The sequence below is a fragment of the Bradyrhizobium sp. Ec3.3 genome (assembly GCF_000472925.1).
Taxonomy (GTDB): domain Bacteria; phylum Pseudomonadota; class Alphaproteobacteria; order Rhizobiales; family Xanthobacteraceae; genus Bradyrhizobium.
Map to the genome: position 1 here is coordinate 1 of NZ_AXAS01000006.1, position 56,133 is coordinate 56,133.

53 protein-coding genes and 2 pseudogenes (1 of these 55 only partly in view) are annotated in these 56,133 nt (G+C 64.0%); 33 read left to right on the forward strand and 22 right to left on the reverse strand.

All coding sequences use genetic code 11. The features are described 5' to 3' along the window. Positions 1–163 (forward strand): annotated as a pseudogene (locus YUU_RS58390) (IS481 family transposase); the annotation flags it as partial. Positions 164–292: 129 nt separating this feature from the next. Here the strand turns inward: YUU_RS58390 and YUU_RS0106420 are convergent. Both YUU_RS0106420 and YUU_RS0106425 read right to left on the reverse strand, forming a co-directional pair. Further along, positions 293–1,168 carry a hypothetical protein gene (locus tag YUU_RS0106420; RefSeq protein WP_027521660.1) on the reverse strand — a complete coding sequence of 292 codons (876 nt, stop codon included), beginning with the start codon at positions 1,166–1,168 and terminating at the stop codon, positions 293–295. 2 nt (positions 1,169–1,170) lie between these two features. Next, positions 1,171–2,529 (reverse strand): MBOAT family protein, encoded by a 1,359-nt coding sequence (locus tag YUU_RS0106425; protein WP_027521661.1) that lies wholly within the window; start codon positions 2,527–2,529, stop codon positions 1,171–1,173. A 307-nt stretch (positions 2,530–2,836) separates the two neighbouring features. Here YUU_RS0106425 and glpK point away from each other — a divergent pair, with 307 nt between their 5' ends. The 3 genes from glpK (at position 2,837) to YUU_RS0106440 (ending at position 5,824) form a co-directional block, all read left to right on the forward strand. Beyond that, on the forward strand, positions 2,837–4,339 hold the full coding sequence (glpK, locus tag YUU_RS0106430; RefSeq protein ID WP_027521662.1) for a glycerol kinase GlpK: 1,503 nt from the start codon (positions 2,837–2,839) through the stop codon (positions 4,337–4,339). A 7-nt stretch (positions 4,340–4,346) separates the two neighbouring features. Further along, complete coding sequence (locus YUU_RS0106435) at positions 4,347–4,940, forward strand: GNAT family N-acetyltransferase (protein ID WP_027521663.1); 594 nt, start codon at positions 4,347–4,349, stop codon at positions 4,938–4,940. Positions 4,941–5,194: 254 nt separating this feature from the next. Next, positions 5,195–5,824: a glutathione S-transferase family protein gene (locus YUU_RS0106440; protein ID WP_027521664.1), complete on the forward strand. Its 630-nt coding sequence runs from the start codon at positions 5,195–5,197 to the stop codon at positions 5,822–5,824. Between the two features lie 144 nt (positions 5,825–5,968). Here the strand turns inward: YUU_RS0106440 and YUU_RS0106445 are convergent, their stop codons facing one another. The 3 genes from YUU_RS0106445 to metF form a co-directional block, all read right to left on the reverse strand. Further along, a complete protein-coding gene (locus tag YUU_RS0106445) occupies positions 5,969–6,535 on the reverse strand; it encodes a YbhB/YbcL family Raf kinase inhibitor-like protein (protein WP_027521665.1) in 567 nt (188 codons plus the stop codon). A 470-nt stretch (positions 6,536–7,005) separates the two neighbouring features. Beyond that, on the reverse strand, positions 7,006–10,863 hold the full coding sequence (gene metH / locus YUU_RS0106450) for a methionine synthase (RefSeq protein WP_027521666.1): 3,858 nt from the start codon (positions 10,861–10,863) through the stop codon (positions 7,006–7,008). 3 nt (positions 10,864–10,866) lie between these two features. Continuing rightward, positions 10,867–11,799, reverse strand: coding sequence for a methylenetetrahydrofolate reductase [NAD(P)H] (metF, locus tag YUU_RS0106455; RefSeq protein WP_027521667.1), 933 nt, complete (start codon positions 11,797–11,799; stop codon positions 10,867–10,869). A gap of 384 nt (positions 11,800–12,183) precedes the next feature. Between metF and YUU_RS0106460 the strand changes: the two genes are divergently transcribed. Then, on the forward strand, positions 12,184–13,203 hold the full coding sequence (locus YUU_RS0106460) for an LLM class flavin-dependent oxidoreductase (RefSeq protein WP_027521668.1): 1,020 nt from the start codon (positions 12,184–12,186) through the stop codon (positions 13,201–13,203). Between the two features lie 110 nt (positions 13,204–13,313). Here the strand turns inward: YUU_RS0106460 and YUU_RS0106465 are convergent, their stop codons facing one another. Together YUU_RS0106465 and YUU_RS0106470 are read right to left on the reverse strand one after the other, a co-directional pair. Next, on the reverse strand, positions 13,314–14,171 hold the full coding sequence (locus YUU_RS0106465; RefSeq protein WP_027521669.1) for a prephenate dehydratase: 858 nt from the start codon (positions 14,169–14,171) through the stop codon (positions 13,314–13,316). Between the two features lie 21 nt (positions 14,172–14,192). After that, complete coding sequence (locus tag YUU_RS0106470; protein WP_027521670.1) at positions 14,193–14,933, reverse strand: 3-deoxy-manno-octulosonate cytidylyltransferase; 741 nt, start codon at positions 14,931–14,933, stop codon at positions 14,193–14,195. A 221-nt stretch (positions 14,934–15,154) separates the two neighbouring features. Between YUU_RS0106470 and YUU_RS0106475 the strand changes: the two genes are divergently transcribed. The 6 genes from YUU_RS0106475 to YUU_RS0106500 all read left to right on the forward strand — a co-directional run bounded on the left by YUU_RS0106475 (position 15,155) and on the right by YUU_RS0106500 (position 23,683). Then, entirely contained in the window at positions 15,155–15,706 is a 552-nt protein-coding gene (locus YUU_RS0106475; protein WP_027521671.1) for a cytochrome c family protein, read from the forward strand. Positions 15,707–15,928: 222 nt separating this feature from the next. Next, a complete protein-coding gene (locus YUU_RS0106480) occupies positions 15,929–17,824 on the forward strand; it encodes an extracellular solute-binding protein (protein ID WP_027521672.1) in 1,896 nt (631 codons plus the stop codon). Positions 17,825–17,838: 14 nt separating this feature from the next. Next, on the forward strand, positions 17,839–19,749 hold the full coding sequence (locus YUU_RS0106485) for an extracellular solute-binding protein (protein ID WP_027521673.1): 1,911 nt from the start codon (positions 17,839–17,841) through the stop codon (positions 19,747–19,749). Between the two features lie 3 nt (positions 19,750–19,752). Further along, positions 19,753–20,862, forward strand: coding sequence for a microcin C ABC transporter permease YejB (locus YUU_RS0106490; RefSeq protein WP_027521674.1), 1,110 nt, complete (start codon positions 19,753–19,755; stop codon positions 20,860–20,862). Continuing rightward, a complete protein-coding gene (locus YUU_RS0106495; protein WP_027521675.1) occupies positions 20,862–22,040 on the forward strand; it encodes an ABC transporter permease in 1,179 nt (392 codons plus the stop codon). Before YUU_RS0106490 ends, YUU_RS0106495 begins: the two co-directional genes overlap by 1 nt. Before the next feature lie 5 nt (positions 22,041–22,045). Next, on the forward strand, positions 22,046–23,683 hold the full coding sequence (locus YUU_RS0106500) for an ABC transporter ATP-binding protein (RefSeq protein WP_027521676.1): 1,638 nt from the start codon (positions 22,046–22,048) through the stop codon (positions 23,681–23,683). Between the two features lie 113 nt (positions 23,684–23,796). Here the strand turns inward: YUU_RS0106500 and YUU_RS0106505 are convergent, their stop codons facing one another. Together YUU_RS0106505 and YUU_RS0106510 are read right to left on the reverse strand one after the other, a co-directional pair. After that, a complete protein-coding gene (locus YUU_RS0106505) occupies positions 23,797–24,639 on the reverse strand; it encodes an NlpC/P60 family protein (protein ID WP_027521677.1) in 843 nt (280 codons plus the stop codon). Then, positions 24,632–26,008 (reverse strand): M17 family metallopeptidase, encoded by a 1,377-nt coding sequence (locus YUU_RS0106510; protein WP_027521678.1) that lies wholly within the window; start codon positions 26,006–26,008, stop codon positions 24,632–24,634. Before YUU_RS0106510 ends, YUU_RS0106505 begins: the two co-directional genes overlap by 8 nt. A 235-nt stretch (positions 26,009–26,243) precedes the next feature. Here YUU_RS0106510 and YUU_RS0106515 point away from each other — a divergent pair, with 235 nt between their 5' ends. Together YUU_RS0106515 and YUU_RS0106520 are read left to right on the forward strand one after the other, a co-directional pair. Then, positions 26,244–26,447: a hypothetical protein gene (locus tag YUU_RS0106515; protein WP_027521679.1), complete on the forward strand. Its 204-nt coding sequence runs from the start codon at positions 26,244–26,246 to the stop codon at positions 26,445–26,447. 200 nt (positions 26,448–26,647) lie between these two features. Then, positions 26,648–27,460, forward strand: coding sequence for a tetratricopeptide repeat protein (locus YUU_RS0106520; RefSeq protein WP_027521680.1), 813 nt, complete (start codon positions 26,648–26,650; stop codon positions 27,458–27,460). 185 nt (positions 27,461–27,645) lie between these two features. On the opposite strand, the gene YUU_RS0106525 is transcribed toward YUU_RS0106520, so the two are convergent. The 10 genes and pseudogenes from YUU_RS0106525 to YUU_RS0106570 all read right to left on the reverse strand — a co-directional run bounded on the left by YUU_RS0106525 (position 27,646) and on the right by YUU_RS0106570 (position 36,001). Beyond that, a complete protein-coding gene (locus YUU_RS0106525) occupies positions 27,646–28,620 on the reverse strand; it encodes a type II secretion system F family protein (RefSeq protein WP_027521681.1) in 975 nt (324 codons plus the stop codon). Between the two features lie 10 nt (positions 28,621–28,630). Further along, positions 28,631–29,608, reverse strand: a complete 978-nt coding sequence (locus YUU_RS0106530) for a type II secretion system F family protein (protein ID WP_027521682.1) — start codon at positions 29,606–29,608, stop codon at positions 28,631–28,633. Between the two features lie 13 nt (positions 29,609–29,621). Then, positions 29,622–31,091: a CpaF family protein gene (locus YUU_RS0106535; RefSeq protein ID WP_027521683.1), complete on the reverse strand. Its 1,470-nt coding sequence runs from the start codon at positions 31,089–31,091 to the stop codon at positions 29,622–29,624. 20 nt (positions 31,092–31,111) lie between these two features. Beyond that, positions 31,112–32,380, reverse strand: coding sequence for an AAA family ATPase (locus tag YUU_RS0106540; protein WP_027521684.1), 1,269 nt, complete (start codon positions 32,378–32,380; stop codon positions 31,112–31,114). Further along, the gene (locus YUU_RS0106545; protein WP_027521685.1) at positions 32,377–33,114 is read right to left on the reverse strand and encodes a CpaD family pilus assembly protein; all 738 of its coding nucleotides are present in this window, start codon (positions 33,112–33,114) and stop codon (positions 32,377–32,379) included. Before YUU_RS0106545 ends, YUU_RS0106540 begins: the two co-directional genes overlap by 4 nt. Positions 33,115–33,135: 21 nt before the next feature. Then, positions 33,136–34,611, reverse strand: coding sequence for a type II and III secretion system protein family protein (locus YUU_RS0106550; RefSeq protein ID WP_027521686.1), 1,476 nt, complete (start codon positions 34,609–34,611; stop codon positions 33,136–33,138). A gap of 49 nt (positions 34,612–34,660) precedes the next feature. Then, positions 34,661–34,873, reverse strand: a pseudogene (locus YUU_RS0106555) (Flp pilus assembly protein CpaB); the annotation flags it as partial. A 127-nt stretch (positions 34,874–35,000) separates the two neighbouring features. After that, complete coding sequence (locus tag YUU_RS0106560; RefSeq protein WP_027521688.1) at positions 35,001–35,525, reverse strand: prepilin peptidase; 525 nt, start codon at positions 35,523–35,525, stop codon at positions 35,001–35,003. Between the two features lie 98 nt (positions 35,526–35,623). After that, positions 35,624–35,764 (reverse strand): hypothetical protein, encoded by a 141-nt coding sequence (locus YUU_RS60095; protein ID WP_198031705.1) that lies wholly within the window; start codon positions 35,762–35,764, stop codon positions 35,624–35,626. Positions 35,765–35,836: 72 nt separating this feature from the next. Then, complete coding sequence (locus YUU_RS0106570) at positions 35,837–36,001, reverse strand: Flp family type IVb pilin (RefSeq protein WP_027521689.1); 165 nt, start codon at positions 35,999–36,001, stop codon at positions 35,837–35,839. 281 nt (positions 36,002–36,282) lie between these two features. Between YUU_RS0106570 and YUU_RS0106575 the strand changes: the two genes are divergently transcribed. The 4 genes from YUU_RS0106575 to YUU_RS0106590 all read left to right on the forward strand — a co-directional run bounded on the left by YUU_RS0106575 (position 36,283) and on the right by YUU_RS0106590 (position 39,416). After that, the gene (locus tag YUU_RS0106575) at positions 36,283–37,110 is read left to right on the forward strand and encodes a sterol desaturase family protein (protein ID WP_027521690.1); all 828 of its coding nucleotides are present in this window, start codon (positions 36,283–36,285) and stop codon (positions 37,108–37,110) included. Between the two features lie 157 nt (positions 37,111–37,267). Further along, positions 37,268–38,080, forward strand: coding sequence for a Flp pilus assembly protein CpaB (gene cpaB, locus YUU_RS50085; RefSeq protein WP_035661420.1), 813 nt, complete (start codon positions 37,268–37,270; stop codon positions 38,078–38,080). A 143-nt stretch (positions 38,081–38,223) separates the two neighbouring features. Further along, positions 38,224–38,811, forward strand: coding sequence for a TadE/TadG family type IV pilus assembly protein (locus YUU_RS0106585; RefSeq protein WP_027521691.1), 588 nt, complete (start codon positions 38,224–38,226; stop codon positions 38,809–38,811). Between the two features lie 23 nt (positions 38,812–38,834). Further along, the gene (locus tag YUU_RS0106590; protein ID WP_027521692.1) at positions 38,835–39,416 is read left to right on the forward strand and encodes a TadE/TadG family type IV pilus assembly protein; all 582 of its coding nucleotides are present in this window, start codon (positions 38,835–38,837) and stop codon (positions 39,414–39,416) included. Between the two features lie 86 nt (positions 39,417–39,502). On the opposite strand, the gene YUU_RS0106595 is transcribed toward YUU_RS0106590, so the two are convergent. From YUU_RS0106595 to YUU_RS0106605, 3 genes are all read right to left on the reverse strand, one after another. Beyond that, positions 39,503–39,715, reverse strand: a complete 213-nt coding sequence (locus YUU_RS0106595) for a cold-shock protein (protein ID WP_011084262.1) — start codon at positions 39,713–39,715, stop codon at positions 39,503–39,505. Positions 39,716–39,983: 268 nt separating this feature from the next. Further along, on the reverse strand, positions 39,984–40,274 hold the full coding sequence (infA, locus tag YUU_RS0106600) for a translation initiation factor IF-1 (protein ID WP_027521693.1): 291 nt from the start codon (positions 40,272–40,274) through the stop codon (positions 39,984–39,986). A gap of 24 nt (positions 40,275–40,298) precedes the next feature. Then, complete coding sequence (locus YUU_RS0106605) at positions 40,299–41,774, reverse strand: DEAD/DEAH box helicase (RefSeq protein ID WP_051389625.1); 1,476 nt, start codon at positions 41,772–41,774, stop codon at positions 40,299–40,301. Between the two features lie 525 nt (positions 41,775–42,299). Between YUU_RS0106605 and urtA the strand changes: the two genes are divergently transcribed. From urtA to YUU_RS0106685, 16 genes are all read left to right on the forward strand, one after another. Continuing rightward, positions 42,300–43,622, forward strand: a complete 1,323-nt coding sequence (gene urtA, locus YUU_RS0106610; protein ID WP_027521695.1) for an urea ABC transporter substrate-binding protein — start codon at positions 42,300–42,302, stop codon at positions 43,620–43,622. Between the two features lie 83 nt (positions 43,623–43,705). After that, positions 43,706–45,316: an urea ABC transporter permease subunit UrtB gene (gene urtB / locus YUU_RS0106615; RefSeq protein WP_027521696.1), complete on the forward strand. Its 1,611-nt coding sequence runs from the start codon at positions 43,706–43,708 to the stop codon at positions 45,314–45,316. Beyond that, positions 45,313–46,482: an urea ABC transporter permease subunit UrtC gene (urtC, locus tag YUU_RS0106620; protein ID WP_027521697.1), complete on the forward strand. Its 1,170-nt coding sequence runs from the start codon at positions 45,313–45,315 to the stop codon at positions 46,480–46,482. Before urtB ends, urtC begins: the two co-directional genes overlap by 4 nt. Before the next feature lie 6 nt (positions 46,483–46,488). Further along, positions 46,489–47,250 (forward strand): urea ABC transporter ATP-binding protein UrtD, encoded by a 762-nt coding sequence (urtD, locus tag YUU_RS0106625; protein ID WP_027521698.1) that lies wholly within the window; start codon positions 46,489–46,491, stop codon positions 47,248–47,250. A gap of 3 nt (positions 47,251–47,253) precedes the next feature. Continuing rightward, positions 47,254–47,949: an urea ABC transporter ATP-binding subunit UrtE gene (urtE, locus tag YUU_RS0106630; protein ID WP_027521699.1), complete on the forward strand. Its 696-nt coding sequence runs from the start codon at positions 47,254–47,256 to the stop codon at positions 47,947–47,949. Positions 47,950–47,984: 35 nt separating this feature from the next. Next, entirely contained in the window at positions 47,985–48,815 is an 831-nt protein-coding gene (locus YUU_RS0106635) for an urease accessory protein UreD (RefSeq protein ID WP_027521700.1), read from the forward strand. Positions 48,816–48,839: 24 nt separating this feature from the next. Next, on the forward strand, positions 48,840–49,142 hold the full coding sequence (locus YUU_RS0106640) for an urease subunit gamma (RefSeq protein WP_027521701.1): 303 nt from the start codon (positions 48,840–48,842) through the stop codon (positions 49,140–49,142). A 9-nt stretch (positions 49,143–49,151) separates the two neighbouring features. Continuing rightward, on the forward strand, positions 49,152–49,457 hold the full coding sequence (locus tag YUU_RS0106645; protein ID WP_027521702.1) for an urease subunit beta: 306 nt from the start codon (positions 49,152–49,154) through the stop codon (positions 49,455–49,457). A gap of 389 nt (positions 49,458–49,846) precedes the next feature. Next, complete coding sequence (locus YUU_RS50090) at positions 49,847–50,284, forward strand: endonuclease domain-containing protein (RefSeq protein WP_035661425.1); 438 nt, start codon at positions 49,847–49,849, stop codon at positions 50,282–50,284. A gap of 3 nt (positions 50,285–50,287) precedes the next feature. After that, positions 50,288–50,827, forward strand: a complete 540-nt coding sequence (locus YUU_RS0106655; RefSeq protein WP_027521703.1) for an HD domain-containing protein — start codon at positions 50,288–50,290, stop codon at positions 50,825–50,827. A 34-nt stretch (positions 50,828–50,861) separates the two neighbouring features. Beyond that, positions 50,862–52,577 carry an urease subunit alpha gene (gene ureC / locus YUU_RS0106660; protein WP_027521704.1) on the forward strand — a complete coding sequence of 572 codons (1,716 nt, stop codon included), beginning with the start codon at positions 50,862–50,864 and terminating at the stop codon, positions 52,575–52,577. A 130-nt stretch (positions 52,578–52,707) separates the two neighbouring features. After that, positions 52,708–53,007, forward strand: coding sequence for a putative quinol monooxygenase (locus YUU_RS0106665; protein WP_027521705.1), 300 nt, complete (start codon positions 52,708–52,710; stop codon positions 53,005–53,007). Between the two features lie 13 nt (positions 53,008–53,020). After that, positions 53,021–53,698: an urease accessory protein UreE gene (gene ureE / locus YUU_RS56095; protein ID WP_084801331.1), complete on the forward strand. Its 678-nt coding sequence runs from the start codon at positions 53,021–53,023 to the stop codon at positions 53,696–53,698. Continuing rightward, on the forward strand, positions 53,679–54,407 hold the full coding sequence (locus YUU_RS0106675) for an urease accessory protein UreF (RefSeq protein WP_027521707.1): 729 nt from the start codon (positions 53,679–53,681) through the stop codon (positions 54,405–54,407). The genes ureE and YUU_RS0106675 overlap by 20 nt, the downstream gene beginning before the upstream one ends. 159 nt (positions 54,408–54,566) lie before the next feature. Beyond that, positions 54,567–55,190, forward strand: a complete 624-nt coding sequence (ureG, locus tag YUU_RS0106680) for an urease accessory protein UreG (RefSeq protein WP_027521708.1) — start codon at positions 54,567–54,569, stop codon at positions 55,188–55,190. 339 nt (positions 55,191–55,529) lie between these two features. Continuing rightward, positions 55,530–56,133, forward strand: partial view of an HWE histidine kinase domain-containing protein gene (locus YUU_RS0106685; protein WP_027521709.1) — the 5' portion only. It continues 1,055 nt past the right edge of the window; 604 of the gene's 1,659 nt are visible here — the first part of the coding sequence; the start codon lies at positions 55,530–55,532; the stop codon falls past the right edge of the window.

Genomic DNA, 56,133 nt, shown 5'->3' on the forward strand with positions numbered 1-56,133 from the left:
CCCCCAGGCCTTCGCTCGCGAGCGCCTGGCCATCCGCCCCCTCGATCGCGATGGCCACTACGGAATCTTCTTTGCCAGCTGGCAGGTCGCAGCAATCGACTTGACCAATGGCCAACCTGTCAGTGATGTGTCCGAACAGGTGTCAGCCATGTCCCCGGACTAAACATCAAGCCGGGCGATGACGGTCGAACGAGCTGAGCCAGGGAGCCCAGCAAAAATCTCCGTTCGATCTCACCGGCAAGGTCGCAATCGTATCGTCATCGACGACTGCGTGCCCACCCACGCGATGCAGCTAGCGTTCCGCCAACGCCTTCTCGATCGCGCACGCGACGATCAGGGCGGAGCGCTCGTCGAGGTGGACGCCATCGGCCCAGCGCAGCTCCGAGAGTGGTGCGTCGATCGCCAGCCATGCGCCTTGATCCGGGAAGGCGTCTTGCACGATCGTCCTGGTCGCCCTGACGGAGCTCGTCGCTTCGATCTCCGGCGAGAACGGAACGGCGATCAGAAAAGCGCGCCCGCCGCGGCGCTCGATCTCGCCGATGAGTTGTTTGATGAGCGTCGCATTGTCCTTGGCGCGGGCAGACGGCTCCTCCGCGTTCATCTCCCCTACGGCGCGCTCGACATAGACGTGGTTGTCGAAGCCGGAGGGCGACTGGCTCAGCAGGTCCTCGCGCTCGGCGCGCGCCTTCGCGGCATCCGGCGGCGCGTGATTAAGGGTCTCAAACGCCGCGATCGCCGTTCGCACCGGACGGAGAAACAACGCGCCCGCCCGTTCGACACCGGTGAACCGTTCAACCAGCGCGCCGTCGACGGCGCGCGAGAGAACGTTGGTCTCGATCAGGATGATTTTCGGCAGGCGCGGTTGCTTCGCGACGATCTCGAGGCCGGTCACTGGAGAGCCGCCGGCCAGCGCAAGATTGCGTACGCGGGGACGTGAGAAATATTCCTCCTTGAGACGCCAGGTGACCGAGCTGCCGACCAGCACGACGTCAGGCACGGGCTCCCTCACATAACGGTTGAGGGTGATGAGGCTGCCGTCACGGGTCGTGACCGCCGGCTGCTGAAGCGCCGCGCCGATCCATGCCGTCGCAAGACCGCAGGCCAACAGCAGCGCCGCCGCTGTAGCGGCGCATCGAACCAGCCATGGAAGTGGCGAGGTCTGCGGCATGATCAGAACTGGAAATAGATGAAGGCGGCGTCGGGGCCCGCCTCGAGAAAAGCAAGGGCCGCGAGCGCGCCATAGAGATAGGGCTCCCATCGTCGCAGTCGGCCCTCGACGATCGCGCCGATACCGAGATGCTGGATGATCACGGGAAGGCTGTAGAGCAGGGCCAGATTGTAGAACAGCTTCGTCGGATTGGGATTGGTCGTCGGCGTGAACATGCCGTGGAGATAGCCGAGTGCGTGATCGAAGTTCGGCAGCTTGAAGAAGATCCAGAGCATCGTCACGCACAGGAACACGATGCCCATGCGGAGCAGCCGCACGAGTGATCCGGCACTGCCCAGGACCTTCAGAAACGGCCGCTCGATGACGAGCAGAAGCCCGTGCAGCGTGCCCCACAGCGCGTAGCTCAGGCTCGCGCCGTGCCAGAGTCCGCCGAGCGTCATCACGATCATCAGGTTGAGACAGGTTCGCACCACGCCCTTTCGGTTGCCGCCCAGCGGGATGTAGAGATAGGTCTTGAGCCAATTGGACAGCGAAATGTGCCAGCGCGTCCAGAATTCGGAGAACGAGGCCGAGATGTAGGGCAGGTCGAAATTGACCGGCAGGCGGTATCCGAACAAAAGCCCGAGGCCGAGCGCGATCGCCGAATAGCCGAAGAAGTCGGCATAGATCTGGTAACCGTACAAGAACACCAGCAGCCAGCGATCCTGTGTGCGCACCGTCTCATAGAGCGGAAAGTCCATATAGGACGTCATCTCGTTGAGGTTGTTCGCCACATAGAGCTTGAAGAAATAGCCGGTCAGAATCCATTTGGCCGCCTCCACGAAGGCGACGTCGGCAAGGTGCTTGGGCGCGATCTGCGGCATGAACTGGCCCGCACGCGTGATCGGGCCGGAGACGAGCTGCGGAAAGAAGATGATGTAGAGGAAGACGTCACGCAGCGGCGGCGGGCGTTTTTCGCGCGTCAGGTCGACCAGCAGGCTGATGTTGTGGAAGACGAAGAACGAAATGCCGATCGGCAGCGGCAGCCGCAGCAGGAAATCCACCGGCGCGAATCCGATCGGATGAGCCGAGGCGGCGTCGACGAACAGGAACTTGTACTTGAAGAACGCGAGCAGCCCGAGATTGAAGATGATCCCCGCCGGCATCCACACCGCGCGGTTGTCGAACGCCAGCACCAGGCAGACCCAGGTGCCGAGCACCGCAACGAGCAGCAGCGGCAGGAGCTCCGGCTGGCCGAAGCCGTAGAAGAACACGCTCGCGAGCACGAGGAGCTGGACCTGGACGTGGCGCAAGGGCGGCAAATAGTAGGCGCCGAATACGACCGCGACGAAAACGCCGAACTGAAGAGACGTGAAGGTCATGCCGCCCCGTTTGCCGGTCCCGGCAAGTTACACTTTCGCTCCCGCCGTCCTGGGGAATGATCCGGACCCGAAGGGCCGCGTTAGCGCGATGTGCGAAGCGGTTTTCCGAAAAGATCATGCTCAAACAATGACCTAAAGCGCGATAACGATTCATCCAAATCTCATCGCGCTTTAGCCTTGCGGCAGGGCGGGACAGGCGCTTGCTTCGATGGAACAAGGCGGTCTTGACCTTCCCGTCCCAATCCGCTCCCTTTAGCCGCGACACAATAACCCTCCCGGGATACCGGAATCGCCAAGGTCAACATTCATGTCTTTCGTTCTCGCCATCGATCAGGGCACCACCTCCTCGCGTGCCATCGTGTTTCGCAGCGATATTTCCATCGCGGCGAAGGCGCAGCAGGAGTTTCCGCAGCATTTTCCGGCCTCGGGCTGGGTCGAGCATGAGCCGGAGGACATCTGGACCTCGACCGTGATGGTCTGTCGCGACGCGCTCCAGAGCGCCGGCGTCACGGCCAAGGACGTTGCCGCGATCGGCATCACCAACCAGCGCGAGACCACCGTGGTGTGGGACCGCGCCACCGGCCAGGCCGTACACCGCGCCATCGTCTGGCAGGACCGCCGCACTGCCGATGTCTGCTCGAAGCTGAAGGCCGAAGGTCACGAGCCCCGGATCTCAGACAAGACCGGCCTGATCATCGATCCCTATTTCTCCGGCACCAAGGTCGCCTGGATCCTCGACAACGTCCCCGGCGCCCGTGCGCGGGCCGCGCGCGGCGAACTGATGTTCGGCACGGTCGATTGCTACCTGCTCTGGCGGCTCACCGGCGGCAAGGTGCATGCAACGGATGCGACCAACGCCTCGCGCACGCTGCTGTTCAACATCCACACCGGCGAATGGGACGACGAACTGCTCGAGCTCATCGGCGTGCCGCGCTCGATGCTCCCCGAAGTGAAGGATTCTTCCGCCCGTTTCGGCGAGACCACCCCCGACCTGTTCGGCGGCGCGATTCCGATCTGCGGCATCGCCGGCGACCAGCAGGCAGCGACCATCGGCCAGGCCTGCTTCCGCCCGGGCATGATGAAGTCGACCTACGGCACCGGCTGCTTTGCCCTGCTCAACACCGGCACCACGCCGGTGGCCTCGAAGAACAAGCTGCTGACCACCATCGCCTATCAGCTCGGCGGAAAACGCACCTACGCGCTCGAAGGCTCGATCTTCGTTGCCGGCAGCGCGGTGCAATGGCTGCGCGATGGCCTCGGCATCATCAAGCACGCGGCCGAGACCGGCCCGCTCGCCGACCAGTCCGATTCCATGCAGAGCGTCTATCTCGTGCCGGCCTTCGTCGGCATGGGCGCGCCGTATTGGAACCCGCGCGTGCGCGGCGCACTGTTCGGCCTGACCCGCAACACCGGCCCGGCCGAACTCGCCCATGCCGCGCTGGAAAGCGTCTGCTACCAGACCTTCGATCTCTGGGCCGCAATGCGCGCGGATTGGCCGAGCTCGGAAACGGCGAGCGTGGTCTTGCGCGTCGACGGCGGCATGACCGCCTCCGACTGGACCATGCAGCGTCTCGCCGATCTCCTCGACGCGCCGGTCGACCGCCCCGTTATCCAGGAGACGACGGCGCTGGGCGCCGCATATCTCGCCGGCCTCAACGCCGGCGTCTATCCCGAGCCGACGCAGTTCGCCGACAACTGGCGCCTCGAGCACCGCTTCAAGCCGAACATGAGCCAGGCGACGCGCGAGCGGAAGCTTGCCGGCTGGGCGCGCGCGGTGAAGGGCGTGCTGGCGAGCGACGAGGGCGAGTGAGCGGCGAATGATCCTCCCCGACGGCTATTCAGACGTGCCGAGCGGGAAGATCGCCGCGGTCGTCACGCATCTGGAGATGACCGCGCGGCCGCCGCTGCGCGACGATCCGGTGGGCGCCTGGAGGTTGCGCCCGGTCGAGCAGCCCGGTCTCGACTGGTTTCGCGCACTCTATGCGCGGGTTGGCGAGGACTGGCTATGGTTCTCGCGCCTGCGCATGCCGGATGCGGAGCTTGCGGCGATCGTGCAGTCGCCGCGTGTCGAGATCTATGCGCTCGTCGCTGATGGCCGCGAAGAAGGCCTGCTCGAGCTCGACTTCCGTGAGGCGGGCCAATGCGAGATCGTGTTCTTCGGCGTCACCGCAAAACTCATCGGCACCGGCGCAGGCCGCTGGCTGATGAACCGCGCGCTCGAACGCGCCTGGTCGCAGGAGATCAGGCGCGTCTGGGTGCACACCTGCACCTTCGATCACCCCTCAGCGCTCGCCTTCTACCAGCGCTCCGGCTTCCGAGCTTTCCGCCGCCAGATCGAGATCGCCGACGATCCGCGCCTCGATGGCACGGTGCCGCGAACGGCGGCGAGGCATGTGCCGGTCATCGAGTGATCGGCCGAGACCTGTAGCCCGGATGAGCGCAGCGATATCCGGGAGCTGCCGCAAGACTTTCCCGCATGTCGCTACACTCTTGCGAGCTACGACGCACTCAAAACACCTCTGAGCCTCCCGACGGTGCTGTCGTCCATTGAGCCACGCTCGTTGCAGCCGGCGCAATGCTCCCTTTCCAAGATTTTCCTTGTCAGCCGCGCGCATTGGCGATGAACTGGCCGGCCCTGCCGCGCCAACGAGAAAGAGCGCAGACCATGTTCCTGATCGGCCAGTATGATTCCCCCTTCGTCCGCCGTGTCGCGATTGCGTTGAAGCTTTACGGTATCGCCTTCGAGCACAGGCCGTGGTCGACGTTCGGCGATGCCGACAAGATCGCGCCGTACAATCCTTTGCGCCGCGTGCCGACGCTGGTGCTCGACGATGGCGAGGGGCTGATCGAGAGCACGATCATTCTCGACTACCTCGACGATCTCGCCGGGCCAGAGAAGGCGATGCTGCCGCGCAGCGGTGTCGAGCGGCGGCGGCATCTGCGCGTTTGTGCGCTGGCGAGCGGCCTCGGCGACAAGGCAGTCAGCCTGCTCTATGAGCGCGTGTTGCGAAAAGAACAGCTCGTGCTGTGGGTCGAGCGCTGCCAGGCGCAAATCGCCGATGTGTTGAAGGTGCTGGAAACCGAGCGCGCGAAAGTAACGACGCCGTACTGGCTGGGTGATCGCATCGGCCACGCCGACGTCGTGGTCGCCTGCGTCGTCCGCTTCACCCGCGAAGCGCACCCGCAGCTCTTCGATCCCGCCCGCTATCCGGCACTGTCAGCGCATTCCGAGCGCTGCGAGGCGTTGGCGCCGTTCAAGGAGATCGTCCAGCCGCTGGCGCCGCCCAAGGGGTGAGCGAGCGCAGGTTCGTAGGGTGGGTTAGCGAAGCGTAACCCACAACGTCTCTCAATGCGCGGAAAGCAAAGAGGTGGGTTACGCTGACGCTAACCCACCCTACGCGCGTAGCGAGCGGATGCGCACCGCGCCCGTCGCCTCCCGTCACCGGCCGTAGAGACCGGTCAGGGTAGCCTTTCCGAGCGTATGGAAGTGCAGATCGAAACCCACCAGTGCCGCGGATGCTGAATGGTCCTTGGCGTTCGGAAGCTTATCGACGTCAACGGCGAATACGGTGATCTGATAGCGGTGCGGCTTGTCGCCGGGCGGCGGGCATGGTCCGCCATAGCCGTCGCTGCCGAAGTCCGTGCGGCTCTGGATCGCCCCTTTCGGCATCAGCTTCTTCTTTGGATCGCCGGCCCCCTTGGGAAGCGCAGTGACGGATGGCGGAAGATTGAAGACGACCCAATGCCACCAGCCGCTGCCGGTCGGCGCATCAGGATCATGTATCGCCACGGCGAAGCTCTTGGTGCCCGCCGGAGCACCGCTCCAGCTCAAGGCCGGAGAGGTGTTGTTGCCGGTACAGCCAAAGCCTTTGAATACATGTTCGCCGGCAATCGTGGCGCCTTCGCTGATGTCCGGGCTGCTCAGCGTGAGGCTCTGCGCACCAGCTTCGCCCGCATGAAGCAGGAGCACACAAGCTGCTGCAAATGAGAATGCAAACCTCGTCATCGGAAGCACCTCTTCAACAATGAGCTCAGAGATCGCAAAGTAGCGCCCGAGGAACCTGGTTTCAATCAGTCTGCGCCGTTGCTCTCGATGCTGCGGCGCGGGTCCATCCGGCGCAGTTCGCAATGATGACATATTGCCGGTGATTTGCCCGACGAGTCAAGCAATTTCGGGAAATGCGTAGTTGGTCGGCCCCGCAATTTTCTACTTTGCATGGGGTTGTTTTTCACTTTTTTGGTCTGGGAGGTGTCGGCGCATCTCTATCTGCGACCATCACCCGGCGATCATGATGGTCGGCACCCTGTTCACCACAACGTCGTCCCGGCCTCGTGCGCAATTGCGCACTGGGGCCGGGACCCATTACCCCAGGGAGGAGTTTGGCGAAGTAGCTCGGTACTCCGACCGCCGCGGTCGATAGATCCCGCGGTATGGGTCCTGGCTTTCGCCAGGACGACAGCGGAGATGTGGTGCGCTTACCCCGCTCCCGCGCGCTTCTTCTGCCAGACGAGATGTACCGCACAGGTGCAGCCCGGCGGATGCGAGGCGAGGTCATTTGACGTCTCGTCGTTCGCGGGCGTTGCCGCGAAGGCCTTGTTAGGCTCCTGCTGCGCCGGGATGTAGTTCAAAATCGGCGCCAGCCAGCGCTCGACCTCGGCAACGCTCATGTCCTTGCGTGCCGCATAATCCTCGACCTGGTCGCGCTCGATCTTGCCGACGCCGAAATAATAGCTCTCGGGATTCGCAAAATAGAGCCCGCTCACGCTACTGCCCGGCCACATCGCAAAGCTCTCGGTCAGCTTCACGCCGGCGGTGTTCTCCGCATCGAGCAGGGCGAACAGCGTCTTCTTCTCGGTGTGGTCGGGTTGCGCTGGATAGCCGGGGGCAGGGCGGATGCCCTGATATTTTTCGAGGATCAGCTCCTCGTTTGAGAGTTTCTCGTCCGGGGCATAGGCCCAGAACTCGCGGCGCACGCGGGCGTGCATGCGCTCGGCGAAGGCTTCGGCCAGGCGATCGGCCAGCGCCTTGCACAGGATCGAGGAGTAATCGTCATTGGCCTTCTTGAAGTGGTCGGCGACCGCATCCTCGCCAATGCCGGCGGTGACGACGAAGCCACCGATGTAGTCCGGCACGCCCGACCCCGCAGGCGCAACGAAGTCGGACAGCGCCGCGTTGAATCGGCCCTCGCGCTTCTCGAGCTGCTGGCGCAGCGTGTGCAGCGTCGCGATCTTCTTCGTCCGGCTCTCGTCGGCGTAGAGCACGACGTCATCGCCTTGCGCGTTCGCCGGCCAGAAGCCGATCGTGGCGCGCGCCCGGAACCAGTTTTGCTTGACGATGAGGTCGAGCATCTTGCGCGCGTCGTCATAGAGCGAGCGCGCGACCTCGCCAACCTTGGGGTCGTCGAGGATCGCCGGGAAGCGACCGGCAAGCTCCCAGGTCTGGAAGAACGGCGTCCAGTCGATGCAGTCGACGAGCTCGGCGAGATCGTAATCGTCAAACGTCCTGATGCCGAGGAAGGTCGGCTTCACCGGCTTCGTCGCGACGAAATCGACCGGCACGCGGTTGGCGCGGGCATCGGCAAGCTTCAACCGCTTCTTGTCGGCCTGCGCGCGCAGATGCGCCTCCGAAATTTTTGCGTATTCGGCGCGCACTTCGGCGGCATAGGTCTCGCGTTTCTCGGGCGAGAGCAGCGAGGAGGCGACGCCGACGGCGCGGCTGGCGTCATTGACATGCACGACGGGGCCGGCCCTGTAGTTCGGGTCGATCTTGACGGCCGTGTGCACGCGGCTGGTCGTGGCGCCGCCGATCAGCAGCGGCAGCTTCAAGCCTTCGCGCTGCAATTCGCCGGCGAAGAACGCCATCTCGTCGAGCGAGGGCGTGATCAGGCCGGACAGGCCGACGATGTCGGCCTTCTCCGCCTTCACGGTCTCGACGATCTTTGCGGCCGGCACCATCACGCCGAGGTCGATGACCTCAAAATTGTTGCACTGGAGCACGATGCCGACGATGTTCTTGCCGATGTCGTGGACGTCGCCCTTCACGGTCGCGAGCACGATCTTGCCCGCGGACGAGTTGGTATCGCCGCCGATGCCGCTCGCGAGGTTGCGCGCCTTCTCCTCCTCCATGAACGGCATCAGCCAGGCGACCGCCTGCTTCATCACGCGCGCCGATTTCACGACCTGCGGCAAAAACATCTTGCCGTCGCCGAAGAGATCGCCGACCACGTTCATGCCGGCCATCAACGGGCCTTCGATCACGTCGAGCGGGCGCGAGGACGCCTTGCGGGCTTCTTCGGTATCCTGCTCGATGAACTCGGTGATGCCATGCACGAGGGCGTGCGACAGGCGCTTCTCGACCGGCCATTCGCGCCAGGCGAGATCGGCTTCCTTGCTCTCGGTCTTCTTGCCGCGAAATTTTTCGGCAAGCGCGAGCAGCCGCTCGGACGCGCCGGGATCGCGATTGAGGACCACGTCCTCGCAAACCTGGCGCAGCTCCGGATCGATGTCGTCATAGACGATCATTTGCCCGGCATTGACGATGCCCATGTCCATGCCGGCCTTGATGGCATGATACAGGAACACCGAATGCATGGCCTCGCGCACCGGCTCGTTGCCGCGGAACGAGAAGGACAGGTTGGAGACACCGCCCGAGATGTGCGCGCCGGGTAGATTCTGGCGGATCCAGCGCGTCGCCTCGATGAAGTCGACGCCGTAATTGTTGTGCTCCTCGATGCCCGTCGCGATCGCAAAGATGTTGGGATCGAAGATGATGTCTTCGGGCGGGAAACCGACGCGGTTCACCAGGATGTCGTAGGCGCGCTTGCAGATCTCGGTCTTGCGCGCGAACGTATCGGCCTGGCCGACCTCGTCGAATGCCATCACCACGACAGCCGCGCCGTGGCGCCGCGCGATCTTGGCTTCAAGGATGAACTTCTCTTCGCCTTCCTTCATCGAGATCGAGTTGACGACCGGCTTGCCCTGCACGCATTTCAGCCCGGCCTCGATGACCGAGAATTTCGAGGAGTCGACCATCACGGGCACGCGGGCGATGTCGGGCTCGGCGGCGACGAGGTTGAGGAAGGTCCGCATCGCGGCTTCCGAGTCCAGAAGACCCTCGTCCATGTTGACGTCGATAACTACCGCGCCGTTCTCGACCTGATCGCGCGCGACCTGGAGCGCGGCCGTGTAGTCGCCGGCCGTGATCAATTTACGGAAGCGGGCCGAACCCGTGACGTTGGTGCGCTCGCCGACGTTGACGAAGGGGATCGCATCCGTCAGCACGAACGGCTCGAGGCCGGAGAGCCTTAAGCGCGGCTCGATCGCCGGCACAAGGCGCGGCTTGTGCGGCGCCACCGCAGCCGCAATCGCCGCGATGTGCTCCGGCGTGGTGCCGCAGCAGCCACCGACGATGTTGACGAGACCATCACGCGCGAACTCGCCGACCAGGCGGGCCATATATTCCGGCGTCTCGTCATACTGGCCGAACTCGTTGGGCAGGCCGGCATTGGGATAGGCACACACAAGGGTGTCGGCGACGCGGCCAATGTCCGCGATATGCGCGCGCAGGTCTTCCGCGCCGAGCGCGCAGTTGAAGCCGATGGTGATGGGCTTTGCGTGCCGCACCGAATTCCAGAACGCCTCCGGCATCTGTCCCGACAGCAGGCGGCCGGACTTGTCGGTGATGGTGCCTGAGACCATCACGGGCATGTCGATGCCGCGTTCTTCCGTGATCTCGGCGATCGCATAGAGCGCGGCCTTGGCGTTCAGCGTGTCGAAGATGGTCTCGACCAGCAAGAGGTCGACGCCGCCGTCGATGAGGCCCCGGATCTGCTCGCCGTAGGACTCGCGCAGGTCGTCGAAGGTGACGGCGCGGTAGCCGGGGTTTGCGACATCAGGCGAGATCGAGGCGGTGCGGTTGGTGGGACCGATGGCGCCGGCGATGAAGCGCGGCTTGCCGTCCTCGGCTTCAACACGTTTGGCGGCGTTGCCGGCGAGGCGCGCGCCTTCGCGTGCCATCTCGTAGACGATTTCGGCAAGGTCGTAATCGGCCTGCGCGATCGAGGTCGTCGAGAAGGTGTTGGTCGCGACGATGTCGGCGCCGGCGCGCAAATAGGCGGCGTGGATGTCCTCGATCGCCTGCGGCTGGGTGAGGATCAACAGGTCGTTGTTGCCACGGAGGTCCCGGTGAAAATTCTTGAAGCGCTCGCCGCGGAAGGCGGCCTCGTCGAACTGCAGGCCCTGGATCATCGTGCCCATGGCGCCGTCGAGCACCAGAATGCGCTCGCGCGCGGCGGCGAGCAGGGCAGTACGCTTCGGGGAAACGGTCACGGTCATCGGTTACGCCGCCTTCTGCGCGCTCTTGGCGCGAATGCCGAGCAAATGGCTGATCGCGAACACGAGATCGGCGCGGTTCATGGTGTAGAAATGGAAGGTGTCGACGCCGTGCTTGGCGAGCTTGTGCACCTGGCCGGCGGCGACCGTCGCTGCGACGAGCTTGCGCGTTTCCGGATCGTCGTCGAGCCCGTCGAACTTCTCCGCGAGCCAGTTCGGCACGCTGGTGCCGGCGCGGGTAACGAAATTGCGGGCCTGCTTGAAATTGTGCATGGGCATGATGCCCGGCACGATCGGAATCTCGATGCCGCGAGCGCGGACGCGGTCGAGATAGCGGAAGTAGAGGTCGTTATCGAAGAACACCTGCGTGATCGCGCGCGTCGCGCCCGCATCGACCTTGGCCTTCAGCGTGTCGATGTCGGCGTCGAAGTCACGCGCTTCGGGGTGCTTCTCGGGATAGGCCGAGACTGAAACCTCGATATCGGCATGGCGCTTCTTGATACCGGCAACGAGCTCGGCCGAACTCTGGTATCCGTCGGGATGGGTGGAGTAGGGCGTACCGATGCCGCCGGGCGGATCGCCGCGCAAGGCCACGATGTGGCGGACGCCGACCTCGTGGTAGCGGTCGACGATCTCGTCGATCTCGCCGCGCGAGGCGCCGACGCAGGTGAGGTGCGCGGCCGGCAACAGCGACGTCTCCTTCAGGATGCGGGCGATGGTGGCGTGGGTGCGCTCACGGGTCGAGCCGCCCGCGCCATAGGTCACCGAGACGAATTTCGGCTCGAGCGGGGCGAGGCGATTGATGGTCTCCCACAGGTTCTTCTCCATCTCCTCGGTCTTGGGCGGAAAGAACTCGAAGGAGATCGCCGGACGCTTGGCGAGGTGCCCGTCTTGCCCATTGTCTTGCCCGTTACGGGCAGGCGTCGTCGGCTCGGTCATGGGACCACTCACTCCAGATCTCTTCGCAACTGCGGCAGATTAGCTTGGGAAGGCTAAGATAGGCCAAACGGGATCTTCTCGACAGCCCATCGGTGATGGGAAATCGCCCACTATTGCTCACTGAACCGACATTTTTGTGCCAAAGCCAATTGAGGTGGGAAGTTGGTAAAATCTATAAATGCACGCGCTTTCAACGAGTTATATGATGTTTAAGATTTTGAGATCTTGATAAGCTCGGTGGGCAGTATGAATCGCTGATGATTGAGGCTTGCGATATCCCACCGGCTTCGAGCAAATCCCCCCGGCCGTCTCGCCCTAGCACACGTCAGCTCTGCTCCTGCCGGCCATTGCCGCCCCGCCGCTGCGCACTACTTTGAACCGGCCATGATTCCGCTCTCCGTCCTCGATCTCTCCGTCGTCACGTCCGGCACGAAGCCGGCAGCGGCGCTGCGCAACAGCATCGATCTCGCGCGCCATGTCGATCAGCTCGGCTATGTCCGCTACTGGCTCGCCGAGCACCACAACCTTGCTTCCGTCGCGAGCCCCGCGCCTGACGTCATGATCGGGCAGATCGCGGCGGTGACGAAGAACATCCGTGTCGGCTCCGGCGGCGTGATGCTGCCCAATCATGCACCGCTGGTGGTCGCCGAACGTTTCAAGATGCTGGAGGCGCTGTTTCCCGGCCGCATCGATCTCGGCCTGGGCCGCGCGCCCGGCACCGATGGCGCCACGGCGTACGCGCTCAGGAGCCGGCTCGACCGCCGCGAGGGCGACGATTTCCTGGAGCGGCTGCATGAATTGATCCTGTGGGAGACGCGCGAATTCCCCTCAGGCCATCCGTACAACAACGTCGTGGCAATGCCCGACGACACGCCCCTGCCGCCGATCTGGCTGCTCGGCTCGAGCGATTATTCGTCGGAATTGGCAGCCCAGGTCGGCATGGGCTTCGCCTTCGCGCATCATTTTGCGAGCCATGATGCGATCGACGCGATGGTGCACTATCGCAACCGTTTCCAGCCGTCGGCCTGGCGCGCGACGCCGCACGCGATTCTCGCGGTGGCAGTCGTCACGGCGGATACCGACGAGGAGGCGGAAAAGCTCGCTTCGTCCTTCGACCTCAATCGCCTGCGCCGCGACCGCGGCCAATATCTCCCGCTGCCGAGCGTGGAGGAGGCGCTTGCCTATCCCTATACGGACGCCGATCGTGCCTCGATCGCCCGCAACCGCTCGCGCCTCTTCGTCGGGAGCCCCGCGACGGTGCAGCAGAAGCTGAAGCCGCTGCTCGACGCGAGCAAGCCGGACGAGCTGATGGTGATCACGGCCGTGTATGACCACGACGCGCGGAAGAAGTCGTATTCGCTGCTGGCCGACGCGTTCGGGCTAGTGAAGGGAGAGGCGGCGTAGAAGCTATCGTGCCCCGGACGCAGCGCGGCACGGAGTGATGCGCTGCTGAGCCGGGGCCCATCGTGGCCCCTGGGTCCCGGCTCGCGCTTCGCGCGTCCGGGACACGATAGCTACTCCATCTTCTCGCTGAACGTCGCCCGGAACGGATGCCCCGGATACACGCCGACGATGCGGAATTCGCGCGAGAAGAATTTCAACTCCTCGAGCGCGAAGGCAAGGCCCTTGTCGTCGGGATGGCCGTCGACATCGGCGTAGAACTGCGTGGCGAAGAAATTGCCGTCAACCATGTAGCTTTCGAGCTTGGTCATGTTGACGCCATTGGTGGCAAAGCCGCCGAGCGCCTTGTAGAGCGCCGCCGGCAGGTTGCGCACCCGGAATACAAAAGAGGTGACCAGCGGGCCCGAACCCTGCTCGGCCCATTTCGCCTCGCGCGCCAGCACGACGAAGCGCGTGGTGTTGTGGGCCTCGTCCTCGATGTCCTCGGCCAGAATGTCGAGGCCGTAGATCTTTGCGGCAAGCCGCGAGGCGATCGCGGCGACGCTTTTATCCTTGCGCTCGGAAATATCGCGCGCGCTGCCCGCGGTATCGGCCGCCACGATCGGCTTGACGCCGAGCTTGCGGATCATGCGGCGGCACTGGCCGAGCGCGTGCACATGGCTCTCGACGCTCTTTATGTCTTCGAGCCTGGTGCCCTTCACCGCCATCAATTGATGCTGGATCGGCAGAAACCACTCGCCGATGATGAAGAGGCCGGAGGCCGGCAGCAAATGATGGATGTCGGCGACGCGTCCCGCGACCGAGTTCTCGATCGGGATCATGCCGAGATCGGCCTCGCCCGAGGAGATCGCCGACAGCGCATCCTCGAAGGTCGCGCACGGCATCGGCTCGGCGTCGGGATAGGCCTCGTCGATGGCGATGTGGGAATTGGCCCCAGGCTCGCCCTGGAATGCGATTTTCATCTTGCTCATGTCGGGCCTTGTAACAGCGGCTCAGGATTTGGAAAGGATGCTGCGGGCGGTCTCTAAGTCCGCCGCAGTGTCGACGCCGCGGGGGACGGTATCGACGATGGTGAAGTCGATGCGCATGCCGGCCTCCAGCGCCCGAAGCTGCTCCAGCTTCTCCTGCAATTCCAGCGGCGAGGGCGGCAGCGACACGAACCGCTCCAGCGCCGCGCGGCGATAGGCGTAGAGGCCGATATGGTGGTAACGCGGTCCCTCTCCGGTAGGGGCGGTCGCGCGGGTAAAATATAGCGCGCGCATGCGCCGCCCGCCGAGCGAGGTTCCCACCGCCTTCACCACGCTCGGGGCGAGATCCTCCTCCTCGGTGTGGATCTGCGAGGCCAGCGTCGCGATATCGACGGCGGGGTCAGCCAGTGGAGGCAGCACGTCGCGGATGTTGGCGGTCGAGATCGTCGGGAAATCGCCCTGGAGATTGACCACGATTTCGGCTTTGCCTTCGGGATCGAGCTTCTGCATGGCCTCGTGGATGCGGTCCGACCCCGACGGATGCTCAGGGCGGGTCATTACGGCGACGCCGCCATGCGCGCTGACGACGTCGGCGATCTCCTGGGTGTCGGTTGCGACCGCAACCCGCCCGATCGCGGCCTCTTCGGCCCGCCGCAGCACATGCACGATCATCGGCTGTCCGGCGATGTCCTTCAGCGGCTTACCGGGCAGGCGGGTAGCCGCCATGCGGGCCGGGATCAGCACTAAAATGCGGGGATCGGTCATGGGGTCAAGGGCCTGGAAACGGGGCGTTTTCCGCACCGGGAAATCGGGTGGGGATGGAAGGAAAGCGGGGCCGTTTATACGGGTTGCCAGACCACGGGCAAACCGATATCTCAATGTCAAAACTCGGGGGAACGATAAGGAACATTTGATTCTCCCGAGGCACGTCCTGGCGGCCGCTTGGGGCCGCTTTATCCTTCTTGCGGTGTGGGGCCTGGCCGGAAATGGACTCTTTCGAACTCAACAAGATCCTCGGTGCGATCCTCGGCACCTGCCTCGTCGTCCTGGTGACGAGCTTCACAGCCCAGGCGCTGTTCGCTGCGAAACCGCCTGAGAAGCCCGGTTTCGAGATCGCCGTGAAGGAAGAGGCTGGCCATGGCGCTGAGGGCGGCGCTGCCGCGGCGCCGTCCGAGCCAATCGAGAAGCTGCTCCAGACCGCCTCCGTCGAGAAGGGAGCCTCGGCCGCCAAGAAGTGCGGCGCCTGCCACACCTTCGAGAAGGGCGGCCCGAATCGCGTCGGTCCGAACCTCTTCGGCATCGTCGGCCGCGCCCGTGCGTCCGAGGCCGGCTTCAACTACTCCGCCGCCATGAAGGCCAAGGGCGGCGAGTGGACCATCGACGATCTCAACAAGTTCATCACCAATCCGAAGGGCTTTATCTCGGGCACCGCGATGGGCTTCGCCGGCATTCCGAAGGACTCCGAGCGCGCCGACGTCATTGCCTATCTGAACAGCCTGGCCGATAGCCCGCAGCCGCTGCCGACCGCGGCGAAGTAAGATCGCCAAAAGAATTATGCCGACCTGCGGCCAGGCTCGAAAAGCCTGGCCGTTTCCTTATCTACCGCTAGGCCGCCTCGCAGCGTTGTTATCGGGGCGTTTCGCCGCAGCGAACCGTCCCCTCGGGCTTCCAAGATGAGGAAAAAGCAACACAATCGGTCGAAACCTTGCCGTATATTGGGGCCTTAAAGGGGTAACCTCCTTCCAGACAGGGACGTTCATTTGGCCATTACCCGACGCGATCTTCTGCTAGCCGGCGCTGCGACTGCTGCGCTCCCCGTCCTCGGTTCCGCCGCAGGTGTTCCGATTGTCAGAGCCGCCGAGGCGCAATCGGCCAGTGAGCTCCCCTGGCGCCACGGTCTCTCCCTGTTTGGCGACATCAAATATCCGGCAGACTTCAAGCGCTTCGACTACGTCAATCCGGACGCGCCGAAGGGCGGCGTCGCGCGCATGATCTCGATCGGCACCTTCGACAATTTCAACATTGCGGTCGCCGGCATCAAAGGCGTGATCGCGCCAGCTGCCGGCCTGATCCACGAAACCCTGATGACACGCGCGCAGGACGAGGTGGCGACCCAGTACGGTGAGCTTGCCGAAACTGCCCAGCATCCGGACGATTTTTCCTGGGTGATCTATCGCCTGCGCAAGGAAGCCCGCTGGCACGACGGCAAGCCGGTGACGCCTGAGGATGTCATCTTCTCGCTGGAGACTTTGAAGAAGCAGAGCCCGATGTACGGGTCTTACTACCGGCACGTGGTGAAGGCCGAGAAGGTCGGCGAGCGCGACGTGAAGTTCACCTTTGACGGTCCCGGCAACAGGGAACTGCCCACCATCGTCGGCGAGCTTACGGTGCTGCCGAAGCATTGGTGGGAAGGTACCGACGCGCAGGGACGGAAGCGAGACGTCGGCGCGACGACGCTCGAGATTCCGCTCGGCTCAGGTCCATACCGGATCAAGGAATTCGTGGCGGGACGCTCGATCAAGCTCGAACGGGTCAAGGACCATTGGGGCGCGAACTTGCCGAGCCAGATCGGGCAGAACAATTTCGACGAGCTGCGCTTCGAGTTCTTCCGCGACAACATCGTCGCGCTGGAAGCCTTCAAGGCCGATCAGGCCGACTGGATCGCGGAGAATTCCGCCAAGCAATGGGCGACCGCCTACGATTTTCCGGCGGTCACCGAGAAGCGGGTGGTCAAGGAAGAATTTCCGATCAACGACTCCGGCCGCATGCAGGCCTTCGTGGTCAACAGCAGGCGCGACCAGTTCAAAGACGCGCGGGTGCGGCGGGCCTTCAACTATGCTTTCGACTTCGAGGAGATGAACAAGCAGCTCTTCTTCGGTCAGTACAAGCGCATCAACAGCTACTTCGAAGGCACCGAGCTCGCCGCGACGGGCCTGCCTCAGGGTGAGGAATTGCAGATCCTCGAGACCGTGAAGGACAAGGTGCCGCCGGAAGTCTTCACCACGCCTTACCAGAATCCGGTCGGCGGCAATCCGGAAGCGGTGCGCGCCAATTTACGCGAAGCGGCAAAGCTGCTGAAAGAGGCGGGCTTCGAGGTACGCGACCACAAGCTGGTCGACGCCTCGGGCAAGGTTCTGACGGTCGAGATCCTGGTACAGGATCCCTCGTCCGAGCGTATCGCGCTGTTCTACAAGCCGTCGCTGGAGCGGATCGGCGTCAATACGTCGGTTCGCACGGTCGACGACGCGCAGTATCAGAACCGGCTGCGCAGCTTCGATTTCGACATGATCATCGATCAGTGGGGCGAGTCGCTCTCGCCGGGCAACGAGCAGCGCGAGTTCTGGGGATCGCAGACGGCCGACGTGCCCGGTGCGCGCAACACCATCGGCATCAAGAACCCGGCCGTGGATGCATTGATCGAGAAAGTGATCTTCGCCAAGGACCGCGCCGGTCTCGTCGCGGCGACGCGCGCGCTCGATCGCGTGCTGCTGTGGAATTTCTACGTCGTGCCCCAGTTTACCTATCCATTCTCGCGCTACGCTCGATGGGACCGCTTCAGCCATGCCGAGCCGCTGCCGAAATATGGCAGGTCAGGCCTGCCGACGCTATGGTGGTACGACGCCGAGAAGGCCGCCCGAATCGGAAAACGCTCTTGAGGAAGCTTTCGCGCATGGCGCAGCTTTCACGCCGGCATGTGCTGGCCTTCGGCGCTGGCGGTGCCTTAAGTGCGTCGCTGAGCCCGTCCTGGCTGCGCCGCGCGCAGGCATCCGAGGAGCCGGCCGAAATTCCGGCCGAGATGCACGGCATCTCGGCGTTCGGCGATCTCAAATATGCTGCCGACTTCCACCATTTCGACTACGTCAATGTCGATGCGCCGAAGGGCGGCACGCTCTCGCTCATCCCGGCTGTGCGCGCCTACAACCAATCCTTTTTCACGTTCTCTTCGCTCAACGCCTTCATCCTCAAGGGCGAGGGCGCACAGGGCATGGATCTGACCTTCGTCTCGTTGATGGCGCATGCCGGCGACGAGCCCGATGCGATGTACGGCTATGCCGCCAAATCGGTGCAGATCTCCCCAGACAAGCTCGCCTACCGCTTCACGATTCGGCCCGAGGCGCGGTTTCACGACGGCTCGAAGTTGACCGCGCATGATGTCGCTTTCTCCATCAATACGCTGAAGGAGAAGGGCCATCCGTTGGTCCAGTTGCAGATGCGCGACGTCAAGGGCGCCGGGGCGCTCGATGACGCCACCGTGGTGGTGAATTTCGCCGAGAAGCGCGCGCGCGACGTGCCGCTCTATGCGGCTGGCTTGCCGATCTTCTCGAAGGCCTATTACGCGACGAGGCCGTTCGAGGAATCGACGACGGATGTCCCGCTGGGGTCGGGCCCGTACAAGGTCGGGAAGTTCGAAATCAATCGCTACATCGAGTTCGAGCGGGTGAAGGACTGGTGGGCTGCCGTCCTGCCGGTTTGTCGCGGCAGCAACAATTTCGACGTGATCCGGTACGAGTACTACCGCGATCGCGACGTCGCGTTCGAGGGCTTTACCGGCAAGAATTACCTCTATCGCGAGGAATTCACCTCACGCATCTGGGCGACGCGCTACGATTTTCCGGCCATCAAGGACGGCCGCGTCAAGCGCGAACAGGTGCCGGACCGAACGCCTTCGGGCGGCCAGGGCTGGTTCATCAACACCCGCCGCGACAAGTTCAAGGATGTGAAAGTCCGCGATGCCATGAATTGCGCGTTTGACTTCGAGTGGACCAACAAGACCATCATGTACGGCGCCTATGCGCGCACAATCTCGCCGTTCCAGAACTCCGATCTCGTTGCCCAGGGCGTGCCCTCGCCAGAGGAGTTGAAGCTGCTCGAGCCGTTCCGCGGCCAGGTCCCCGACGAAGTGTTCGGCGAGCCCTTCGTTCCGCCGGTGACGGACGGTTCAGGACAGGACCGCGCGCTGCTGCGCAAGGCGCAGCAGTTGCTGCAGGAGGCAAAGGTGCCGATCAAGGATGGCAAGCGTCTGCTGCCGAATGGCGACGTCTTCACAGTCGAATTCCTGATCGACGAGCCGTCGTTCCAGCCGCATCACGCGTCCTTCATCAAAAACCTGAACACGCTCGGGATCGAAGCCAGTCTGCGCGTCGTCGATGCCGTCCAGCATCGCGCGCGAGTCGAAGCGTTCGATTTTGACGTCGCGATCGAGCGCATCAGCATGACGCCGACCCCCGGTGACAGCCTGCGGACCTATTTCACTTCGCAGGGCGCCGCCACGAAGGGTTCCCATAATCTGGCCGGCGTCGCCAATCCTGCGATCGACGCGCTGGTGGAGAAAGCGATGGCGGCCAATACGCGCGATGAGCTGACGGTCGCCTGCCGCGCTATCGACCGCGTGTTCCGCGCCGGGCGCTACTGGGTGCCGCAATGGAACAACACCAGCCATCGGCTGGCCTATTGGGACATGTTCGATCACCCGAAGGAGTTGCCGCGCTACCAGTTGAGCGACTATTCCAGCGACGTCGGCGAACGGACCCTGTGGTGGTTCGACGCCGCCAAGGCCGCCAAGCTCGATCAGGCGAAGTAGCTCATGAGCGCCTATATCGCCCGCCGCATTCTCCTGATGATCCCGACGCTGCTCGGGATCCTCTTCATTTCCTTCGTCGTCGTGCAATTCGCGCCGGGCGGTCCGGTCGAGCGCGTGATCGCGCAGCTCTCCGGCGCCGACACCGGCGGCACCTCGCGCATCTCGGGCGGCGGCGACTTCGCCCAGCGTGCGCCGGGACAGGTTGGCGCCGGTGCCGACGCCGTCAACTCGAAATACCGCGGCGCGCAGGGGCTCGATCCCGAGTTCATCAAAAAGCTGGAGCAGCAGTTCGGCTTCGACAAGCCGGCGCCCGAGCGCTTCCTGATGATGGTCTGGAATTTCGCGCGGTTCGATTTCGGTACCAGCTATTTCCGCACCGTCAGCGTCATTCAGCTCATCAGGGAGAAGCTGCCGGTCTCGATTTCGCTCGGCATCTGGCTGACGCTGATAACGTATCTTATCTCGATCCCGCTCGGCATTCGCAAGGCGGTCAAGGACGGTGCGCGGTTCGACACCTGGACCTCGGCCGTGATCGTGCTCGGCTATGCGATTCCCGGCTTCCTGTTCGCGATCCTCCTGATCATCCTGTTTGCCGGCGGCTCGTTCTTCAATTGGTTCCCGCTGCGCGGGCTGACATCGGACGGTTGGTCGCAATTCCCCTGGTACTGGAAGATCCTCGATTATTTCTGGCACCTGACCTTGCCGCTGATCTCGATGGCACTCGGTGCGTTTGCGACCATGACGTTTCTCACCAAGAACTCGTTCCTGGACGAGATCCGAAAGCAATACGTCATGACCGCGCGGGCCAAGGGCTGTAGCGAGCGCCAGGTGCTCTACGGCCACATCTTCCGCAACGCAATGCTGATCGTGATTGCGGGCTTCCCCGGCGCCTTCATCAGCGCCTTCTTCTCCGGCTCGCTCCTGATCGAGACCATCTTCTCGCTGGACGGGCTTGGGCTGCTCGGTTTCGAGAGCGTTCTCAACCGTGATTATCCCGTCGTGTTCGGCACCCTCTACATCTTTTCGCTGATGGGACTCGTGGTCAATCTGATCTCCGATCTCACCTATATGTGGATCGATCCCCGGATCGATTTCGAAGCGCGGGAGGTCTGATGTCGGTCATCGCGCCCACACCGATCGAGACCAAGACCAAATCGCCGGCTGGCGAGGTGGCGCCGGCGCCGCGCAAGGCCTTCGAGCCTTCGCCGCTCAACCGGCGGCGCTGGCAGAACTTCAAGGCGAACAGGCGCGGCTACTGGTCGTTCTGGATCTTCATGGTCCTGTTCGTGGTCTCGCTGTTCGCCGAACTGATCGCCAACGACCGTCCCTTCATGATCAAGTTCGACGGTCGTCTCTACTGGCCGGCCTTCGTCACCTATTCGGAGACCACCTTCGGCGGCGATTTCGAGACCGCGGCCGACTATCGCGATCCCTACTTGCAGAAGCTGATCAAGGACAAGGGAGGCGTGATCGTCTGGCCGCTGATCCGCTATTCCTACGACACCCACAATCTCGACCTGCCGACGCCCGCGCCTTCGCCGCCGACCTGGATGCTGACGGAGGCGCAATGCAAGCCGGTGGTGGAGAAGAAGGGCCTGAAAAGCTGTCGTGATCTCGAATACAACTGGCTTGGCACCGACGACCAGGGCCGCGACGTGGTCGCGCGGCTGATCTACGGCTTCCGCATCTCCGTCCTGTTCGGCCTGACGCTGACCATCGTTTCGTCCGTCATCGGGATCATCGCCGGCGGTGTTCAGGGCTATTTCGGCGGCTGGATCGATCTGTTGTTCCAGCGCTTCATCGAGATATGGAACGCCATCCCCTATCTCTATCTGCTGCTCATCATATCGGCGGTGCTCCCGCCGGGCTTCTTCATCCTGCTCGGCATCATGGTGCTGTTTCACTGGGTGGCGCTGGTCGGCCTCGTGCGCGCGGAGTTCCTGCGCGGGCGCAATTTCGAATACATCCAGGCTGCGCGGGCGCTCGGGGTCTCCAACGCCGTGATCATGTTCCGCCACCTGTTACCGAACGCCATGGTCGCGACGATGACGTTCCTGCCGTTCATCGTCTCCTCGTCGGTGATGACGCTGACGGCCCTCGACTTCCTTGGCTTCGGCCTGCCGCCCGGCTCGCCGTCGCTCGGCGAGATGCTCGCGCAGGCCAAGGCCAACGTGCAGGCGCCGTGGCTCGGCTTCTCCGGCTTCTTTGCCGTTGCGATCATGCTGTCGCTCCTGATCTTCACCGGCGAAGCGGTGCGCGACGCCTTCGATCCGCGCAAGACGTTCAGGTGAGGGCGATGGACGCGATCAACCAGCCCCTGCTCAGCGTGCGCGACCTCTCGGTGGCCTTCCACCAGGGCGCAGGCACGACGCTCGCCGTCGACAAGGTGTCGTTCCAGATCAAGCGCGGCGAATGCGTGGCGCTGGTCGGCGAATCCGGCTCCGGCAAGTCGGTCAGCGCGCTCTCGGTCATGAAGCTCCTGCCTTACCCGAACGCCTCGCATCCCTCGGGAAGCATCCGCTTCAAGGGGCGTGAGATCCTGAACCTTTCGGAGCGGGAGATGCGCGCCGTCCGCGGCAGCGATATCTCCATCATCTTCCAGGAGCCGATGACCTCGCTCAATCCGCTGCACACGATCGAGGCGCAGATCGGCGAGATCATTCAGCTCCACAATCCGACCAGCAATGCGCTGGCGCGCAAGCGGACGCTGGAGCTGCTCACCCAGGTCGGTATCCCCGAGCCCGAGACGCGGCTCGCGAGCTATCCGCACCAGCTCTCCGGCGGTCAGCGCCAGCGCGTGATGATCGCGATGGCGCTCGCCAACGAGCCCGATCTGTTGATTGCGGACGAGCCGACCACGGCGCTCGACGTCACCGTGCAGGCGCAGATCCTGGCGCTGCTTGCCGAGATACGCTCGCGTCTCGGCATGAGCCTGCTGTTCATCACCCACGATCTCGGCATCGTGCGCCGTATCGCCGACACTGTCTGCGTCATGAAGAGCGGCAAGATCGTCGAGCAGGGGCCGGTTGAGCAGGTCTTCAAGGCGCCGAAACATCCCTATACGCGTGACCTGCTCGCGGCTGAGCCGAAGCCGGACCCCGCGCCGCCCCAGCCGAACGCGCCCATCGTGATGTCGGCGGACGCGCTGAAGGTCTGGTTCCCGATCAAGCGCGGTTTGCTGCGCAAGACGGTCGGTCACATCAAGGCGGTCGACGGCGTCAATGTCGCGGTGCGCAAGGGCGAGACGCTCGGCGTTGTCGGCGAGTCCGGCTCCGGCAAGACCACGCTCGGGCTGGCGTTGTTGCGGCTGATCTCGTCGAACGGCCGCATCGTCTTCCTGGGGAAAGACATCCAGGGCCTGCGCTTCAAGGAGATGCGCCCGTTCCGGCGCGACATGCAGATCGTATTCCAGGATCCGTTCGGCTCGCTCAGTCCACGCATGTCGGTCGCCGATATCGTCGGCGAGGGCCTCTCGGTGCATCAGCCAAACCTGTCGCGCGAGGACCGTGAGGCGCGCGTCGTCAAGGCGCTGGAGGATGTCGGCCTCAATCCGGAGACGCGCTTCCGCTATCCGCACGAATTCTCCGGCGGCCAGCGCCAGCGCATCAGCATTGCGCGCGCGATCGTGCTCGAGCCCGATTTCGTCGTGCTGGACGAGCCGACCAGCGCGCTCGACATGCTGTTCCAGGCGCAGATGGTCGATCTCCTGCGCGAGTTGCAGCGCAAGCGCGATCTCACCTACATGTTCATCTCGCACGACCTGCGCGTCGTGGCCTCGCTCGCCAGCCATTTGATCGTGATGCGCGGCGGCAAGGTGGTCGAGGAAGGGCAGGCGGCGGAGCTCTTCAAGAGTCCGAAGACCGACTACACGCGCGCGCTGTTCGCGGCCGCGTTCCGGCTGGAGACGGCGGGGAATGGATCGGTGGCGACGTAGTTGCCGTCATTCCGAGGCGATGCGAAGCATCGAACCTGGAATCTCGAGATTCCCCAATGCGCAATTGCGCATTGGGGTTGACGCTTCGTGTGCCCCGGAATGACGATCAGGGGTTAGAGCCGCTTGATCGCGACGATCTCGCTGCCGGCCTGCTTGATCCGCGCAATCGCGTCATTCGTGTTCTCGATTTCGGTCGCCATGTGATGCGCGTTGGCGTGCACTATCGTATGGGCATCGCGCACGATCGCGACATGGCCCTTCCAGAAGATCAGATCGCCGCGTTGCAGCTTGGTCCTCTCATGCTGCTCCAAGCTTCGCCCAAGGCCGGCCAGTTGCATGTCGCTGTCGCGCGGGCAGCCGATGCCGGCGGCGGTCAGCGAAACCTGGACCAGGCCGGAGCAATCGATGCCAAGTGAGCTCTTGCCGCCCCAGAGATAGGGCGTGCCGACGAAACGCTCGGCTACGGTGACGAAATCCGACTCGCGATGGTCGAGGTTGGCCAGATGTGTCTTGGGCAGATATTGGCCCGCATGCGTGATGGCAAAGCTGCCATCCTCGCGCGTCACCGCGACCTTCGATCCCATCACCAGCGCGTCTGATGGCGGAAGCTTGATCGACGGGCCCGGAAACGCAAGGGTCCGGAGCGCGCTGACCTTGTGTGTCGGCGCAGCCGCGGGCTTGGCGAGCGCCGCATCGGGAAGCCAGCCGACATAGCCGTCGCTCACGAGCTGGCCCCAGGCCCAGCCTTCGCCGTTGCGATCGTAGATCGTGACGCGCTCGCCGCGCAGTGCCTCGGTCATCAGCATCGCGTTCGACGACGGCTGTTCACGCAGCGGCGCGATGGCCTCGATCACCTCGAACTCTTCGCCCTCGACGAAGCGATCCGCCTCGACCTGGCCTTCGAGATATTTCGCGGCGATGTCGCCGCGTGCCGGCGTCACCCGCTTATCATGCATAGCGTTCGCTCAGCAGGAGGTAGAGTGCGCGCGCGGCCTGGCATTCGCCGCCCTCGGGGCGCGCGGGTTTTGCCGACGGTGTCCACGCGTAGATGTCGACATGCAGCCAGCTCTTCGCCTGCTCGACGAAACGCTGCAGGAACAAGGCGCATGTGATCGAGCCGGCAAAAGTGCCCGACGGCGCGTTGGTGATATTGGCCGTCTTGGAGTCCAGCCAGGAATCGTAAGCCGGCCATAGCGGCATCCGCCACAACGGATCGTTCTCCCTCACGGCGCAGCGCGCGACGTCGGCGGCAAGCGTCTCATCATTGGTGTAAAAGGGCGGTAAATCCGGCCCCAGCGCAACGCGTGCCGCGCCGGTGAGCGTGCCCAGATCGATCAGCAGATCGGGCTTTTCCTCGTCCGCCAGCGCCAGTGCGTCGGCCAGCACCAGCCGGCCTTCGGCGTCAGTATTGCCGATCTCGACCGTGATCCCCTTGCGCGAGGGGAAGATGTCGAGCGGCCGGAAGGCGTTGCCGGCGACCGCGTTCTCCACGGCGGGGATCAATATGCGCAGCCGCACCTTGAGCTTGGCGCCCATTACCATGCGCGCGAGCGCCAGCACGTTGGCCGCACCGCCCATGTCCTTCTTCATGATCAGCATGCCGCTCGACGGCTTCAGGTCGAGCCCGCCGGTGTCGAAGCAGACGCCCTTGCCGACCAGCGTGACCTTGGGATGCGCAGGGTTACCCCAGGTGATGTCGATCAGGCGCGGCGCGCGGGTCGAAGCCATGCCGACGGCATGGATCAGCGGAAAATTCTGCGCCTTCAATTCGTCGCCGACGATGCAGCCAAAGCTTGCGCCGAACTCGGCGGCGAGCGCCTGCGCGGCCGCCGCGAGTTCCCCCGGCCCCATGTCGTTGGCGGGAGTGTTGACGAGATCGCGCGCCAGATACGCGGCATCCGCAATCCGAGCAACTTCGGCAATGTCGACGCCGTCGGGCGGCACCAGCCTGACGTCGGGCGCATCCGCCTTGCGGTAGCGGGCAAAGCGGTAGCTGCCGAGCGCGAAGGCGAGGGCGGCGAGGCGCGCATCATGCGGCGCATTGGCGAAACGGTAGATGCCTGGCGGCAGCAGGCCCGGCAGGCTGCCTGCCCGGAACAGGTCGCGTGACCGTGCGGCTTCGTCCTCGAGGCCGAACAGCACTCCTGCGACCGCGCCGTCCGGCGCCGGCAAAGCGAGATATGCGCCCGGCTTGCCGGCAAAGCCATTGGCCGTTGCGAACTGGCGTTGCGGCGGCGACAGCGTCTCGGCGACCTGGTCCCAGCTCGATTGGGTCACGAAGGTGATGGGAATGGCGGCAGACGACGTCTCGAATACGGAAGGCATTGGCGGGGCCGCCCCAAGATGATTCAGATGATGAAAAGAGACTTCGCAGAGTTTCGTGGCACCTGCAATCGGCTTTGCCGACACCCGGCGCGCTCGCGAGCTGCTACTCGGCTTGCCGTCACCATGCTAGGTTCCGGCAAAACTCGTCCGCGGCGCCAGTGCCGCGGGTCCAAGGGCGGGTCCAAGAGCGGGTTCAAGAGCGGGTTCAAGACAAGCCGTGCCGGGAGGGAATGCAATGGAATTTCTTTGGAGCGTGGTCGCGTTTTTCGGCCAGGCCATCGAGGCGGTCTTCGCCTATGTCGAGCATCATCACTGGATCTTTGCGTTCCTCGCCGGCGGCTACGTTTTCTATCTCCACGACCGCGCGGTTCATGCGCGCTTCGACGCGCTCGACAAGCGCATCGACGAGGTGAGGAAGCGGCTGGCCATGGAATATTGAGCCGCGCCTGGCGACACCATTGGCGATCTGATCGCGCAGCTCGTAGGAAGAGCTGACACCAAATCCCGGGACTGACCTCGACCGACCGCCGCCAGCCGGCGCGCTACCCCGTGCTGCGGTTCCGTTAACCGGCCGTTAGGGTTAACAGTCTATTGCTGGCGCGTTCGGCTCGATCAATCGGCTCGAGAGTCAAAAGCGTCATGCGTCAGCGGTTTTGTGTTGCCCGGCTTCTTGCGTCCAGTTCGCTGGTGGCGGTCTTGGCCGCAAGCCTTGGCGGCTGCCAGACCATGGCCGACATCACGGGCTCGGTGACGCCGCGCGCGGAAGCCGCAGCGCCCGCAGATCCTGCCCGCGCCGCCGACGTCTATGGTGAACGCTACCGCGCCAATCCCAAGGACCCCGACGCCGCGCTTGCCTATGGCCAGGCGTTGCGCGCCAACGGCCAGCGGGCGCAGGCCGCCGCCGTGCTGGAGCAGGCAACCATCGCCCATCCCGGCAACAAGTCGCTTCTGGCGCTCTATGGTCGCGCACTCGCCGACAACGGCAATTTCCAGCAGGCCTTCGACGTGCTGTCGAAGGCGCACTCGCCCGACAACCCGGACTGGCGCCTGCTCTCGGTGCAGGGCACCTGCCTCGACCAGATGGGCAAGCACGAGGAGGCGCGCCGCTACTATGTCAGCGCGCTGAAAATCACGCCCGGTGATCCCGGCGTCCTGTCCAATCTCGGCCTGTCCTACATGCTCACGAAGGAACTGCCGCGGGCGGAAGAGACGCTCCGGCAGGCCTATGCCTCGCCACGCGCCAACGCGCGGGTGCGGCAGAATCTTGCGCTGGTGGTCGGCTTGCAGGGACGCTTCGCGGAGGCCGAGACCATCGTCAAGGCCGACCTGCCGCCGGACGAAGCCGCGGCGAACGTCGCCTACCTCAAGGAAATGCTGAACCGCAACGACACGACGCGCAGCCCGGCCAAGCGTATGCCGGTGCCGGTCGCTTCCCTCAGCCAATCCGAATAGCTGGCTAGAACAAGACGAGCTTCTGGCGCGAGCCGGAGGCGCGGTTCACCTCTCCCGTAGGGAGAGGTCGGATCGCATCTTTGGATGCGATCCGGGTGAGGAGTTAAGGCCTGCGTCGAACGCTGCGGCCGCTCAGAGGTGAACCTTTGCAAGCGCCTCGCGCTTGATCTCATCGCGCTCTACGGTCAGTGCAGCTCGGAGACCTTGATGCCGGTCGGTCCGAGAATGACGACGAACAGCACCGGCAGGAAGAACAGGATCATCGGCACGGTCAGCTTCGGCGGCAGTGCGGCGGCCTTCTTCTCGGCCTCGTTCATGCGCATGTCGCGGTTTTCCTGCGCCATCACGCGCAAGGAATGGCCGAGCGGGGTGCCGTAGCGTTCCGCCTGCTGGAGCGCGAGACAGACCGATTTGACGCCTTCGAGGCCGGTACGCCGCGCCAGGTTCTCATAGGCCACCTTGCGGTCCTGCAAGTAGGACAGCTCGGCCGTGGTCAACGTGAACTCCTCAGACAGCGAGATCGACTGGCCGACGATCTCGGTCGCGACTTTCCGGAACGCCATCTCGACCGACATGCCGGACTCGATACAGATCAGCAGCAGGTCGAGCGCGTCGGGGAAGGCGCGTTTGATCGATAGCTGGCGCTTGGAGATCGCGTTCTTCAGGAACAGCATCGGCGCCTGGAGGCCGAGATAGGCGGCGCCGACGCAAATGCCGATCTTGATCGGCAGCGACTGCTGCATATGCGCGATCAGGAACACGTAGAGCATGGCGCCGACGAACAGCACGAGCGGCGTCACCATGCGTGCGAACAGGAAGGTGATGTAGGGCGCCTGGCCGCGATAGCCTGCCATCACGAGCTTTTCGCGCGCGGCCTCCTGCGCCAGCCATTTGGTGAGGTTGAAGTCCTCGACCACCTTGGAGACGAGCTGCTTCGGCGTCTGGCGCAGCGAAACCTTCTCGGTCTTGGCGAGCCTGTCGCGCTCGCGCTGCCGGATGCGCTCGCGCTCGCTTGCCACCGCCTTCATGCGCTTGGCAAGGCCCTCGCCGGCGAACAGCGGCATCACCAGCGTGTAGACGGTGGCGCTGGCGGCGATCGCCGCCAGCAGCATCGTCATGAAGTGAACGTCGTGCAGTTTCGTGACGAGGAGATCGACCATACTGGCACCGTCAGAAATCGAAGTTGATCATTTTCTTCATCACCATGATGCCGATCGACATCCAGACGACGCAGCCGACCAGCATGAGCTGGCCGGTGGGATGGGTCCACAGCAGCGAGATGTATTGCGGGGTTGTGAGATAGACCAGGAACATCACGATCGGCGGCAGCGAGCCGATGATGCCGGCCGAGGCCTTGGCCTCCATCGACATCGCCTGGATTTTTTCCTTCATCTTCTTGCGGTCGCGCAGCACCTTCGAGAGGTTGCCGAGTGCCTCGGAGAGGTTGCCGCCGGACTTCTGCTGGATCGACACGACGATGCCGAAGAAGTTCGCCTCCGGCAACGGCATGCGCTCATAGAGACGCGAGCAGGCCTCACCCAGCGGCATGCCGATCGCCTGGGTCTCGATGATGCCCAGGAATTCGCTGCGCAGCGGCTCCGGCGAATCGGCTGCGACGACCTTGATCGATTCGAACAGCGGCAGGCCGGCCTTGATGCCGCGGACGATCACGTCGACGGCGTCGGGGAGCGCTGCCAGGAACTTGTTCTCGCGGCGCTTCTTCAGGAAGCTCAGCATCCAGCGCGGCAGGCCGAGGCCGCCGGCGAAGCCAAGGCCCGCGGCCCCCAGCAGCCCGCCGCCGGCGAACATGGCGAGGAAGAAGAACGCGCCGCCGAGCGCGGCGGAGACGATCCAGAATTTCTGCGGCGTCCAGTCGAGCCCGGCCTGCGAGAGCCGCACGCTGAGCGGAACGCTCTTCTCCTGCAGGCGCCGCGCCTCGAGATCCTTGAGCGTGGTCTCGACCTGCTCGCGGCGCGAGCGCTGCGTCTTCTCGGCCTGCCGGGCGGCGACGGGTTCGGCGCGCCCGATTGAGGCGCGGCGGCTCTCCGCCTTCCGTTCGCCGGACAACAACGGATAGAGGAAAACCCAGGCGACGCCGCCGACCGCGGCGGTGGCGAGAAAGGAGAGGGCGAGGACCTGCATCTTCATGGTGCGTTACTGCTCACGTCTGCGCTGCCACTTCCGCCGCATCGAGCGCGGCGGCAAGGCGCTTCTCCTCGCCGTAGTAGCGGGCGCGCTCCCAGAAGCGGGGGCGGCCGATGCCGGTCGAGCGATGCCGTCCGATGATCTTGCCGTTGGCGTCCTCACCGACGAGGTCATAGAGGAAGATGTCCTGGGTGATGATGGTGTCGCCTTCCATGCCCATCACCTCGGTGATGTGGGTGATCCGGCGCGAACCGTCGCGCAGGCGGGCGGCCTGGATGATGACGTCGATGGAGGCGCAGATCATCTCGCGGATAGTGCGCGAGGGCAGGGAGAAGCCGCCCATCGTGATCATGGATTCGCAGCGCGACAGCGCTTCGCGTGGGTTGTTGGCGTGCAGCGTTCCCATCGAGCCGTCATGGCCGGTGTTCATGGCCTGCAACAGGTCGAAGGCTTCGGGTCCGCGGACCTCGCCGACGATGATGCGTTCGGGGCGCATACGCAGGCAGTTGCGCACCAATTCGCGCATCGTGACCTGGCCTTCACCCTCGATGTTGGGCGGGCGGGTTTCCAGCCGCACCACGTGAGGCTGCTGGAGCTGCAGTTCGGCCGCGTCCTCGCAGGTGATGACGCGCTCGTCGTGCTCGATGTAGTTTGTCATGCAGTTGAGCAGCGTCGTCTTGCCCGAACCGGTACCGCCGGAGATCAGCACGTTGCAGCGGCAGCGGCCGATGATCTGGAGGATCTCGGCGCCTTCAGGGGTGATCGCGCCGAACTTGACGAGCTGATCCAGCGTCAGCTTGTCCTTCCTGAACTTGCGGATGGTGAGTGCGGGGCCGTCGATCGAGAGCGGCGGCACGATGGCGTTGACGCGGGAGCCGTCGGCGAGACGGGCGTCGCAGATCGGAGAAGATTCGTCGACGCGCCGGCCGACCTGGCTGACGATGCGCTGGCAGATGTTGAGGAGCTGCTGGTTGTCGCGAAAGCGGATGCCGGTGCGCTGGATCTTGCCGCCGACTTCGATGAACACCGTGTTGGCGCCGTTGACCATGATGTCGGCGATGTCATCGCGCGACAGCAGCGGCTCGAGCGGGCCATAACCGAGCACGTCGTTGCAGATGTCGTCGAGCAGCTCCTCCTGCTCGGCAATCGACATCACGATGTTCTTGATCGCGATGATCTCGTTGACGATGTCGCGGATTTCCTCGCGCGCGGACTCGGAATCGAGCTTGGCGAGCTGGGCGAGGTCGATCGCCTCGATCAGGGCGCCGAAGATCGTCGCCTTGACCTCGTAGTAATTGTCCGAGCGGCGGCTCTCCATCGGCGGAGGCGGCGGGGCCTTGATCGGCGCCAGCGGCGGCGAGGCGATGGCCGGGGGCGGAGGCGCGCGCGAAACACTTGGCGCCGGGGCCTGGGCAGGCTCTGGCGACACGGCGCCGGGCTTGGGGGCCCGAAAGTCGGTGTCTGTTCCGCTACGCTTACCGAACACTTAAGAACTCCATGCGGCGGCTATTTTCCGCGCAACTTCTCAATCAGGGGTGAAAGGAACGACGACTTTTGCTTCTTGGTCTCGCTGCGGCCGGTCAGGCGCTGGGCGATCTGGAGGAACATGTCGATCGTCTTATGGTTGGCCGAGATTTCCGCGATCATCTGGCCGTTATTGGCCGCGGAGCCGAAAGTCTGGGGCTCGAACGGAATCGAGGCGATCGGCTGGCTCTCGATCGCCTTGGCGAACTCGGTGGCGGCGATTTCGGGGCGCTTGGGGACGCCGACCTGGTTCAGGCAGTACAGTGGCGGCCGGTCGTTCGGCCGGGCCGCTTTCAAGAGGTCGAACAGGTTCTTGGTGTTGCGCAGGTTCGCAAGGTCGGGGGCGGCCACGATCAGGATGTCGTCCGCCCCGATCAGGGCGCGCTTGGTCCAGCCCGTCCATTGATGCGGGATGTCGAGTACGATGCAGGGCATGGTCGAGCGCAGCGTGTCGAACACGGCGTCAAAAGCGTCGGTGCCGAAATCATAGACCCGGTCGAGCGTGGCCGGCGCGGCCAGCAGGCTCAGATGGTCGGTGCATTTCGACAGCAGACGGTCGACGAAGGCCGTATCGATACGGTCCGGCGAGAACACGGCGTCCGCGATGCCCTGCGGCGGATCCTGGTTGTAGTCGAGCCCGGCGGTGCCGAAGGCGAGGTCGAGATCGGCGACCACCGCGTCCATGGCGAGGTCGCGCGCGATCGCCCAGGCGACGTTGTGGCTGATGGTGGACGCACCGACGCCGCCCTTGGCGCCGACGACTGCAATGATGCGGCCGACCGCCTTGGCTTCCGGCGCAGAGAACAGATTGCAGATCGATCGCACCACGTCGATCGGGCCAACAGGTGCCAGCACATAGTCGCTGACGCCGCGGCGTACGAGCTCGCGATACAGCATGACGTCGTTGATGCGGCCGATCACGACGACGCGGGTGCCGGCATCGCAGACGGTGGCGAGCTGGTCGAGCCCGCCGAGCAGGTCGGCCCGCCCGTCGCTCTCCAGGACGATCACGTTCGGTGTGGGGGCGGAGCGATAGGCTTCGGCCGCGGCCGCGATGCCGCCCATCTGGATCTTCAGATGAGCCTTGCCGAGGCGGCGGTCCTCGCCGGCCGACTGTACGGCGGCGGCGGTCTCCACGGTCTCGCAGAACGCCTGGACCGAGACGCGCGGGGCAGGTGCAATATGCTCCTCTGCCGGCGGCGGCGCGCCCTGCGGCTGTTCTTCCTGAGTCTGGCGAGCGTAGCTGATCATTTGCCGGTGTCGCTGAGTTTGGCCTTCTCGGCCTCGGGATAAACGGTCGCCGTCGTCTGACCCTTGCGATATTTCTCGAAGGCTTCACTGCGGCGCATGGTGTAGGCCGGCGTTTCAGGCCGCGGCTGCTCGAGGTCCGACGGATTGTCGATCATTGCGGCCATGTTGCGCTGATAGCTGCAGCCGAAATTGTAATAGGACTTGTTCTCGAACCATCGCGGGTTCTTCGAGGAGGGACCGATATCCTCCGGCCACAGCCCGCAGGGACCCGCGACCGCGGCGATCCTGGAATAGGTCAGGCGGATCGGCGGCAGGAAGCGCGGGTCTTCGGGGCGATAGCGGCGCACGAGGACGCCGCGCGGCGGCACGCCGGCGGCGGCCAGCATGGCCTGGATTTCCCGCAGCGATTCCGCAGCCGGGCGCGCATTGGGTGTGTCGGTCGGCACGTCGATATGGATCGCGCCGGTGCCCTCATGTGTCCAGGTCGAAGCCAGACCCATGACGTCGGCGCGCTGGGCTGCGGTCAGGCCGCCGCGCGCGTGACCGACGAAGACGACGATGGAGCGGTTCTGCTCCTCGATCGCGATCGGGTGGCGCTGCTTGAAATCGTCGGGAATGGAAGCGGTGACCGCCTCATCGGTATGAGTGCAGGCGCCGAGCGCGATCGCAATGCCGACGAGCGCGCTGCTGACGCGAAGGGCGCTGTTGCGATTCTGGGGTGATCTGGTGGCCATTCTCGAAGTCCCCGTTCCGCCTCAGTCCGTGATGAAGCCGTAGGTGCCGCGGTAATTCCGCGCGGGATCGACCCGGCCCGGCACGCCATAGATGCGATTGATGTTGCCAAGCAGCTCGGCCTGCGGATCGGAAGGCGCGGCAAAGCCGTCATCTGGACGCGACAGGTCCTTCTGCGCGACGGCGCGCACGATATAGGGCGTCACCAGGACCATCAGCTCGGTCTGGTTGTTGACGTAATCGCGGCTGCGGAACAGCGTGCCGAGCACCGGAAGCTGCATCAGCCCGGGCAAGCCGCTGACCGCTTGCTTGGTCTGCTCCTGGATCAGGCCCGCCATCGCCATCGCGCCGCCGGAGGGAATTTCCAGCGTGGTCTCTGCCCGCCGGGTCCTGATCGAGGGCACCGTCAGCGAGTTCGTCGTGTTCGTGCCGACCGACTGCGACAGCGTGATCGAATTGTCGTTGGACAGCTCCGAGACCTCGGTCATGACGCGCAGGCTGATCTTGCCCTCGGTCAGCACCAGCGGGGTAAAGTTGAGCGAGATGCCGAACTTCTTGAAGCTGATCTGGTTGGTACAGACGTGTGTCGTCGGATCGCAGGCATAGCCCGCCGGCACCGGGAATTCGCCGCCGGCGATGAAGGTCGCCGATTCGCCCGAGATCGCGGTCAGGTTGGGCTCGGCGAGCGTGCGGATCACGCCCGCGGTTTCCATCGCGCGCAGGGTGGCTTGCACCGATGGGGCCCCGCCGAACTTCGTCGTCAGGCTGTTGCCGTCCACAAGATTGCGACCAAGAGCCGTGAACGGGTTGGCGTTGGTGAAGTTCACCACCGCGGTGCCGTAGGCGAGATTGGCGGACAGGTCGATGCCGAGCTGCTTGACGATGTTGCGCGCGACTTCGGCGACCGTCACCTTCAGCATGACCTGGTCGCGGCCGCGGACCACGATGGAGTTCACCACCTTGTCGGCGCCGCCGGCAAGACGCGTGGCGAGGTCGTTGGCCTGCTGGGCCTCGATCGGGGTGGCCGCCGTGCCGGTCAGGATGACGTTCTCGCCGAGACCGTCGATCTGGATGTCCGAGTTGGGCGCGACCTGCTTCAGCGCGGCGCGGATGCCGTTGAGGTCGCGCTTGACCGCGATGTCATAGGCCGCGATCTGCTGGCCGGCGGAATCGAAGAACACGATGTTGGTCTGGCCGACGGCGGCGCCGATGATATAGGCGCGCTGCGCCGAGCGGACCACCGCGTTTGCGATCTTGGGATCGGCGACCAGCACGTCCTTGATGTCGCGCGGCAGGTCGATCACGATCGACTTGCCGACGCCGAGCGACAGGAAGCGCGCGTTCATCTGGCCGTCGGCCGCGATCGGCGCCGCGTTGCGATAGTCGGCGGCGATGACCGGGGTAAGCGCCGGGTTGAGCGTCAGTGCGAGCGCGGCTGAAAACGACAGGGCGCGGACCATGCTGGTCCGCAACGCCGCCCGATTGCCCCTGCATTTCATATCGAAGATCCCCATCGTCACTTCTGTGCGGTCATCAGGCTCGGAATGCCGAAACCGGCCAGGTCTGCCACTGCATGTCTTCGGGTTTGACGACCTGAACGAGGTCGATGTCGGACTTGGCTACCAGGATGTCGGCGGTCGGAAGCTGAGCGATCGGCGCGGCCGGGGGCGGCGCCGGGCTGTCGGACCCGCTCGCCAGGTACGCGGCGATGCCGCCGGCACCGATAGCGATCGTCAGGACGACAATGCGTGCGGTATTCATTACGCTTCACTTTCCACAAAACGCCGCGACGCTGCCGCCGCCGTGATGGCAGTTGACCAGCTAAACGTCAAAGCATGGTTAATGAGGCGTATCTAAATCGCCTTAACGCCGGGTTTATCCGGTGTGTTCAGCGCAGCGCGAGGTGAGCGAGATCAATCGCTTTCACCCATTCCGTCTCCGGATAGACCATCAGCGCGCTGATCGCGAGCGCGATGCCGTAGGGGATGCCGCTCTCCTTGGCGTGCAACCGCGCGAGCCAGGCCTGTCCGGCAAGTCCGTAAGGCAACGGCCATTGCCGGAATTGCAGCAGCAGCAAGGTCAGCGCGCCGCCGAACAGCGAGGCGTAGAGCAGGAAGTTCATCAGGTGGGTAAAGCCGAACCACAGCGCGACGGAGGCTGCGACTTTCGCGTCACCGCCTCCGACCCAGCCCATGGCAAAGCAGGTGAACGCGACGGCCAGCATCAGGGCACCGGCGCCGACATGGGTCAGCATGTCGTAAGGCGCCATGCCGCCGATGAGGGCAAGAACGAAGAAGCCGGCGATCAGCGCCAGCGACACCCGGTTCGAGATGGTCATCGTGAACAGGTCGCTCGCGGCGGCGAAGGCTATCAGGGCCGGGAAGAGCAGAAGGCGCGCGAGGTCGAGGATCATGATCTGCTTCTTAAGGGAGCGCTGGCCGGCGCGGGATCGGAGCTCGCGGGATTCTAGCCAGCAGTGCTAAACAAACCTGAAACGGTATGCGGCGGAGATCACCAGATGCTGGCGATCCGGGCCGCGAGCGTGACCAGTGCGAGCAACAGCGCAAGGCAGACCCAATGGGTCGGCGCCTCGCTATGCGCGGAGGCTGCCGTTTCGAACACTGCATCGGTCCTGGTCTTACGCAACGCCACTGGAACTCGAGGCTTTCCGGAAAGACAAAGCCCCGGACGTATCCGGGGCCTCTGCTGCAACTGGTCGGAGGCTTACTTCAGCGAGCTGCTGATCGAGCCGAACTTGGAGTTCAGCGAGGTGCCGAGGTTGTTGACGACGGTGATGATCGCGAGCGCGATGCCGGCGGCGATCAGGCCGTACTCGATGGCGGTGGCGCCGGATTCGTCCTTCACGAAACGCGCAATGAGGTTCTTCATGAGTAGATCTCCATGTGGGTGTGGGTGGCTTCGTTCCGCGCAATTCTCTAGCGTTGCGAGGATGAGAGCTCAGCCGTTGCGGTACGGTTAACCTGATCACGGAAACTCGATCGTGGCGCGATGCTTTTCAGCAGAGTCAATTTCCCCTTAAGGCGCTCGCCTGAATTCCCCCGCTTTTGCGGTCGGCGGCCCGAAAGGCCGCTGATATGCAGAGCGGCTTCACGCTCCCTTAAATTTCGAAGCGTAGGCGTAAGGCCGAACAGATGAGAAGTGAGACGCTGATGTCGAGCCTGCCCATGGACGTCGCCTTGATGCTCGGCGAGACCATCGCAAAGGTCATCCCCGTTACCGCGGCGCTCGCGGTGGTCTTCACGGTGCTCGAGCATTTCTGGGCCTGCAATCCCGGCGTGGCGTGGTGGCGCAAGCGCGAGATCGTCACCGACATCTGCTACTGGTTCTTCGTGCCGGTGTTCGCGCGCACGATGCGGATCGGGCTGTTGATCGTTACGGCCGGCGTCATCTTCAACATCCACGGTCCTGACGAACTGATCGCCTTCTACGACAACGGCCATGGTCCGCTGTCGGAGCTGCCGCTATGGGCGCAGGCGGTGCTGTTCGTCGTCCTGTCCGATTTCATGCTGTACTGGCTGCACCGGCTGTTTCACGGCGGCGGCTTCTGGAAGTACCACGCGATCCATCATTCCTCGGAGGAGCTGGGCTGGATCTCGGCGGCGCGCTTCCATCCGGTAAATCTGGTGCTCGGCACGATCGGCGTTGACGTCGTGCTGCTCACCGTCGGCATCTCGCCGAACGTGATGATCTGGCTCGGGCCGTTCACCACCTTCCATTCTGCCTTCGTGCACGCCAATCTCAACTGGACGCTCGGACCGTTCAAATATCTGCTGGCGACGCCGGTGTTTCACCGCTGGCACCACACCTCGCTCGAGCAGGGCGGCAATACCAATTTTGCCGGCACCTTCCCGCTCTGGGACATCCTGTTCGGGACCTTCCGGATGCCGGCGAACGAGCTGCCGCAGGACTATGGCAAGGACGAAGCGGAGATGCCGAGCGAGATCGGCGGCCAGCTCGCCTATCCGTTCCGTCACTAGGACGAATAGGCCGGAGGAGCTTCCGAAGGCCGTAAGGCAGGGCCGAAATTGCCGTTCGCAGCGAGTTGAAGCCGGCGCATTAACGTCGCTTTGACGTATAGCTGGCTAACTCTTGGAGCAGCGGCGAGCCCGCTCGGGGTTGTGTGAGAGTAGAGTTATGAAGCCCGCGCGTTTTATTGTTCTAGCGATCGCCCTCGTAGCCGGCGCCCTCGCTGCCTATCTCGCAAGCAGTTCGACCGATAGCGGTGCGCCCCCGCCTCCACAAGTCGCCCAATTGCCGACCATTGAGGTCCTTGTGGCCAAGACGGACATCGGATTGGGACAGACGGTCGGCCCCAACGAGCTTCAGTGGCAGACGTGGACGCAATCTTCGGCCAGCGGCAATTTTATTCGCCGCCCGGATCGACCCGAGGCAATCACGCAAATTACGGGTTCGATTGCCCGTCAACCATTTATCGCGGGCGAGCCGATCCGAGAGCAGAAACTGGTCAGGGCAGACGGTTCTGGCTTCATGGCGGCCATCCTGCCTTCGGGCAAGCGCGCCATTTCAACCGAGATATCCGCGGAGACTGGCGCAGGCGGCTTCATATTGCCGAATGATCGCGTGGACGTGATTCTCACAAAGCGCGAGAAACCGCCCGCCAACTCGGAAGCTCAGACCGACACCATTTCGTCGCAAGCCATTCTGACCAACATACGTGTTCTCGCGATCGATCAAGCCCCCAAGGAAAAGGAGGGGCAGAATGCGGTTCTGGGCAAGACGGCTACCCTGGAGTTGACCCCTGGCGAAGTCGAATTGCTGTCCGCATCGCGTCAGAGCGGCACCCTGTCCCTCGCGCTGCGCAGCATTGCCGACAACGAGAAGAAGAATGTCGTTGCCGAGAACAACACCAGCAACCTCGTGACGGTCTATCGGGGCGCCACCACCACGGAGGTGCTCAACTGCAAGCCCGCGTGCGGCCGAAAATAGCTTCCATCGGGCGGCGCAGTCGCGGAAACCGGTTTACGCACTGTTGACGCCAGTGGCCGTGATCCGCCGATCCTGCGAAACATTTAGGCAATCGCTTCTCTCTTCGTTGGGCGGTTGATCGCTGCCGCTGGGGATTTTCTGCGATGCCATCGCCTGCCGTCTGGAAGTTTTCGATCCGCAGCATGATCCAGCGGTTTCGCCGCAACCGCCGCGGCTCTGCGGCGGTCGAGTTCGCGCTGGTCGCGCCGATCTTCTTCGCGCTGCTGTTCGCGATCATCGAGACCGCGATCATGTTCTTCGCAGGCCAGGTGCTCGAGACCGTCACGCAGGATGCCGCGCGCTCGGTCCTGACCGGCCAGGCGCAGACCGGCTCGGTGTCGGCCTGCGCGGTCTCCGGTGTGGCCGCCGCCTGCACGCAGACGACGTTCAAGAATTACGTCTGCACCCAGATCCCGGCGCTGTTCTTCGATTGCAGCAGTCTCTACGTCGACGTTTCGAGCTTTTCGTCGTTCTCGGCGGTCACGCTGCCGAGCCATATCGATTCGGCCGGCAATTTCGATACGAGCACGAGCTATAGCGCGGGCAGTGCCGGCGACATCGTGGTCGTCCGGCTGTTCTACCAGTGGCCGCTCTACGTCACCGGGCTCGGCTACAACCCCTCGAACCTCGCAGGCAACAAGCGCCTCCTGGTCGCGACGGCTGCCTTCAAGAACGAACCCTACTCCAACTGATGCCAACGGCCCGGAGCAGAACCATGCAGGCGATTGCGAAAATCTGGCGAAACGCCGTCTCCTCTGCGCGCGATTTCTGTGGAGACAGCCGCGCGGTGGCGGCGACCGAGTTCGCGGTGGTGGTGCCGCTGATGCTGGTGATGTTCTTCGGTACCGTCGAGGTTTCGTCGGCGGTGGCGATCGATCGCAAGGTCACGATGATGGCACGCACGCTGTCCGACCTCACCTCGCAATCGACGTCGGTCGCCGACACCGACATGACCAACTTCTTCGCGGCGTCCTACGGCATCATGACGCCGTACTACAATAGCTCGGTCACGTCGGCGACGATCAGCGAGCTCTACGTCGATCCCACGACCAAGGTGGCGCGCGTGCAATGGAGCAAGGGATCCTCGCCGCGGTCGCAGGCCTCCGTGGTGACCATCCCCTCGACGCTCGCGATCGGCGGCACCTATGTGATCTTCAGCGAGGTCAGCTACGTCTACACGCCGACGATCGGCTACGTGCTCAAGAACGCGATCGCGCTGAGCGACGTCGCCTATACGCGCCCGCGTCAATCGACTTGCGTCTACTACAGCCCGTCGACGAGCTGCACGACCTACTGAGCGCCTCGGATCTTCGGACATGAAAAAAGGCCGCGCGCCACGCACGGCCTTTTCGTTTGCTCAGGTCCGCCTGGAGCGGGGCCGGCTTAGCCGGCGGAGCGGAGGTTGTCTGCTGCCGACTTGCCGGACCGACGATCGGCCACGATCTCGTAGGAGATCTTCTGGCCTTCGCGCAGCGTGCCGAGGCCAGCACGTTCCACGGCGCTGATGTGCACGAACACGTCCTTGCCGCCGTCGTCGGGCTGGATGAAGCCAAAGCCCTTGGTCGCGTTAAACCACTTCACGGTTCCCATGCTCATGGGGGTAGTCCCTTCTCAGATACACAGTGTCGATGCCCGCTTTCGCGGACGGGTTAGATCGAATTTCTGGAAGGGTCGTCAGCGTGTCTGAACCGGCTGTACCGGTGGATGCTAATGTCGTCCGGCCGAAAATCGATTAATTCATTTTATTGGAAAGGGGATTTCAAAACAATCCTGACGTGCACGATTTTTTGATCCGCCGCTCGGGTGGGCGGCAGATCGCATCAGGCCAGGACTTTATTTCCGTACCGCGGCGTGGCCGCAGGCCTTAACGGCGGCGGAACTGTCCGCCGCGCTGAGCCCCGCCCCGCGGCGGGCCGCCGGTCGGACCCGGACGTTCGTCCTTGTGGCGGAAAATCAACCGTCCTTTCTCCAGGTCGTAGGGCGACATCTCCACCGTCACGCGGTCGCCCGCCAGCGTCTTGATGCGGTTCTTCTTCATCTTGCCGGCGGTGTAGGCAACGATCTCGTGCCCGGCGTCGAGCTGCACGCGGTAGCGCGCGTCGGGGAGGATTTCGGTGACCAGTCCTTCGAACTGGATCAGCTCTTCCTTAGCCATGAATTTCTCCAGGTCGCGGGACGGCTAGCGCGAATAGGGTTTGTGGTTGGGCCGACCGTTCGGACGACTCTCGCGGCGTAAAAACGCAACGCCTTGTATCCCATCAGACTGGCCGGCGCCATGCGCGGGACGCTGTTCCGACCGATCATTTGGTGACGAATTCATCTTACCACCGGAACGGCGGCGGCGAGACCCCTTTGAGGCCTTGTGGCCGTCGCCGGGCCTGCCATCCACATGCCGTCCGTCACCATGCCGTCCGTCACCATGCCGGCCATCGCCATGCCGCGCGCCCTGCGGGCGCGGGCCGGGGCGGCCCGGACGATGCTGCTTGGCGAGAGCAGACGGCGCATGCGCCGCCTCGCGGCCGGCGTCGGTGCGATGATCCTCGCGCGGGAGCGCGACGCGGATCAGGCGCTCGATATCGCGGAGATAGCTGAGTTCCTCGCCGCCTGCGACCAGCGAGATCGCGGTGCCGTCGGCGCCGGCCCGCGCGGTGCGGCCGATCCGGTGGACATAGGTCTCCGGCACGTTCGGCAGGTCGAAATTGATGACGTGGCTGATGCCATCGACATCGATGCCGCGGGCGGCGATGTCGGTCGCCACCAGCGTGCGGATCTCGCCCGAGCGGAACTGGGCCAGCGTGCGCTCGCGATGGTTCTGCGACTTGTTGCCGTGAATGGCGTTGGAGGCGATGCCGGCCTTGGCCAGCGTCTTCACCACCTTGTCGGCGCCGTGCTTGGTGCGAGTGAAAACCAGCGCCCGGTCGATCGGCTCGTCCTTCAGCAGCTTGGTCAGGAAGGCGGGCTTGGCGGAGAAATCCACCTGGATGATGCGCTGGCGGATGCGTTCCGCCGTCGAGGACACCGGGGTGACGGCGACGCGCGCCGGGTCGCGCAGCATCGAGTCGGCAAGCTCGGCGATGTCCTTCGGCATGGTGGCCGAGAAGAACAGCGTCTGGCGCTTGATCGGCAGCTTGGCGACGATTTTGCGGATGTCGTTGATGAAGCCCATGTCGAGCATGCGGTCGGCTTCATCGAGCACGAGGAACTCGACGCTCGAAAGCTTCAGCCCGTTGCTCTGCACGAGGTCGAGCAGGCGGCCGGGGGTGGCAACCAGCACCTCGATACCAGGCATCAGCGCGCGGACCTGGCGGCCCATCGGCACGCCGCCGATGGCGAGCGCCGAGGACAGGCGGATGTGGCGGCCATAGGCGTTGAAGCTGTCGAGGATCTGGCCGGACAGCTCGCGGGTGGGCGACAGCACGAGCACGCGGCAGGTCTTGGGCTGCGGCTTGACGCGGTTGTCCAGCAGACGGTGCAGGATCGGCAGCGCGAAGGACGCGGTCTTGCCGGTGCCGGTCTGGGCAATGCCGACGACGTCCCGTCCGGTCAATGCCAGGGGGATGGTTTGAGCCTGAATGGGGGTCGGCGTGACGTAGTTTTCTTCTTTGAGGGCACGCGAAATGGGATCGGCCAGGCCGAAGTCCTGAAAGGAAGTCAAAAGAGGGGTTCTTTCCAATGTCAAAGGCGAGCGCCCACGCTGTTTCCGCGTGGCGCGCGCAAGGGTGTCGAGAAGACACCTGCGTGTTTGGGGTGTCGGATTGCTTGATGAGAGGGGCAAGCCAGAGGCCCAAACGGGCTTAAGAACACGCGGCTCGCTACGACCCCTGATCATTCGGATGATTCGGAGGTCTCGGGGCTTCATATGAAGCATCCCGGGGGCGCTTTCAAGGCGGCGCGGCCGCAGCCTGGCGTTGCGGTGCACGAATAGTTATGCCGGAAATTTAGACAGCGGGCGAATTTTGATCAAAAAATAGACTGTATGCCGCATAAGCATACATTTTTTATGCCCAATATTTGGGCCGACCAAGCGTGCCAACTCCTTGGTTCCGGCGAAATTCCTGTTACGGAGCAGCGGCTTAGCGCTCTCCAGGCCCATGGCATGGTTCTTGCGATTCCGTTAATCGCTGGCGGCCGTGGGGCCGTTCGCAGCGTTTTCACGTCTGCGTCAGGGAGATGATACCTCATGCTTACTAAATCCACTCACGATATAGCGGCGTCGTTTAGCCGCCGCGGCTTGCTCGCCGCGACCGCCGGACTGATGCTGGGTCTGGCTTCCTTTACCGGCGCAAAGGCCGCAGACGACACCATTAAGGTCGGTGTGCTGCACTCTCTCTCTGGCACCATGGCCATCAGCGAGACCACGCTGAAGGACACCATCCTCTTCCTGATCGACGAGCAGAACAAGAAGGGCGGCGTCAACGGCAAGAAGCTCGAGGCCGTCGTGGTCGATCCCGCCTCGAACTGGCCGCTGTTCGCCGAGAAGGCGCGCGAGCTCATCACCAAGGACAAGGTCGCGGTCGTGTTCGGCTGCTGGACCTCGGTGTCGCGCAAGTCGGTGCTCCCGGTCTTCAAGGAACTGAACAGCATCCTGTTCTACCCCGTGCAGTACGAAGGCGAAGAGTCCGAGCGTAACGTGTTCTACACGGGCGCTGCGCCGAACCAGCAGGCGATCCCCGCCGTCGACTACCTGATGAAGGAAGAGAAGGTGAAGCGCTGGGTGCTCGCGGGCACCGACTACGTCTATCCGCGCACCACCAACAAGATCCTGGAGGCCTACCTGAAGTCGAAGGGTGTCGCCCAGGAAGACATCATGATCAACTACACGCCGTTCGGTCACTCCGACTGGCAGACGATCGTGGCCGACATCAAGAAGTTCGGCTCGGCCGGCAAGAAGACCGCGGTGGTCTCGACCATCAACGGCGACGCCAACGTTCCCTTCTACAAGGAGCTCGGCAACCAGGGCATCAAGGCCAAGGACATCCCGGTGGTCGCGTTCTCGGTGGGTGAGGAAGAACTCGCCGGCATCGACACCAAGCCGCTGGTCGGCCATCTTGCCGCCTGGAACTACTTCCAGTCGATCAAGACTCCGGCGAACGAGAAGTTCATCAAGGAGTGGCAGGCCTACACCAAGAACCCGAAGCGCACCACCAACGACCCGATGGAAGCCCACGTGATCGGCTTCAATATGTGGGTGAAGGCGGTCGAGAAGGTGAAGTCGACCGATCCGGACAAGGTGATCGCTGCGCTTCCCGGCATCGAGGCGCCGAACCTGACCGGTGGCACCTCGAAGATGCTGCCGAACCACCACATCACCAAGCCGGTGTTCATCGGCGAGATCAAGGGCAACGGCCAGTTCGACGTGGTCTGGAAGACCCCGAGCCTCGTTCCGGGCGACGCCTGGTCGAAGGAGCTCGACGGCTCCAAGGACCTGATCGGCGACTGGGTCGAGAAGAAGTGCGGCAACTACAACGTCAAGACCAACAAGTGCCTCGGTTCGGGCTCCTGATCGCGGTCTGACGTGATACGACGACACGGAGAGGGCGGCGATCCCGCCGCCCTCTCCACCCATTTCTGCCGGGGTAATTCACAGTGCTCGCAAAATTGCCAGCCCGTCTCTGCACGCTTGCGCTTTCGTTTCTCCTGATCGCGTTCGCGCTGCCGGCCTTGGCCGGTCCGTTTGAGGACGCGGTCGCCAAATTCGCCAACGACGATTTTTCCGACACCGAAGAAGCGATCGGCGCGGTTGCGAGCAGCGGCAATCCGCTCGCGTTTCCGATCATCAACGCGTTGCAGGACGGCCGCCTGATGGCCGATCCGGACAGTAAGAAGGTTTACGTCACCGGCACGGACGGCAAGTCGATCGATGCCACGACCGGTCAGCCGGTCGCGAGCGTTCCCGACGGCGCCAGCGCTGTCCGCCTCAACAATCGTCTGCGCCGCAGCGTCGATGCCGCGCTCGGCAGCCTGACGCTTCAGTCGCCGGATCTTTCGACGCGCATCCAGGCCGCGCAATCCGTCTTCAAGTCGCATGAAGAGACGGCGCTCGAGGCCGTCGACGCCGCGCTCGCCAAGGAAACCAACAAGTCCGCCAGGACCGCGCTCGGCGAAGCCCGCGCGGCGATCCTGCTGTTCAAATCCGACGCCACTGAAGTCGAGAAGCTCGAGGCGGTCGCCACCCTCAAGGCGCGCGGCGACCAGGACGCGCTGGCGCTTCTCTCCGATACCGGCAGCGACCAACCGGCTTCAGTGACCAAGGCGGCCGCGAGCGCGATCGGCTCGATCCAGAGCTCGCTCGCGGTCTGGTCCACGGTGCAGAACGCCTGGTACGGCCTGTCGCTCGGCTCGGTGCTGCTGCTCGCCGCGATCGGGCTTGCCATCACCTTCGGCGTGATGGGCGTCATCAACATGGCCCATGGCGAGATGGTGATGCTGGGCGCCTACACCACCTTCGTGGTGCAGGAGGTGATCCGCACCCGCTATCCCGCTCTGTTCGACTATTCGCTGATTATCGCGGTGCCGCTCGCCTTCCTGGTCTCAGGTGCGATCGGCGTCTTGATCGAGCGCAGCATCATCCGCTTCCTCTACGGTCGCCCGCTCGAGACGCTGCTTGCGACCTGGGGCCTGTCCCTGGTGCTCCAGCAGGCGGTGCGCACCGCGTTCGGTCCGACCAACCGCGAGGTCGGCAACCCCTCCTGGATGAGTGGCGCGTTCGAGCTCGGACAGATCACCATCACGTACAACCGGCTCTGGATCCTCTGCTTCACGCTCGCGGTGTTCGCGATCCTGCTCGCGATGCTGCGCTACACTGCACTCGGCCTCGAAATGCGCGCCGTGACGCAGAACCGCCGCATGGCGGCCTCGATGGGCATTGCCACCTCACGTGTTGACGCACTGACCTTCGGCCTCGGCTCCGGCATTGCCGGCATCGCCGGCGTCGCGCTGTCGCAGATCGACAACGTCAGCCCCAATCTCGGCCAGAGCTACATCATCGACAGCTTCATGGTCGTGGTGTTCGGCGGGGTCGGCAATCTCTGGGGCACGCTGGTCGGCGCCTTCACGCTCGGCATCGCCAACAAGTTCCTGGAGCCGGTCGCCGGCGCCGTGCTCGGCAAGATCGCGATCCTGGTCCTGATCATCCTGTTCATTCAAAAGCGCCCGCGCGGCCTGTTCGCGCTCAAGGGCCGTGCGGTGGAAGCATGACCCCTCACATGCTCACGCGATCGCTGGACCGCGGCGCGACGATGTTTTTGGCCATCGTCGCCGCCTGCGGCATCCTCATTCCGCTCTCCAACCTGCTGCTGCCCGCAGGCTCGTTCTTCCAGGTGCCAACCTATCTGGTCGCGCTCTGGGGCAAATATGTCTGCTACGCGATCCTGGCGCTGTCGATCGACCTGATCTGGGGCTATTGCGGCATCCTCTCGCTCGGCCACGGCGCGTTCTTCGCGCTCGGCGGCTACGCCATGGGCATGTACCTGATGCGGCAGATCGGCACCCGCGGCGTCTACGGCAATCCGATCCTGCCCGACTTCATGGTGTTCCTGAACTGGCAGAAGCTGCCCTGGTACTGGTACGGCTTCGACATGTTCTGGTTCGCCGCGCTGATGGTGCTGTTCGTGCCGGGCCTGCTCGCCTTCTGCTTCGGCTGGCTCGCCTTCCGCTCGCGCGTCACCGGCGTGTACCTGTCGATCATCACGCAGGCGATGACCTATGCGCTCTTGCTCGGCTTCTTCCGCAACGATTTCGGCTTCGGCGGCAACAACGGCCTGACCGACTTCAAGGACATCCTTGGCTTCAACGTGCAGGCGGAGGGCACGCGCGCCACGCTGTTCGCGCTGAGCTGTCTCGCCCTGATCGCCGGCTTCCTGATCTGCCGGGCCATCGTCACCTCCAAGCTCGGCAAGGTGCTGATCGCAATCCGCGACGCGGAATCGCGCACGCGCTTCCTCGGCTACCGCGTCGAGTCCTACAAGCTGTTCGTGTTCACGGTGTCGGCCTGCATGGCCGGCGTCGCCGGCGCGCTCTACGTGCCGCAGGTCGGCATCATCAATCCAAGCGAATTCGCGCCGGGCAACTCGATCGAGGCGGTCATCTGGGTCGCGGTCGGCGGTCGCGGCACGCTGGTCGGCGCAGCGCTCGGCGCCGTCGTCGTCAACTACGCCAAGACGTTCTTCACCTCCGGCGTGCTCGCACCGTACTGGCTGTTCATGTTGGGGGCGCTGTTCATCCTGGTGACGCTGCTGCTGCCCAAGGGCATCGTCGGCACCTTCAATTCCTGGTGGGAGCCGTTCAAGGCAAAACGCCCGGCTGAAACCACCGAGAGCGCTGCGGCCGAAGACGGCGTCAGCGAACCTGACATGGCGGAGTAGGCGGAAATGAACGTCATGGATACCCGCGCGACCTCCGCGATGCTCTATCTCGACGGCGTGCACGTCTCGTTCGACGGCTTCCACGCCATCAACAATTTGTCGCTGACGCTCGCGCCCGGCGAGATGCGCGCTATCATCGGCCCGAACGGCGCCGGCAAGACCACGATGATGGACATCATCACCGGCAAGACCAAGCCGGATGAAGGCACCGTGCTGTTCGACGGCGTCACCGATCTCACACGCCTCGACGAGACCCGTATCGCCGAGCTCGGCATTGGCCGCAAATTCCAGAAGCCGACCGTGTTCGAGAGCCAGACGGTCGAGGACAATCTGCTGCTCGCGCTCAACGTCGACCACTCGGTCCGTGGCACGCTGTTCTGGAGCGGCAGCAAGGCGGAATCCGAGCGCATCGACAAGGTGCTGGAGACCATCCGCCTGACCGATGCGCGGAGCCGCCTTGCCGGCAGCCTCAGCCACGGCCAGAAGCAGTGGCTGGAGATCGGCATGCTGCTGGCACAGGATCCAAAGCTGCTGCTGGTCGACGAGCCCGTCGCCGGCATGACCGACGTCGAGACGCACCTCACGGCCGAACTGCTCAAGGAGATCAACAAGAACCATACCGTGATGGTGGTCGAGCACGACATGACCTTCGTCCGTGAATTGGGCGTAAAGGTCACCTGCCTTCACGAAGGCTCGGTGCTTGCCGAAGGCTCCATCGACCAGGTCTCGTCGAACGAGCGGGTCATCGAAGTATATCTGGGACGCTGAGCCATGCTCGAGGTCAAGGACATCAACCTCTTCTACGGCGCGGCGCAGGCACTGCGCGGCGTCTCGATCGCGGCCGAGCCCGGCAAGGTCACTTGCGTGCTGGGGCGCAATGGCGTCGGCAAGACCTCGCTGCTGCGCGCGATGGTCGGGCAGTATCCGATCTCCTCGGGTGCGATCGTGTTCGACGGCAGCGACATCACCGCACTCAAGCCCTATGAGCGGGCGCGCAAGGGCATCGGTTTCGTGCCGCAGGGCCGCGAGATCTTTCCGCTGCTGACCGTCGAGGAAAACCTCAAGACCGGCTTCGGCCCGCTCAAGCGCGACGAGCGCTTCATCCCTGATGATGTGTTCTCACTGTTTCCGGTGCTGCAATCCATGCTCGGCCGGCGTGGCGGCGACCTCTCCGGCGGTCAGCAGCAGCAGCTCGCGATCGGCCGCGCGCTGGTGATGCGGCCAAAGTTGCTGCTGCTCGACGAGCCGACCGAGGGTATCCAGCCCTCGATCATCAAGGACATCGGCCGCGCGATCTCCTACCTGCGCAATCTCGGCAACATCGCCATCGTGCTGGTCGAACAATATCTCGACTTTGCGTGCGAACTCGGCGACAGTTTTGCAGTGATGGATCGCGGCGCGGTGAAATACACCTGCGATCGCACCAACCTTGACCCGGGCGAAATCAGCCGCCAGATGGCGCTGTAAGCCTTTCATTCTGCCGCGACCGGCTGGGGAGGCGGATGCGCAGCGAGCTATCAGCCACATCCATGGTGTTCGAGGCCAACCGCGCCCGCGGCGCGGTGCGCTTCGACGTGCATTCGCGCGACGGCGTGACGCGGCGCGGGACGCTGCACGAGTCTGGCTCCTTGCGCGTGCGCTTTCCCTCGCCGGAAGGTGAGGGGCTCTCCGGCGTGTTCGTCAACACCGCCGGCGGGGTTGCCGGCGGAGACCGCTTTGATATCGAAATCGCGGCGGGCCAGGCCTCGCGTCTGACGCTGACCACGGCGGCAGCCGAGAAGGTCTATCGCGCGCCCGGTGCGGCGGCAGAGCTCAATATTGCCCTGAAGGTTGCCGCGGGCGCGCATCTCGGCTGGCTGCCTCAGGAGACGATCCTGTTCGATCGCGCCCGTGTCCATCGCCGCTTCGACATCGCGCTCGATGATGCGGCCTCGCTCCTGCTCTGCGAGATCGTGGTGTTCGGACGCACCGCGATGGGTGAGCGCATGGAGCAGGGTGAATTCGTCGACCGCTGGCGCCTCTCCCGCGGCGGCCGGCTGGTGTTCGCCGAGACCGTCAGGCTCGACGGCGATATCGGCGCCAAGCTGGCGCGTCCTGCCGTCGCCAAAGGCGGCGCAGCGATCGGCACCGCACTGATCGTCCCGGGCGATGAGGCCCTGGTCGAGCGCATCAGGGAAGCCTCGGAATCTTTCGCCGGCGAGGTCGGGATATCCGCCTGGAATGGCTTTGCAATGGCGCGGTTCTGTGCCCAAGATGCGGCGCGCTTGCGCGCCGACATGATGGCGGTGCTGGCGCGCACCGGCGCCGCGCTGCCGCGGCTGTGGCTGAATTGATGACGTGAACGGAAGAGATTTCGCATGAACCTGTCTCCCCGCGAAAAGGACAAGCTTCTGATTTCGATGGCGGCCATCGTCGCGCGGCGCAGGCTCGATCGCGGCGTCAAGCTCAATCACCCGGAGGCGGTCGCGATCATCTCCGATTTCATTCTGGAAGGCGCGCGAGACGGCCGCACCGTGGCGGAGTTGATGCAGGCCGGCGCGCAAGTGCTGACCCGCGAGCAGGTGATGCCGGGCATTCCCGAGATGATCCACGACATCCAGGTCGAGGCGACGTTCCCGGACGGCACCAAGCTCGTCACCGTCCACGAGCCGATCAGGTAGGAGCAGAGCATGATCCCCGGCGAACTCTTCATCCAGGACGGCGAGATCGAGCTCAATGTCGGCCGCAAGACCGTGACGCTGACGGTGGCCAACACTGGCGACCGTCCGATCCAGGTTGGCTCGCACTACCATTTCTTCGAAACCAATCCAGCCTTGAAGTTCGATCGCAAGAAAGCCCGCGGCATGCGCCTCGACATCGCCGCCGGCACTGCCGTCCGCTTCGAGCCCGGCCAGACCCGCGACATCCAGCTCGTCGCCCTCGCCGGCAAGAAAACCATCTACGGCTTCCGCGGCGACGTCATGGGGAAGCTGTGAGCGCGCGCTAAGACGAGATGCGGGCCGTGATCAATAGTGAGGTGAGCACGACTGTCTCGCTCCCTCCCCCCTTGCGGGGGAGGGCCGGGGAGGGGGGTAAGCCCCAGGCTCGGCACGACGACGTGCGACGAGATCGTGCAAACCGGGGCGCGGTCGACGTCACTCAGAGCGCTGTCCTCACGATACGTCGTCCAACGGAGCAAGGTGCACCCCCCTCCCTAACCCTCCCCCGCAAGGGGGGAGGGAACGGAGAGAGCGGAGCTGAATGGATCGAAGACGGATTGCTAGCCGAGAGTCCGGACTCGCATTGGGATGCCGCAATATCCAGTGAGGTGAGCACATCTGTCTGGCTCCCTCCCCCCTTGCGGGGGAGGGTCGGGGAGGGGGGTATGCCACACGACGAGGTCTCTCCGTTACAAAGAACTCGCGCCAGGCAGTTGCGGAGTGCGATGACGCGCGCGGAGACGCTGTTGTGGCGTCATCTCAAAGCGCATCGGCTGGCTCGCCTCGGCCTCCGCCGGCAGGCGCCAATGGGCAATTACATCGCCGACTTCGTCGCGCATTCCTGCAAGCTCATCGTCGAGGTCGACGGCGAGAGCCATGAATTCGAAGAGCGGCTTCGCAAGGACGAGGCGCGCGACCAATGGTTCGCCTCGCGCGGCTATCGCGTGCTGCGCTTCACCAATGACGACGTGATGAAAAATCTGGAGGGCGTGGCTCTCACGATTCTGCAGGCTGCGGAGCAAGGTGCACTCCCCTCCCTGCCCCTCCCCCGCAAGGGGGGAGGGAACGGAGAGAGCGATGCGTCCAATGGCGAGGAGGTGTGAGGCATGCTGTCACCCGTTCGCCTCATCTCCGAAGCCGCCGAGCTCGCTGCCCGTCGCCACAACGGGATGGCGCGCAAGGGACGTGGCAGCGAACCCTACGTCAATCACCTCGCCGAGGTCGCGAACCTGCTTGCCACCGCGACCGGTGGTGCGGATGCCGAGCTCGTCGCCGCCGGCTGGCTGCACGACACCATCGAGGATACCGACACCACGCGCGAGGAGCTGGCTGCGAAATTTTCCGACCGCGTTGCCTCTCTCGTCGTCGAGTGCACGGACGACATGCGCCTGCCGAAGGCCGAGCGGCGGCGCCGCCAGGTGATCGATGCGCCCAAAAAATCCGCCGACGCAAAGCTGATCAAGATCGCCGACAAGATCAGCAATATCGGCGCGCGCATTCATGCCGAGCCGAACCCCGAGGAACGCGACGATCTCGTCGATTACACGGGCTGGGCCGAGCGAGTGGTCGCCGGCTGCCGCGGCGGCAATCCATGGCTCGATACGAAATTCGATGATGCCGTGAAAGCAGCGAGGGCCTCGCTGTGACCGGCCAAACATTCAAACGCAAACGGGGCTTGTGATGTCCGTCAAGATGAAACGTTCCGTCTATGCCGACATGTTCGGCCCGACCACCGGCGACAAGGTGCGGCTGGCCGACACCGACCTCATCATCGAGGTCGAGAAGGATTTCACCACCTATGGCGAGGAGGTGAAGTTCGGTGGCGGCAAGGTGATCCGCGACGGCATGGGGCAGTCGCAGGTGACCAACAAGCAGGGCGCCGCCGACACGGTCATCACCAACGCGCTGATCGTCGACCACTGGGGCATCGTCAAGGCCGACGTCGCGATCAAGGACGGCATGATCTCCGCGATCGGCAAGGCGGGTAACCCGGATATCCAGCCCGGCGTTACCATCATCATCGGCCCCGGCACCGACGTGATCGCGGGCGAAGGAAAAATCCTCACGGCCGGCGGCTTCGACAGCCACATCCATTTCATTTGCCCGCAGCAGATCGAGCACGCGCTGATGTCGGGCGTCACCTCGATGCTGGGCGGCGGCACCGGCCCGTCGCACGGCACGTTCGCCACCACCTGCACGCCGGGGCCGTGGCACATCGCGCGGATGATCCAGTCGTTCGACGCATTTCCGGTCAATCTCGGAATCTCCGGCAAAGGTAATGCCTCGCGGCCCGCCGCGCTGGTCGAGATGATCAAGGGCGGCGCCTGTGCGCTGAAGCTGCACGAGGATTGGGGCACGACGCCGGCGGCGATCGACAACTGCCTGTCGGTTGCCGACGACTACGACGTCCAGGTCATGCTGCATTCCGACACGCTGAACGAGTCGGGCTTCGTCGAAGATACGATCAAGGCCTTCAAGGGCCGCACCATCCACGCCTTCCACACCGAAGGTGCCGGTGGCGGTCACGCGCCTGACATCATCAAGGTCGCGGGCCTGAAGAACGTGCTGCCGTCCTCGACCAACCCGACGCGTCCCTTCACGCGCAACACCATCGACGAGCATCTGGACATGCTGATGGTGTGCCACCATCTCGATCCCTCGATCGCGGAAGACCTCGCGTTTGCCGAGAGCCGGATCCGCAAGGAGACGATCGCGGCTGAAGACATCCTGCACGACCTCGGCGCGCTCTCGATGATGTCCTCGGACTCGCAGGCCATGGGCCGGCTCGGCGAGGTCATCATCCGCACCTGGCAGACCGCCGACAAGATGAAGAAGCAGCGCGGGTCACTGCCACAGGACAAGGGCAAGGATAACGACAACTTCCGCGTCAAGCGCTACATCGCCAAGTACACGATCAACCCCGCGATCGCCCATGGCGTGTCAAAGCTGATCGGCTCGGTCGAAAAGGGCAAGCTCGCCGATCTCGTGCTGTGGTCGCCGGCGTTCTTCGGCGTCAAGCCGGACTGCATCGTCAAGGGCGGCACGATCGTCGCCGCTCCCATGGGCGATCCCAATGCCTCGATCCCGACGCCGCAGCCGGTGCATTATCAGCCGATGTTCGGCGCCTTCGGCAAGGCGCGCACGGCATCCTCCGTCGTCTTCACCTCGAAGGCCGCGGTCACCGGCGGCCTCGCGCGAAAGCTCGGCATCGACAAGAAGCTCTATGCGGTCCAGAACACCCGCGGCAAGATCTCCAAGAAGAGCATGATCCACAACGACGCCACGCCTGACATCGAGGTCGATCCGGAGACCTACGAGGTGCGCGCCGACGGCGAGCTTCTGACCTGCGCGCCGGCCGAGGTGCTGCCGATGGCGCAGCGGTATTTCATGTACTGAAATTACCGTCGAACGTTGCGCCCTCGGCGCCTGTCCGAAGGCGGATTTTCCGGTTTTGCGTCTCGTCGCGCTTGGTCTAATGTCGCGCCCGGTATCTTGAAGCCTTAAAGAAAAGCCGGGAGGATTTTTCGTGATCTACGTCGTTGCCACCTTGACCATCAAGCCCGAAACGCGCGCCGAGTTCATTGCAGCGGCCACCGCCTGCATCAAGGAGACGCGCAAGGAACCCGGCAATATCGCCTATGATCTGCACGAGAGCGTCACCGATCACACCAAGATGGTGTTCGTCGAGCAGTGGGAAAATGCCGAAGCGCTGGTACCGCATCGTGCCATGGAGCACGTGAAGACGTTCGGCCGCGTTGCGGTGAAGTGTTTTGCGGCGCCGCCGAAGGTCGATGTGATCACGCCGGAAAAGGTCGAGACCAGGTAACAGGATAGAGCGCATGATCCGGGCGACGCAGGTCAGGGGACAGCACCGCTTCACGGAAGCAGCGGCGGATACGGTCGTGCTCGACTTCGACGATCGGCATCGCCGCCGCATGGCGATGACCGGCACGCGCGGGCTCGAATTCCTGCTCGACCTTGAAAACGCGGTCGCGCTGCGCGGCGGCGATGCGCTGGTGTTGGAGGACGGCCGGCTGGTCGAGGTGGTCGCGGCTCCCGAGCCGCTGCTCGAGATCCGCGGCCGCGATCCGCTCCATCTCGTCCGCGTCGCCTGGCATCTCGGCAACCGGCACCTGCCGACGCAGATCATGGCCAAGAGCCTGCGTATCCGAAAGGATCATGTGATCGAGGCCATGGTGAAGGGGCTGGGTGCGCGGGTGATCGAGATCGAGGCTCCCTTCGATCCCGAAGGTGGTGCCTATGCTGATGCCGCTCATGCGCATGCTGACGATCATGCGCATCATGACCATGCGCATGATGACCATGCGCATCATGATCACGGGCATCACCGCCATGATCATGGCCACCATCACCATGATCATCACGGTCATGACCATGACCACCATGATCATGCTGCGCATGACCACCATGACCACGGTCACCATCATCACCACGACGAGCATTGCGACCATCCCGACCATCACCACGGCCACGGCCATGCTCACGACCACAAATGAGCCGGCTGGTGCCGGCCACCTGACCGAACGCGAGGCGGCGGCGCTCTACCGGCTGATGACGTGGTTGTCGCCGGCGTTTCCCGTCGGCGGTTTCTCCTACTCCAGCGGCATCGAATGGGCGGTGGAGGCGGGCGACATCATCGACACGGCGACGCTCGCGAACTGGCTCGACGCGATGCTCGGAGATGGCGCAGGCTTTTGCGATGCGATTCTCCTGGTGCAGGCGTTTCGCGCGGCGGAGGCGGGCGATGAGGCTCGCTTGCGTGACACCGCGGAGCTTGCGGCCGCCTTCGTGCCCTCGCGCGAGCGACAGCTCGAGACCACGTCGCAGGGCCGCGCCTTCATCGACATCGCGCGCGCGGCCTGGAATGCGGACGGGCTGGATGCGACGGTCGCGGCCTGCGCGGGGCCGCTGGTCTATCCCGTCGCGGTCGGCGTGGTCGCTAGCGCCCATGGCGTCCGGCTGGAGCCGACGCTGCATGCCTTCCTGCACGCGCTGGTCTCGAACTGGATTTCGGCGGCGAGCCGGCTGATCCCGCTCGGCCAGACCGACAGCCAGCGTGTGCTCGCCGCCCTGGAGGGCGCCGTGGCCGCAACCGCCGCCCGCGCGTTGAGCGCGACCCTTGACGATCTTGGCAGCGCGACGTTCCGCGCCGATCTCGCAAGCCTGCGGCACGAGACACAATATACGCGGCTGTTTAGATCGTGAGGATGGGGCAGCGCACTCCGCCGTCGTCCTGGCGAAAGCCAGGACCCATAACCACAAATGCTCGTGGTTATGCGCGGCTGTGGCCCCAGTTTGCCGCGGCAACAGAGTTCGGTGGTAATGGGTCCTGGCTTTCGCCAGGACGACAATAGGAAAGACTCAATGGCTACGTCTCACGGCCCCCTGCGTGTCGGTGTCGGCGGTCCCGTCGGATCGGGCAAGACCGCGCTGATGGATCTGCTCTGCAAGTCCATGCGCGAGCGCTATGACATCGCGGCGATCACCAACGACATCTACACCAAGTGGGACGCGGAATACCTGGTGCGCTCGGGCTCGCTGACGCCGGACCGCATCGCCGGCGTCGAGACCGGCGGCTGCCCGCATACCGCGATCCGCGAGGATGCCTCGATGAATCTGGCGGCGATTGCCGATATGCGCGCAAAGTTTCCAGGACTCGATCTGGTGCTGATCGAGTCCGGCGGCGACAATCTCGCTGCTACTTTTTCCCCGGAGCTCGCCGACATCACCATCTATGTCATCGACGTCGCGGCGGGCGACAAGATCCCGTCGAAGGGCGGACCGGGCATCACACGCTCCGACCTCCTGGTTATCAACAAGATCGACCTCGCACCGCATGTCGGCGCCTCGCTGGAGAAGATGCAGCTTGATGCGAAGCGGATGCGGGGCGAGCGCCCCTTCGTCATGACCAACCTGAAGAAGAGCGAGGGACTCGACCGCATCATAGGCTTCATCGAGGCCAAAGGCGGGTTAAAAAGGGCGGGTTGAAAGGGGCGGGCTGACGAGGACGGGTCGAAGGGCAGGTCCGGTGCCTGGCGACATTAGCCAAGTCTGACACGACTGTTAGTGTCTGCCCGTTAATATCTGCGGCAAAATATGTCCCTGCGGAACCAATGTTCGCCACGATGATTAACTTACTTCGGGTGCCCGGAGCGCTGATGCCTCGGCTGGCGGATTAAGCATTCCGGTCAACCCAAGTTGCGTCACGATGGCTCCTCCTTCATTATCGCCTTCCGTGGGGTTTCACTCTCTTTCGGCAACTGGCCGTTCGAGCGGCGTTCAGATGCTCCGTGTTATTCGCCAGCCTCTCACCTTCTGAGTAAACGAGTGGTTCGGCTGGGATTTATCATCGGTTTTATCGCGCTGCTCGGGATACTGCTCTCCGGGCTCGCGGCCTATCGCGTCCACGATCAGGAGCTGGCGATCGATCGCATCGCGCTGGCTCGCGCGATCGACGTTCATGCGAGCCTGGTGCAGGACCGCCTGACCGAGCGCGAGCTTCTGGCGCGCGTCGCCTCCGGTCTGTTCCGCACGCCCGCCGTGATCAAGCCGAACATGCTGGAGCCGCTGCGCTCGGCCATTTATGCCTTCAAGACCGACTTCGTGGTCGCCTCCTGGATCGCCCGTCTCAAGCCGACGGAGCTGAGCGCGGCGCAGGCGGCGCTCAGCTCTGCCGGCTTTCCCAATCCGCACATCCGCAACTACGACGACACGCTGCTCGACACCACGAAGATCACCCAGCCGATCAACGTGCTGATGGATCTCGAGCCGCGCAGCGAGGAGACCAAGGTGCTGCCCGGTCGCAGCTTCGATCAGGACGGCGTGCGCGGCGCGATGCTGGCGCGCGCCATGGCCGAGAGGAAGTCGGTCGCCTCCGATCCGGTGCCGCTGCTCCGTCCGAACGGACCCATCGGCATCATCGTGGCCGCGC

What these genes read in the sequence shown, in the direction of transcription:
- YUU_RS0106420 (WP_027521660.1), bottom strand. Translation starts at nt 1,168, where the DNA reads ATGCCGCAGACCTCGCCACTTCCATGGCTGGTTCGATGCGCCGCTACA.
- YUU_RS0106425 (WP_027521661.1), bottom strand. Translation starts at nt 2,529, where the DNA reads ATGACCTTCACGTCTCTTCAGTTCGGCGTTTTCGTCGCGGTCGTATTC.
- glpK (WP_027521662.1), top strand. Translation starts at nt 2,837, where the DNA reads ATGTCTTTCGTTCTCGCCATCGATCAGGGCACCACCTCCTCGCGTGCC.
- YUU_RS0106435 (WP_027521663.1), top strand. Translation starts at nt 4,347, where the DNA reads ATGATCCTCCCCGACGGCTATTCAGACGTGCCGAGCGGGAAGATCGCC.
- YUU_RS0106440 (WP_027521664.1), top strand. Translation starts at nt 5,195, where the DNA reads ATGTTCCTGATCGGCCAGTATGATTCCCCCTTCGTCCGCCGTGTCGCG.
- YUU_RS0106445 (WP_027521665.1), bottom strand. Translation starts at nt 6,535, where the DNA reads ATGACGAGGTTTGCATTCTCATTTGCAGCAGCTTGTGTGCTCCTGCTT.
- metH (WP_027521666.1), bottom strand. Translation starts at nt 10,863, where the DNA reads ATGACCGTGACCGTTTCCCCGAAGCGTACTGCCCTGCTCGCCGCCGCG.
- metF (WP_027521667.1), bottom strand. Translation starts at nt 11,799, where the DNA reads ATGACCGAGCCGACGACGCCTGCCCGTAACGGGCAAGACAATGGGCAA.
- YUU_RS0106460 (WP_027521668.1), top strand. Translation starts at nt 12,184, where the DNA reads ATGATTCCGCTCTCCGTCCTCGATCTCTCCGTCGTCACGTCCGGCACG.
- YUU_RS0106465 (WP_027521669.1), bottom strand. Translation starts at nt 14,171, where the DNA reads ATGAGCAAGATGAAAATCGCATTCCAGGGCGAGCCTGGGGCCAATTCC.
- YUU_RS0106470 (WP_027521670.1), bottom strand. Translation starts at nt 14,933, where the DNA reads ATGACCGATCCCCGCATTTTAGTGCTGATCCCGGCCCGCATGGCGGCT.
- YUU_RS0106475 (WP_027521671.1), top strand. Translation starts at nt 15,155, where the DNA reads ATGGACTCTTTCGAACTCAACAAGATCCTCGGTGCGATCCTCGGCACC.
- YUU_RS0106485 (WP_027521673.1), top strand. Translation starts at nt 17,839, where the DNA reads ATGGCGCAGCTTTCACGCCGGCATGTGCTGGCCTTCGGCGCTGGCGGT.
- YUU_RS0106490 (WP_027521674.1), top strand. Translation starts at nt 19,753, where the DNA reads ATGAGCGCCTATATCGCCCGCCGCATTCTCCTGATGATCCCGACGCTG.
- YUU_RS0106495 (WP_027521675.1), top strand. Translation starts at nt 20,862, where the DNA reads ATGTCGGTCATCGCGCCCACACCGATCGAGACCAAGACCAAATCGCCG.
- YUU_RS0106500 (WP_027521676.1), top strand. Translation starts at nt 22,046, where the DNA reads ATGGACGCGATCAACCAGCCCCTGCTCAGCGTGCGCGACCTCTCGGTG.
- YUU_RS0106505 (WP_027521677.1), bottom strand. Translation starts at nt 24,639, where the DNA reads ATGCATGATAAGCGGGTGACGCCGGCACGCGGCGACATCGCCGCGAAA.
- YUU_RS0106510 (WP_027521678.1), bottom strand. Translation starts at nt 26,008, where the DNA reads ATGCCTTCCGTATTCGAGACGTCGTCTGCCGCCATTCCCATCACCTTC.
- YUU_RS0106515 (WP_027521679.1), top strand. Translation starts at nt 26,244, where the DNA reads ATGGAATTTCTTTGGAGCGTGGTCGCGTTTTTCGGCCAGGCCATCGAG.
- YUU_RS0106520 (WP_027521680.1), top strand. Translation starts at nt 26,648, where the DNA reads ATGCGTCAGCGGTTTTGTGTTGCCCGGCTTCTTGCGTCCAGTTCGCTG.
- YUU_RS0106525 (WP_027521681.1), bottom strand. Translation starts at nt 28,620, where the DNA reads ATGGTCGATCTCCTCGTCACGAAACTGCACGACGTTCACTTCATGACG.
- YUU_RS0106530 (WP_027521682.1), bottom strand. Translation starts at nt 29,608, where the DNA reads ATGAAGATGCAGGTCCTCGCCCTCTCCTTTCTCGCCACCGCCGCGGTC.
- YUU_RS0106540 (WP_027521684.1), bottom strand. Translation starts at nt 32,380, where the DNA reads ATGATCAGCTACGCTCGCCAGACTCAGGAAGAACAGCCGCAGGGCGCG.
- YUU_RS0106545 (WP_027521685.1), bottom strand. Translation starts at nt 33,114, where the DNA reads ATGGCCACCAGATCACCCCAGAATCGCAACAGCGCCCTTCGCGTCAGC.
- YUU_RS0106550 (WP_027521686.1), bottom strand. Translation starts at nt 34,611, where the DNA reads ATGAAATGCAGGGGCAATCGGGCGGCGTTGCGGACCAGCATGGTCCGC.
- YUU_RS0106560 (WP_027521688.1), bottom strand. Translation starts at nt 35,525, where the DNA reads ATGATCCTCGACCTCGCGCGCCTTCTGCTCTTCCCGGCCCTGATAGCC.
- YUU_RS0106570 (WP_027521689.1), bottom strand. Translation starts at nt 36,001, where the DNA reads ATGAAGAACCTCATTGCGCGTTTCGTGAAGGACGAATCCGGCGCCACC.
- YUU_RS0106575 (WP_027521690.1), top strand. Translation starts at nt 36,283, where the DNA reads ATGTCGAGCCTGCCCATGGACGTCGCCTTGATGCTCGGCGAGACCATC.
- cpaB (WP_035661420.1), top strand. Translation starts at nt 37,268, where the DNA reads ATGAAGCCCGCGCGTTTTATTGTTCTAGCGATCGCCCTCGTAGCCGGC.
- YUU_RS0106585 (WP_027521691.1), top strand. Translation starts at nt 38,224, where the DNA reads ATGCCATCGCCTGCCGTCTGGAAGTTTTCGATCCGCAGCATGATCCAG.
- YUU_RS0106590 (WP_027521692.1), top strand. Translation starts at nt 38,835, where the DNA reads ATGCAGGCGATTGCGAAAATCTGGCGAAACGCCGTCTCCTCTGCGCGC.
- YUU_RS0106595 (WP_011084262.1), bottom strand. Translation starts at nt 39,715, where the DNA reads ATGAGCATGGGAACCGTGAAGTGGTTTAACGCGACCAAGGGCTTTGGC.
- infA (WP_027521693.1), bottom strand. Translation starts at nt 40,274, where the DNA reads ATGGCTAAGGAAGAGCTGATCCAGTTCGAAGGACTGGTCACCGAAATC.
- urtA (WP_027521695.1), top strand. Translation starts at nt 42,300, where the DNA reads ATGCTTACTAAATCCACTCACGATATAGCGGCGTCGTTTAGCCGCCGC.
- urtC (WP_027521697.1), top strand. Translation starts at nt 45,313, where the DNA reads ATGACCCCTCACATGCTCACGCGATCGCTGGACCGCGGCGCGACGATG.
- urtD (WP_027521698.1), top strand. Translation starts at nt 46,489, where the DNA reads ATGAACGTCATGGATACCCGCGCGACCTCCGCGATGCTCTATCTCGAC.
- urtE (WP_027521699.1), top strand. Translation starts at nt 47,254, where the DNA reads ATGCTCGAGGTCAAGGACATCAACCTCTTCTACGGCGCGGCGCAGGCA.
- YUU_RS0106635 (WP_027521700.1), top strand. Translation starts at nt 47,985, where the DNA reads ATGCGCAGCGAGCTATCAGCCACATCCATGGTGTTCGAGGCCAACCGC.
- YUU_RS0106640 (WP_027521701.1), top strand. Translation starts at nt 48,840, where the DNA reads ATGAACCTGTCTCCCCGCGAAAAGGACAAGCTTCTGATTTCGATGGCG.
- YUU_RS0106645 (WP_027521702.1), top strand. Translation starts at nt 49,152, where the DNA reads ATGATCCCCGGCGAACTCTTCATCCAGGACGGCGAGATCGAGCTCAAT.
- YUU_RS50090 (WP_035661425.1), top strand. Translation starts at nt 49,847, where the DNA reads ATGCCACACGACGAGGTCTCTCCGTTACAAAGAACTCGCGCCAGGCAG.
- YUU_RS0106655 (WP_027521703.1), top strand. Translation starts at nt 50,288, where the DNA reads ATGCTGTCACCCGTTCGCCTCATCTCCGAAGCCGCCGAGCTCGCTGCC.
- ureC (WP_027521704.1), top strand. Translation starts at nt 50,862, where the DNA reads ATGTCCGTCAAGATGAAACGTTCCGTCTATGCCGACATGTTCGGCCCG.
- ureE (WP_084801331.1), top strand. Translation starts at nt 53,021, where the DNA reads ATGATCCGGGCGACGCAGGTCAGGGGACAGCACCGCTTCACGGAAGCA.
- YUU_RS0106675 (WP_027521707.1), top strand. Translation starts at nt 53,679, where the DNA reads ATGCTCACGACCACAAATGAGCCGGCTGGTGCCGGCCACCTGACCGAA.
- ureG (WP_027521708.1), top strand. Translation starts at nt 54,567, where the DNA reads ATGGCTACGTCTCACGGCCCCCTGCGTGTCGGTGTCGGCGGTCCCGTC.